The sequence below is a fragment of the Pseudarthrobacter linnaei genome (genome assembly GCF_055412825.1).
In genome coordinates this window covers 1-44,783 of sequence record NZ_JBVAYX010000027.1, presented here as the reverse complement: position 1 = coordinate 44,783, position 44,783 = coordinate 1, and the positions used below count along the sequence as shown (strand labels likewise).

At 65.2% G+C, this 44,783-nt stretch carries 31 protein-coding genes, 3 tRNA genes and 2 pseudogenes; 9 read left to right on the top strand and 27 right to left on the bottom strand.

What is annotated here, in order from left to right:
* The first annotated feature begins 672 nt into the window (after window positions 1–672).
* Complete coding sequence (locus ACZYZ3_RS17150; RefSeq protein WP_463965007.1) at window positions 673–1,269, top strand: TetR/AcrR family transcriptional regulator; 597 nt, start codon at window positions 673–675, stop codon at window positions 1,267–1,269.
* Between the two features lie 692 nt (window positions 1,270–1,961).
* Window positions 1,962–2,549 (top strand): sigma-70 family RNA polymerase sigma factor, encoded by a 588-nt coding sequence (locus ACZYZ3_RS17145; RefSeq protein WP_463965006.1) that lies wholly within the window; start codon window positions 1,962–1,964, stop codon window positions 2,547–2,549.
* Between the two features lie 818 nt (window positions 2,550–3,367).
* Here ACZYZ3_RS17145 and ACZYZ3_RS17140 read toward each other — a convergent pair.
* Entirely contained in the window at window positions 3,368–4,072 is a 705-nt protein-coding gene (locus ACZYZ3_RS17140; RefSeq protein WP_463965005.1) for a hypothetical protein, read from the bottom strand.
* 143 nt (window positions 4,073–4,215) lie between these two features.
* Here ACZYZ3_RS17140 and ACZYZ3_RS17135 point away from each other — a divergent pair, with 143 nt between their 5' ends.
* A complete protein-coding gene (locus ACZYZ3_RS17135; RefSeq protein WP_463965004.1) occupies window positions 4,216–4,446 on the top strand; it encodes a cupredoxin domain-containing protein in 231 nt (76 codons plus the stop codon).
* Between the two features lie 567 nt (window positions 4,447–5,013).
* Here ACZYZ3_RS17135 and ACZYZ3_RS17130 read toward each other — a convergent pair.
* A complete protein-coding gene (locus ACZYZ3_RS17130; RefSeq protein ID WP_463965003.1) occupies window positions 5,014–5,166 on the bottom strand; it encodes a hypothetical protein in 153 nt (50 codons plus the stop codon).
* 213 nt (window positions 5,167–5,379) lie between these two features.
* Here ACZYZ3_RS17130 and ACZYZ3_RS17125 point away from each other — a divergent pair, with 213 nt between their 5' ends.
* On the top strand, window positions 5,380–5,622 hold the full coding sequence (locus ACZYZ3_RS17125) for a hypothetical protein (protein ID WP_463965002.1): 243 nt from the start codon (window positions 5,380–5,382) through the stop codon (window positions 5,620–5,622).
* Here ACZYZ3_RS17125 and ACZYZ3_RS17120 read toward each other — a convergent pair.
* The 24 genes from ACZYZ3_RS17120 to ACZYZ3_RS17005 all read right to left on the bottom strand — a co-directional run bounded on the left by ACZYZ3_RS17120 (window position 5,591) and on the right by ACZYZ3_RS17005 (window position 39,409).
* Window positions 5,591–6,883 carry an ISL3 family transposase gene (locus tag ACZYZ3_RS17120; RefSeq protein ID WP_463965001.1) on the bottom strand — a complete coding sequence of 431 codons (1,293 nt, stop codon included), beginning with the start codon at window positions 6,881–6,883 and terminating at the stop codon, window positions 5,591–5,593. The genes ACZYZ3_RS17125 and ACZYZ3_RS17120 overlap by 32 nt on opposite strands.
* A 215-nt stretch (window positions 6,884–7,098) precedes the next feature.
* On the bottom strand, window positions 7,099–10,602 hold the full coding sequence (locus ACZYZ3_RS17115) for a glycosyltransferase family protein (RefSeq protein ID WP_463965000.1): 3,504 nt from the start codon (window positions 10,600–10,602) through the stop codon (window positions 7,099–7,101).
* Window positions 10,599–11,312: a hypothetical protein gene (locus ACZYZ3_RS17110; protein WP_463964999.1), complete on the bottom strand. Its 714-nt coding sequence runs from the start codon at window positions 11,310–11,312 to the stop codon at window positions 10,599–10,601. The genes ACZYZ3_RS17115 and ACZYZ3_RS17110 overlap by 4 nt, the downstream gene beginning before the upstream one ends.
* 222 nt (window positions 11,313–11,534) lie before the next feature.
* Window positions 11,535–13,148, bottom strand: coding sequence for a GTPase (locus ACZYZ3_RS17105; RefSeq protein WP_463964998.1), 1,614 nt, complete (start codon window positions 13,146–13,148; stop codon window positions 11,535–11,537).
* Complete coding sequence (locus tag ACZYZ3_RS17100) at window positions 13,145–14,890, bottom strand: dynamin family protein (RefSeq protein WP_463964997.1); 1,746 nt, start codon at window positions 14,888–14,890, stop codon at window positions 13,145–13,147. Before ACZYZ3_RS17100 ends, ACZYZ3_RS17105 begins: the two co-directional genes overlap by 4 nt.
* Before the next feature lie 93 nt (window positions 14,891–14,983).
* A tRNA-Glu gene (locus tag ACZYZ3_RS17095) sits at window positions 14,984–15,059 on the bottom strand.
* A 130-nt stretch (window positions 15,060–15,189) separates the two neighbouring features.
* Window positions 15,190–15,261: transfer RNA gene (locus tag ACZYZ3_RS17090), tRNA-Gln, on the bottom strand.
* A 658-nt stretch (window positions 15,262–15,919) separates the two neighbouring features.
* Window positions 15,920–17,935, bottom strand: coding sequence for a heparinase II/III domain-containing protein (locus ACZYZ3_RS17085; RefSeq protein WP_463964996.1), 2,016 nt, complete (start codon window positions 17,933–17,935; stop codon window positions 15,920–15,922).
* Between the two features lie 593 nt (window positions 17,936–18,528).
* Window positions 18,529–19,275: an HAD family hydrolase gene (locus ACZYZ3_RS17080; protein ID WP_463965009.1), complete on the bottom strand. Its 747-nt coding sequence runs from the start codon at window positions 19,273–19,275 to the stop codon at window positions 18,529–18,531.
* 2 nt (window positions 19,276–19,277) lie between these two features.
* On the bottom strand, window positions 19,278–20,810 hold the full coding sequence (gene gltX, locus ACZYZ3_RS17075) for a glutamate--tRNA ligase (protein ID WP_463964995.1): 1,533 nt from the start codon (window positions 20,808–20,810) through the stop codon (window positions 19,278–19,280).
* 130 nt (window positions 20,811–20,940) lie between these two features.
* Window positions 20,941–21,717: a fumarylacetoacetate hydrolase family protein gene (locus tag ACZYZ3_RS17070; protein ID WP_463964994.1), complete on the bottom strand. Its 777-nt coding sequence runs from the start codon at window positions 21,715–21,717 to the stop codon at window positions 20,941–20,943.
* A 27-nt stretch (window positions 21,718–21,744) separates the two neighbouring features.
* Window positions 21,745–22,518: an MBL fold metallo-hydrolase gene (locus ACZYZ3_RS17065; protein WP_463965008.1), complete on the bottom strand. Its 774-nt coding sequence runs from the start codon at window positions 22,516–22,518 to the stop codon at window positions 21,745–21,747.
* A gap of 66 nt (window positions 22,519–22,584) precedes the next feature.
* The gene (locus ACZYZ3_RS17060; RefSeq protein ID WP_463964993.1) at window positions 22,585–22,959 is read right to left on the bottom strand and encodes a DUF1304 family protein; all 375 of its coding nucleotides are present in this window, start codon (window positions 22,957–22,959) and stop codon (window positions 22,585–22,587) included.
* A gap of 172 nt (window positions 22,960–23,131) precedes the next feature.
* The gene (locus tag ACZYZ3_RS17055; RefSeq protein WP_463964992.1) at window positions 23,132–24,244 is read right to left on the bottom strand and encodes a branched-chain amino acid aminotransferase; all 1,113 of its coding nucleotides are present in this window, start codon (window positions 24,242–24,244) and stop codon (window positions 23,132–23,134) included.
* A gap of 125 nt (window positions 24,245–24,369) precedes the next feature.
* Window positions 24,370–25,422 (bottom strand): 3-isopropylmalate dehydrogenase, encoded by a 1,053-nt coding sequence (locus tag ACZYZ3_RS17050; protein WP_463964991.1) that lies wholly within the window; start codon window positions 25,420–25,422, stop codon window positions 24,370–24,372.
* A gap of 153 nt (window positions 25,423–25,575) precedes the next feature.
* Window positions 25,576–27,135, bottom strand: a complete 1,560-nt coding sequence (gene metG / locus ACZYZ3_RS17045; protein WP_463964990.1) for a methionine--tRNA ligase — start codon at window positions 27,133–27,135, stop codon at window positions 25,576–25,578.
* A gap of 9 nt (window positions 27,136–27,144) precedes the next feature.
* Entirely contained in the window at window positions 27,145–27,912 is a 768-nt protein-coding gene (locus tag ACZYZ3_RS17040; protein ID WP_463964989.1) for an ABC transporter ATP-binding protein, read from the bottom strand.
* Window positions 27,909–30,698, bottom strand: coding sequence for an ABC transporter permease (locus ACZYZ3_RS17035; RefSeq protein WP_463964988.1), 2,790 nt, complete (start codon window positions 30,696–30,698; stop codon window positions 27,909–27,911). The genes ACZYZ3_RS17040 and ACZYZ3_RS17035 overlap by 4 nt, the downstream gene beginning before the upstream one ends.
* A gap of 200 nt (window positions 30,699–30,898) precedes the next feature.
* Window positions 30,899–32,494: a phosphoglycerate dehydrogenase gene (gene serA, locus ACZYZ3_RS17030; RefSeq protein ID WP_463964987.1), complete on the bottom strand. Its 1,596-nt coding sequence runs from the start codon at window positions 32,492–32,494 to the stop codon at window positions 30,899–30,901.
* A 123-nt stretch (window positions 32,495–32,617) separates the two neighbouring features.
* Entirely contained in the window at window positions 32,618–33,643 is a 1,026-nt protein-coding gene (gene ilvC, locus ACZYZ3_RS17025; protein ID WP_354350005.1) for a ketol-acid reductoisomerase, read from the bottom strand.
* Window positions 33,644–33,751: 108 nt separating this feature from the next.
* Window positions 33,752–34,264 (bottom strand): acetolactate synthase small subunit, encoded by a 513-nt coding sequence (ilvN, locus tag ACZYZ3_RS17020; protein WP_463964986.1) that lies wholly within the window; start codon window positions 34,262–34,264, stop codon window positions 33,752–33,754.
* 2 nt (window positions 34,265–34,266) lie between these two features.
* On the bottom strand, window positions 34,267–36,165 hold the full coding sequence (locus tag ACZYZ3_RS17015; RefSeq protein ID WP_463964985.1) for an acetolactate synthase large subunit: 1,899 nt from the start codon (window positions 36,163–36,165) through the stop codon (window positions 34,267–34,269).
* 454 nt (window positions 36,166–36,619) lie between these two features.
* Window positions 36,620–38,341, bottom strand: a complete 1,722-nt coding sequence (ilvD, locus tag ACZYZ3_RS17010; protein WP_463964984.1) for a dihydroxy-acid dehydratase — start codon at window positions 38,339–38,341, stop codon at window positions 36,620–36,622.
* A gap of 129 nt (window positions 38,342–38,470) precedes the next feature.
* Window positions 38,471–39,409, bottom strand: a complete 939-nt coding sequence (locus ACZYZ3_RS17005) for a LysR family transcriptional regulator (protein ID WP_463964983.1) — start codon at window positions 39,407–39,409, stop codon at window positions 38,471–38,473.
* A gap of 104 nt (window positions 39,410–39,513) precedes the next feature.
* Between ACZYZ3_RS17005 and ACZYZ3_RS17000 the strand changes: the two genes are divergently transcribed.
* The 5 genes and pseudogenes from ACZYZ3_RS17000 to ACZYZ3_RS16980 all read left to right on the top strand — a co-directional run.
* The gene (locus ACZYZ3_RS17000; RefSeq protein WP_463964982.1) at window positions 39,514–40,641 is read left to right on the top strand and encodes a sunset domain-containing protein; all 1,128 of its coding nucleotides are present in this window, start codon (window positions 39,514–39,516) and stop codon (window positions 40,639–40,641) included.
* Between the two features lie 48 nt (window positions 40,642–40,689).
* Complete coding sequence (locus ACZYZ3_RS16995) at window positions 40,690–41,862, top strand: PQQ-dependent sugar dehydrogenase (protein WP_463964981.1); 1,173 nt, start codon at window positions 40,690–40,692, stop codon at window positions 41,860–41,862.
* 116 nt (window positions 41,863–41,978) lie between these two features.
* Window positions 41,979–42,054: transfer RNA gene (locus tag ACZYZ3_RS16990), tRNA-Lys, on the top strand.
* 430 nt (window positions 42,055–42,484) lie between these two features.
* The gene (locus ACZYZ3_RS16985) at window positions 42,485–44,164 is read left to right on the top strand and encodes a family 16 glycosylhydrolase (RefSeq protein ID WP_463964980.1); all 1,680 of its coding nucleotides are present in this window, start codon (window positions 42,485–42,487) and stop codon (window positions 44,162–44,164) included.
* A 7-nt stretch (window positions 44,165–44,171) separates the two neighbouring features.
* Window positions 44,172–44,382, top strand: a pseudogene (locus ACZYZ3_RS16980) (IS1380 family transposase); the annotation flags it as partial.
* A gap of 175 nt (window positions 44,383–44,557) precedes the next feature.
* Here ACZYZ3_RS16980 and ACZYZ3_RS16975 read toward each other — a convergent pair.
* Window positions 44,558–44,783 (bottom strand): annotated as a pseudogene (locus ACZYZ3_RS16975) (hypothetical protein); the annotation flags it as partial.

Sequence of the window (44,783 nt, the reverse complement as noted above, 5' to 3'; positions counted from 1 at the left end):
GGTTCTCACTGACCATCGCACGATGGCTCACTACGTCACCGGAGCAACGCGCAACTGCGGAGATCTACACCACTCCACGGGACGTAACCGCTGAGTCCATGTCGGACACCCGGTAATCGACGCTTACGGACAAACCGGCGTCCTCCCGGTTCCGGGCGTAGTTGGGAGCGCGCTTCCAAGAAGCACCGGTTCAAACCAAATCGCTGTGAGGGGTCATCGCTGGAGTCCGCCCAAACCGCCGCCGCGATGACGCCTGCGGTGGCAGCGAACACTCCGCCGATCAGCCGGGTACGGCCAGCGACCCGGTCAGCGTTTCGATGTCGCGATCGACAGAATTACCGGTTTCTAGGGGTCGACGCAACAGATGCGTGTTTTTCGGGTTGCTTTCCCGGTGCTTTGAGGCTATCGCAAGGCGGCGGAACTCGGCAGTGGTTCTGTGTAGCAGGTACTTGTGAATGTGTCAGCTCAGACGCGGAGCGCAGCCCAGTGACGGCAGTTTAGGTCGGATGCAGCATGGTTTTCCCAGCCGGATATTTTGAACCGTACTGACCGGTCTGTCTGGTTTGCATGTAGTGTCTGCTGGTGATGGAACACTCTCAAAGCTCCTTAGCTGACCCAATTGGCACCCCTGCCCCTTCACGTCCGTCCCGCGTTGGCGCGCGGGAGCGCATATTGGCTGCCTCCTACGAGTTATTCGCACAGCGTGGCATTCGCGATGTCGGCGTAGCTGAGCTGATTTCGCGCGCTGGGGTTGCCAAGGCCACGTTCTACGGACACTTCACCTCCAAGGATGAGTTGGTCCTGGCCTTCCTGGAACACTGCCATCAGGACCTTACTGTCGAGCAGATCATCGCTGAATGCAGGAAAAGATCCGACGACCCAACAGCCCAGTTGCTGGCGATTTTCGATGTTCTGGACGGGTGGTTTCGCCGGGATGACTTCCAGGCCTGCGCCTTCGTGAGCACCATGCTGGAAATGGGCCCCACCCATCCCTTAGGAGAGGCATCCGTCAGCTATCTGGCCCAGGTAAGGGCCTTCATGCGAACTCTCGCCCAGGAGGCGGGTCTCGATCAGCCGGACGTTTTTGCGCGGTCCTGCCACATCCTGACGAAGGGCTCCATTATCTCAGCGGTCGAAGGAGACAGACAGGCAGCCGTTTGGGCCAAGCGGATGGCCGTTTCCCTCATCTCCAGCCACGGGGGCGTCGCCGCTCAGGCCGGTAGCGGGCTGGCGAAGGCCAGCAACCGAATCCACAACAACCCCACCTGACACACGCTCGGCCGGCGCCCGCGCCGGAAAGTAGTTGATTCGCCTCCGCCTTGTTTCTCCGCCGGACGATGATCCGGCAGTTCCGCTTGGCGTCCTTATCCAGGGCGCCGAGTTTTGAAGCCGCTGTAGCCGAACGGCGGACCACCGCCTCTTGTTGAGAAGAGCCATCATGGCCTATGCAGAGTTCGACCAGTTCCTTCAGGAAGCCACATATTGTGAACAGGAGTCAGACTCGACTCTTGACGGGGACTCCTTGTTTGGCCTCTACACCAGCTGGTGCAGCGTGTCCCACAACTCCACTCGGACGGAGCACACCTTCTGGGCCGCGATGAGGCATCGCGTCGGTCCCGGACAGTGCCTGCGCATGAAGGGACCGGCGGCTGCAGACTACATCCTGACCAGCTACCGGGCCGTGGTGTGAACCCCGCCATGACCACAGCGTCAAGCAGTTACATACCCCGGAACGCGCATCAGCCACGGGGAAATCGCCCCTGGTGCCCAGTGTGTGACACCGACCTGCACCTCGAGGTTGATTCGCCGACCGTTCCGGGTCGGCAGGCAGGCACTCTCGCGGTGGCCGTCCGCTGTTCCAATTGCCGCGGATCCCGGGTCCTGGACACCACAGCAGAGCATCTGGCCGCCCTCTCCGCGCAGCCAACCCGAGGTTGTCGGTTCCCAGATCTGAAGGCGCCATGACCCGTTTAGCTGACCAGAATGTTCCACCTCCGATCGACCAGGCCCGGGACTTTCTGGCCGGTCTGCTGCTGCGCACAGCACAGGGCGATCATCAGGCATTCCGTGAGTTCTACCTCCGCACATCCCGCCAGGTCACAGGAGTGGTCCAGCGCGTCATCATTGACCGGGAGCTCAGCGCGGAAGTGGTCCAGGAAATATACATCGTCGTCTGGCAGGACGCAGCAAAATACCAGCCGAACACTGGCACTCCGACGGCCTGGCTGATGACCATCGCCCACCGACGGGCAGTCGACAAAGTCCGGGCAAACCAAAGTAGCCGCACCCGTGACCATCGATGGGCTGCGACCGCGCCAAACGCCTACGACGGCGTCCTCGATGCCGTGGCAGACAAGATGGACGCCCGGACCCTCATCGCCTCGTTGTCATGCCTATCGGCTCTGCAGCGCGAATCCATTGTCCTTGCCTATTTCGGTTCGTTGACCTACCGGGAGATCTCCGTAAAACTCTGCGTACCGCTGCCCACGGTCAAATCCAGAATCAGGGACGGCCTCCAAAGGCTCAGGACCCAACTCAAAGCTGTATAGCCAAGCGCCACCTGGAACGGCTAAGCCCCTGGATAATCTGGCCCGCCAGCAGCGCCCTGACGAACGATATCTTTAGTCCGTCGCAGTCCATGCCCTGATGGCGCCGCGCATGCGGTGTGCCCTGCCGTCCCCGCGACGCCAGCCGGGCCCGTTCGGATCCCTGAGGACTGAAAGCCGATTGTTTAACGAACTTGCTCGGCCACTCGGCGGGGCTCCACCCTACGGCCAAACTGGGCCGTCCGTATCCGACGCCGGGGAGCGCGCAGCGTCGAGTTCTCCCGTAATCGGCCCGTCCATACCCAGCCGCCACTCGGCTGTAAGAGAATGCGTGGAACTAGTTCGTGCTACTCCTGGACGTCGACGTCGAAATCCGGCGGGTCAGGGCTAGAAGATGTTGTGTTGTGCGGTACCGCCCTTGGAACAAGCCGATCAGCATCGCCCCGGCTGGTGCCCCGCGAACTCAAGCTGGTCGTATCGGCTGGTGCGGCCAGGGACGAAGCCAAGGATGCCGGCAGGGAGGTCCTGTGCCGACGGCGAGTGTTGCTATCTCTTAACGAGCCACTGCGTCCTGCCGTTTTCTGCAGCCTGGGCACGAGGGCCGGAACAGCTTGCTCCTGTCGTTCGGATCCGGCCCAGTAGCGGATGGCACTGACTGCGACACGCCTCACCAAATACTGTTTCCGTCGCCGCGGCTGCCGCGCCCGGACATGTCAATGGTCCGCCCCACACGGCAGGGCGGACCATCGGAGTCATGTTGTACGCACCCATTGCACGCATCGGCACGGACACCTGTGCTGGATCAGGGCCCGAGGGGTGTGCTAGTGGCGTTCGAGGACTCCGCATACTGCCGGGTCGGTGGCCTCTGCCGGGAGGTCCGGGTTCAGCTCGCTGGCGCCTTCCGGGTTGCTGAAGTTGTACGTGCCGTTTTCGTCGTAGTCCAATCCGTGAATGACTAGGACGCCCTCACCGTCGCGGATGGCCTCGGCGATCTGCTTGGCGGTGCCCGTACCGCCGGTACCGGGGTAACCCGTACCCCCCACGTCGGTGAACGCGATGTTATTGCGGCTGTAGTTGTAGCGGCCATCCTTCGAAACCGGAAAACGCGTGACGTCAAGGAAGCTCGCTGGCGTGGTGTCGCCGCTCGTGTTCAGGGACACGACGACCGGCCCGTAAGCGGGAACGCCCTCCACGGTGTTCAAGCGCCCGTCGTTATTGGTATCCAGTTCGAGCGTGGGGCACTCGTTCAGAGCCTGCTCGCCGTAGTGGATGTGCTGGGCGTGGGGGGCATCAGGGGTCAGACCCTTGGCGTGCACCTCGATGTGCTTGATCGTTTCACCGCGAACGACGGCGGTCGCCGTGCCTGAGGCTCCGGAGCCATTGAGCTGTTTCAGCTTGGCGGTCAGGGTGACGGTTTTCTCTTCGGATTTGGAATCATGGGCCTGGGCGGGCACCACTGTCAGGGTGGTGGCAGCGATTAAAGCAACGGCTGAGGCCCCAAGGGCCACTACAGATGTTCGATTCACAATGCACTCCTCGATCAGGCCAGTGAGGAAATCCCGCTGGCCTATTGTGATTCGGAACACATGGTGCTTCGGATTGGCCTGAGCAATAACGCGACTCAACTAACAGCCCGGGCACTTCATCCGCTGCGGCTCCGGCAGAAATTTTGATCAAGGGCTTCCAATACCAGGGTGCGGAATCCGTAAGCCCCGGAGCGACAGTCAGTGTCACCAACGAAGACATCGAAGCGCACACCATCACCGCGGACACCGGGAACGCGTTCGACGCCATCATCAGAGTCAGCACCGGCACCTTCACCGCCCCAACAGAACCAGGAACCTACACGTACCACTGCATCTTCCGCGGCAACATGAAAGGCACCCTCACCGTGAAATAACACTGGAGTGTTTTGCCTGTCGCATGGCCCGAGCTGTCTCACCTAGCGAGCAGGGCCCAATCTCTGACGTATGTTGCCGAAAGCGTGCCGACTCCAACCGACCAGAATAGTGCGCTAGCCGAGCCGGCAGTGCGCACAGCTCGTTGCAAGCCTGTTCGCATCGGCGGCGGGCACGGCGGAGACGATGCACTGGCATGCATGCGGTATGTCGTATGCTGTGCCATAAGCCTCTCTCGCATTGCATCCGTAACGATTACAACGAGACGACTTTGACGCACCGCAGGCCCCGGTGGAGCTTGCGGAACCGGGGCTAGACGGGGTGGAGCGGACGCCTAGAATCCGGAAAAATCTCAATGATGTTGTCAACGGATGGTGGCGCGCCGCTGGGGTGTCCCGGCCGTTGGTGGCCGGGGCACCTGAGCGCTTCTAGTCAGTCCATCCGGGGTAGGGTTTCCGGTCCTGGTCGGGCAGTTCGGCGGCTGTGGTGGGGAGGTTGTCAGGTCCGTCGGACTGGCCGGAGGCCCAGTGGAAGAACACCTCGGCGGTAATCGCTTCAAAGCACGCGTCCTAGGACCGGAACCAGTAGGTCGCGGTGTCACCCTCGACGTAGGTGCCGTAGCCGAACAGTTCCCCGGTCCTGTCGCGGGTGCGGGTGACGGCGAAGATGATGTAGGGCCAGGATCCGGCGTCCCAGCCCTCACTGCCCCAGTTCGGCAGCACGGACCATGCGGTGCCCTCGAGGGTGTCTGGGCTGCTGCGGGGATTTCGGGCAGCGGATTGAGTGGTTTCTTCTACGCTGCCAAGGCTGGCTGTTGATAACCGGCTCTTCGTGGTTCGTGGGGAATTGAGTTCGTGTCGTTGAAGACAAGAGGGCCCGTGGCCCTGCTGGGATGAGTGTGTCTAAGCATTCAACCTGGAACAGGACCACGAGCCTTGAACGAGCCTACCGGGGTCGCAGCCGACGCTGCCACCATCCTTTTCAACCTGCCCGACTACCGCGTCGTCTCCACCACCGACGCTGCCGGCCGTCGGCAGGTCATCGTCGAAACCAGCCAGCCGCCGGGCTGCCCGAGCTGCGGTGTGATTTCCTCCCGGCGTAAGGGGCTCTTCAAGGTTCGTGGGGAAATGGATTCCCGGATGAGTGTCATGCCGCCGTCCGGGCGGCACTTCTCATGAGAATAACCGATTTGTAGTTGCCGGCGTTTCGGTAGCCGCGTGCGGTGCGTTTGATGTGCTTGATGCCGGTGTTGTTGGCTTCGACCTTGCCGGTGGTGGCGCCGGTGACGATGAGGACTTCGATCTCGTTCCACCAGCGGCAGATCGTGCGGTAGAGCTTGTTTGTCTCGGGCCGTCCGGCTTCCTCGACCAAAACCTTCAGGTCCTCTTTCGCGGCCGCAGCGCCGGCCAGGGAGTTCGAGCGCAGCAGCACCCTGAGCTGCTCCTTGACCTTCCACACGGCTTGGAGCTTGCCGGTCGGGTCGTCGGCGGCGAAGACCTCAGCCAGCCGGTGAGCTGCCTTCTCGGAGAGCGCGTCGCCAGCCCGCAGGAGCAGCATCCGATGGGCCCAGGCCTTGTCGACGCCGCGGCCGCGGCGGCCCTTGACCTGCTGGGACAGGTTCTGTCTGGCCTCGGTCATGGCCTGGTTGCCGAGGGAGACCAGATGGAAATGGTCGACCGCGACAGCGGTGCGCGGAAGCCACATCCTCAACGCTTTGCGGAACGCAGCCGACGGGTCGATCGCGACGACCTGCACCCCCAGACGCCACTGAAGCGGCCGGGCGAAGAGCCAGTCGCCGACGCCCTTGTGGTCCCGGCCGTCGACCACGCCCAGTACCTGCCCGGTGTCCAGGTCCACGATGGTCGTCATCCACGGTTCGTGCCGGATCCAAGATGCCGAGTCAGGGTCCCGGAAGTACCGCACGGACCGGAACCGGTGTTCATCGATGCCCAGCATCCGCGGGCTGAGCTCATCCACGTCCGGCAGGGTGAGGAGGCAGGCTTCGGTCAACGCGGCACGGACCATCCACCAAGACACCGCGAACGCGGCGGCAGTCTCGGACACGGCCCGGCCGGAGCTGATGACCGCGTCAACGACGTGGTCCCGGAGCCGCCCGGTGGAGCGGGCACGGCGCGGAACCTGGGCGGTGGATTCGAAAAACGAGAGCCGGGCACACTTGGGCTCCTCGCAGTACCAGCGGTACTTGGACCAGAGGACCTCCACGGCGCCGGCGACCGGGATGTCCCGGATCCGCTGGAAGCGACGTTCCTTCCGCCGCGTCGCGACGACACCGCAGCTGGGGCAGCCCGGCGGCTGGTCCGTTTCAACGATGATCTGGCGCCGGCCGTCCTCCAGCACGGCTGCCGAGATGACGGTGTAGTCGGGCAGGTTGAAGATGCTGGTGGCAGCGGCGGCCGCTACCCCGGTAGGCTCAATCAAGGCTCGTGGTCCTGTTCCTGGTTGAATGCTAGACACACTCATCCCAGCAGGGCCACGGGCCCTTTTTTTAGCTACGACACGAAATCATTTCCCCACGAACCTTGAAGAGCCCGCTAACCAAGCTAATCTGCGAAGGGCTGCTAATGGGCACTACCTCATGGAGGATCTCTCCGGCCGGGGCCCTATACCGGCCAACACGTACGAGCGAATCTGACCTAATCCATCATCTTGAGTTCGGCTCCGATCGTCCGATCGTAACTGCTCTGACGTCGAACACGTCCTGCTGCCGCTGCGGACATACTAACGAAAGCTTCAGGGTTTCGGATAATTTCCGCGATACCGGCCGCCATTCCCACGGTATCTTCACCTACTGCAAGAACTCCGCAGGACGGATCAACGAATTCCGGAATTGCTGTTACTGCGGTTGTCACAGGAACGAGCCCAGAGGACATTGCTTCGTCTCTGGAAACACCTTGGGAATCCATTCGCGTAGGAGTAATAAACAGACCATAATCCTTATGAATTGCAGAAATCTCGGATCGCGATAGGAAGCGCCGCTCGATAATCACATTCTCGAAAAGACGCAGCGGTTCCAGAGTCTGATCAAACAATACGCCATCGCCAATAATTCTGATATCCAGTTTATGGAAGAAATCCTCTTTGCTCAGTAAGAGAATCGACCCCACTGTCATGTCATTTGCATATTTACGAGATGCGAAGGGGCGAATACTTAGGATTTTGAATCGATATTCGGGGGGTTTTTCTATATAGTTAAACAACTCGGTGTCAATGTAATTGTGCACAATCGAGTAGCGACTTGAAGGGAGGATGATTCCGACATCCTCCATGACTTCTTCGGCGAAATATTGTGAAACAAAGACGAAATGCACATTGGGATGGACATCAACAAAAACCTTTCTCCACAGCTCCATTCGAATGTCACTAGAAGCCTTGGCAGCTGAACGCTCAGCCTCATTGGAGTAGTTGAAGTCCCTCCGGAACCACGGTTGGACCTCGGCTCCATGGATCCAGATTGTCACACGCCCTGACCTGGCATAGTCGGAAACAACGGGCCACATCTGTTCGTCCAAGAAGTGCACGAGGACGTGATCAAGGTTGTGCTGTTCCAGAAAACGCTTCAAATCAGCGGCGCCTCCAACGTGCACATCAACGCCTTCGAACTCGTAAGAATGAGGGGTTGCCCTGGGGTTGAGGCAGAAGACCTCGCAATCGACGCCGGCGTCTTCGTACCCCTTGACCCTGCTGTGGATGAAACCGTTGCGGTACAGGGCGGACGACGAAGGATAGACGTTGGTCAGAATCAACTTCTTGGGCCGAATCAGCTGCGGCGCGGTATGCGCCGGCACCTCGACTCCTTCTAGCGCAATCCCTCGAAGAGTACAAATGCCGCTGCCTTGGGCGCGCAAACCGAAGAGAACGCTGGAAGCCTCTTCCGGTACTGCAACTTCGTGATTTTGACCTGGGTTAAGGACAACGTGGTTCAGGCGATTCGCTGCCCGGTCAAAGAAGACAACGACGACAGACAATTTCAGCCCGGCGGACGCGATCGGATGAATCGTCAGCTTGCCACCGTCAATGTGAAGTAGGTCGCGGGGTATCCGTTCCCCGGCATAGACATACGTGTGCTTGGATGCCTGCAAATCAGATCGGATCTGGAGACCATCAATATGAGCATCTATATGCAGACGTTCGCTCCTAGATCTCCGGTTGAACAGGTTTGCCAACTGGTCCCCCTGTAGCCCCTTAGTCAACAACGCACTTTCGAGCGCCGGAACTATCGCCTCCGCAGCGAGTTGGATCGATTTCATCGACCTACCCGCGTCGACATGGGATCCGCCGTCAAAGACTGCTTCATCCGTGGGACATTCTCGCCCGTAATTGAACCTGTCGATGACTAGAACCTTGTCCCCCGCAAACACTGCACTGTCGCAGTCCCTCAGCCACACCATCAAGCTGATCTTGCCCAGCGCCTCTGGCCTGCAAACGCCGGACCTGATCGGAGTTGACGTCGTCCAAATGTATTCGAGAGTTCGGTCATGAGCGACTTCGTCAGGCTGTTCCGACTTGCCCACGACTTCGGCATCGCTATAGAGAAGGGCCAACGCCAGATCGGCGATGTAGTCGGGACCGTAAGCATCCTGTGTGCTGAGAAAAGCGACCGCATCTTCGGTCAACTCATGCCCGAACATGGAGTCGGCGTCCGATTCCCTAAGGATCTCCACGCCCTGGTTGGCGCCTATCCCCCGCGTGTCAACGTCAGATCCCACAACTAGCGTCAGGCGCGTGTTGGTCCACGACTGGTTCTGAAACACCTTTAGGAGTTGTTCCATCGTCTCGTTGTCGTCCGCGTGGCCGACAATTCGTACCCATGGGAGCTGTCGTTTCACCGAGCCGCCCCAAATCTTCTCAGCCACATATTCCAAGCGGTTAGCCGTTGTGTGTTCCAACAACACTTTCCTGAGCGCCAACAGGCGCTTGTATGCGGCCTGGACCGAGGTCTTTGCTGCATCAGCTGGGTCCAGCAGTGACCTGACTTGCCGCTGAATCTCGTTGGCATCATCGCTAGAAACAACCAGATCTCCGAACATAAGCCTGAGCCCGCGCGAGTAGTTGCTAACCACATGAGTGTTTGAAACCATAAGATCGAGGGCTCGCCTCGCGTACATGGTTTGCGATTGCTTTACAGAGTTCAGGTTGATCCCAAATTCAAAGCCTTTGTAGGACTTTTCTACCTCAGAAAAAGGCAAATTTCCTTGAATAAGGGGGCTATATTTTTCAGGAAAAATGAAGGCTGCGTCGGTTCCCCCGAACCGCCTGTCGAATATTACGGTGTCACCGATTGCACTGGTCGCGTCAATAATTGATTCGAAGTTTTGCTGACGCTCGGGATAGCGGGCGTAATACGTTCCCGCAAAGCTGAACCCTGGAAGCCTTGGAAGCGTCTGTACAGGATTGTGTAGTTTTGGTTCACCAAAAAATGGAAGTATGAAAACACTGTCACGGCCAAACTTGCTCTTATAATTTTCGACGCTGTCGAAGTCCGTCGTAAATACGAAATCAAAAATCGATGCGCTACTAACGAAGGAATTGAAGTGGACGGGATCTTCCTTGTTCCAGAACACTGTGGGTATGGAACGGGCCTTACACCAGGAAACGAGTTCAATGAGTTCGGGAGACAGATGGTTGATTTTCCCCCGCCACGCCCCTCCGTTACCTTCCCATGCGGATTCAACCAAAAGCAGATTCGGCGATGCCGCTACGATATCTGATTCCCAGTTCTCCACCGATAGCGGAAAGAGGCTGCATGCTTTGGTGAAGGCGTGCGTTGTGAACTCGTCCATGATTGCGGCGACGCGGAGGCCGGAAACGTCCTGGGTTTCGGGCCTCCTCCATGAGGTGGCTTCAGACTTCACATCACCCTTGGAACCGTCGTTCTGCGACTTGTGGGCCAGATCGAGCCGATCGCGCATGACAGTCAGTGACCCCAGAAGCGCGTCTCTGTCAGCGCGGAGGGAAGAGAGAGATTGTTTCTGGCCTAGCGCAGTCTGCTCCAAGAGATCTTCAAGTTCTTCGAGTCGTACCTCAAGGTTGTCTTTATCCTGCTGAAGATTTCGTATATCCATTAGCAGTATGGAATTTCGTTCGGACGCTGCGATCTCCGAGTATGCGTAGTCGAGGCCATGTTCTGCTTGGCTCATTTTTCCGTTTCCCCAGTATTCTTCTTTGTTTCTGAAAAGATCATTCTAGGCAGGCGCCAGGTCAGAGCAAACGCAGACCACGGACTCTTAAGCGAAGATGTGATAAGCCTGCCAATTCGCATAGAGCTTGACTCCTGCAGGCTCTGGATTCTCGAACGCTCCTGGGCCAGGACCGTCAATGCGGTATCCAGGCGTCTGGCTTTGTCGCGTCCAAACGCTTCCTTCTTAACCATGGTCTTGCTGTAAGAAACAATTTCCTTTTTCATCCGGCCAGATTCCAAACTAAGTTCTTGCTCAATCCCCTCCAGTTCGGCGACCTTCAGCAACAGCCCGGTATTGAGCGCGGAATATTCCTCCTGCTGTTGCTCAAAAGTCACTTTTTCCGTCAGTAAGCTGGCCTCAAGATCCGTAATGATCCGCCGGAAATGGTCTTGCTCGGCAGAGTTGACTACGAGTTGAATGCCTAAGCGTTTTTCTACGTCGTCACGGAAAGCGTCGAAGGAGTCTTTGAGTCTTGAGTTGTCAGTCCGAACCTGCGCCAGTTCCTTGCGGGCCTTCGTTTCTCTGTACCTGGAGAGCTCGAGCTGCGCTAGGAGCGCCTGTTCTGCCCCCGATGGTCGTGGCGCGGAATCCTCTGCGGAGATTTGGCCGCCACCCATAAGGAGGGTTCGTCCTTGGTCAACCGAATCGAAGTTGATGTCGTTCTTCATATATTCCTTTTCAGCTTGTTCGCCGGTTGCCACTAGAGCCGAAGACAGCGTCGCGCCAGAGACCCAGCCAGTTGACAGGAGCGTCCATATTACAAGGGGTTGATGACTCTATACAGGTTATCGGAAACCACATGCAGCGCAGACACCGCCGTGTCGGTCCCGAGAGCGTCTCTTGCAGGGCAGATGGATGCTGGTGCCACTACAACCGGGCTCGGCTTTGAGTCATCGAGCCGCCTCGACAGCCCTGTTGAAGGACGCCAGCCGGCTGACCTCAAGCTCCACCGGTTCGACCACAAAATCCTCCGCCACAGCCGCGACCGCCGCCTTGAGCTGCTTCCGGGCCGCCGCGCCCCGTGCCCGGCCAGCGGCTCCCGCGATGACCTTCGCCAGTATGGCCAGGACGATCCCAAGCAGTGCGCCGCCGGCGATCATCACGGTGGGCACCGGCCACCCCTGCACGGCCGGCACGTCCGGCACGGGGAGCTGGAGATAACCCAGCGCGGCCAGCACCCCGAGCCAGGCGAAACCGCCCAGGGCCGTGAGCAGCGCCAGCCACTGCACGGTGTTGAACGGCGTCCACCACCAGGCCTTATCCGCGGCCTTCAAATCCGTGGATGCGATGGCCTGGTCCAGCGCATCGGGCAGCTGCTCGCGGCCCTCCCGGGCGGCGCCGCGGATGACGGCCTGCCAGGGGCCGGGAGCGCCGTCGGATGCTGCATCGGCAAATCCCCGGACGGCAGCATCCGTGCGGGCCCGCTCCGGGGCCCCGGCAGGCGGGAGCGAGGTGCGGTTCAGTTCGGGCCGGGTTCCGTCCCGGCGCAGGTTGAGCCGGCGCAGCGGGTCGGGCCGGAAGCGGACCAGCCAGCGGGTGACGGGCCACCCGGTGCGGCGGGTCGACTCCAGCTGGTACGACCGGACGACGGCCTCCGCCACGAGCGGGACGTTGGCCGCGACCGCCAGTTCCTCGGCCAGGCGGGCCTTCGACCCCGCCGTGACCCCGGCCGCCTCCCCTGCTCCGGACGCCTCGGCGAGCCGGGCGCAGGCCTGCGTGACATCGGCGCCGAGGCGCTGGGACTGGGCCTGCCGCTGCGTGGCCACCTGGCGGATGGCGGCCCGGACCTTGTCCAGGCCGGTTCCCACGACGGCGGAGGCGCCAAGGACCTGCACCTCGCCCAGCCCGTCCCGCGCCAGGATGCCTTTCAGTGACTCCAGAACCGGGGGAACGTCCCGCTCCGGGAGCCGGTCGATCTGGTTCAGCACCACCAGGGTGACGGCGCCGTGGGAGGCCAGCGGGGCCAGGAACTCGTTGTGCACTGCGGCGTCGGCGTACTTTTGCGGATCGAGCACCCAGACGAGGACGTCGACGAGTCCCACCATCCGCTCCACGATCTCGCGGTTGGCGGCACGGGTGGAGTCAAAGTCGGGAAGATCCAGCAGGATCAGGCCCGTGCTGTCGTCGGCGAAACCGGGTACCGGGTTGGCGTGGTGCCGGTTGCGCACGTCCAACCAGTCCATCAGCTCGTCGCTGCCCGCGGCGCCCCAGATGCCGGCGAGCGGCTCGGAGGTCGTTGGCCGGCGGGCGGCCGCTGTCGCGATGTCCTCGCCGCTGACGGCGTTGAACAGGGACGACTTTCCGCTGCCGGTGGCCCCGAAGAATCCGACCACCGTGTGGTCCCCGGACAGGGAGCGCCGGGAACTGGCGCGGTCCAGCACCTGCAGCACGCCGTCCAGGACGTCGTCCGGAAGCGCCCCGTTGGCCAGTTCGCGGGCCTCGTTCAGGGCCTCAAGCCGGCGGTCCAGCCGGGAGGCCTCCGCAGCGGCCCCATGGCGGCTCATGCGGCGGCCGCCAGGCGGCGCAGCGCCGCGGCATGGCCGGAGAGCACCGCCGGGGCGACCTCGCCGGTGACTTCGAGCCGGGCCAGGAATCGCTGCTGTTCGTCCTGGAGCAGGCTCTGGCAGCGGGTGTGGAGGTCCTCGCGGGCCGTCTTGGCGAGCCGGCGCACGGCGTCCTCGCCGAATACCGCTTCCAGCAGCCGCTGCCCGGCTACAGCGGTTCCGCCGGCCACGCCGACCTCCAGCCCGGTGAGTCCGGCCGTCATGGAGAACACCACGATCATCAGGGCGGCACCGAGGCCGTTGATGCCAAAGGACAGCCAGCGGGCCTGGGTCCGCTTGCCCTGGCCCTCGGTGCGGATCAGCTCCATGAGGCTCCCCTGCCAGGCCCGGATTTCGGCGGCGGCCTTCTCTGCGAAGCCGTCGGAGGTTCCGGAGAGGTCGTCGCTGCCCAGCAGTTGGCGGCCGGCCGGGTCGGAGCGCCAGCGGCCGTCCGTATCCTCGGCGGCGTTGGCGGCCTCGTCGAGGATGACGGCCTGCAGGCCGGTTTCGATCGCCGTCTCCACCCGTACCGCCGGTGCCGGTTCGCCGCGGAAGAAGGCGCCGACCCGGTCGCGGAAGCGGCCAACGTTCTGCTCCACGGCCCGGAAGAACTCGCCGGTTCCGACAAAGTCCTGCCAGCGGGCCAGGACCTCTCCCCGCAGCAGGGCGCCGTCCCGGGTGGCCTCCAGGATTCTGGCCACGGCGTCCCGGTAGGCGTCCCGGGCGTCCCCGGCGAGGACGTCGGCGGCGTGTTCCTGGTCACCGGCGGCCTTCGCCACCGTCTCGACGCGGCTCCCCAGGGCCTTGACGGTCCCGTTGAGCGTCCGGCGGGCGATGTCGGCGCGCCCCGCGGCGTCCGCGGCGAGCTCCTGCAGCCACAGCCGCAGCGGGTCCACAGCGGCGGGCGGGAGCATCCCCATCCCGTCCAGGGCGGTCTCGGGAACGACGAACAGGCGGGACCCGCCCAGGCCCTCCCTGTTGAGCATCGACTGCAGGTCGGCAGTGACCTCGGCTTCGGCGGCGGCCGGCACGCGGTCCAGCACCACCGCGACCGTGATGTCCCGGGAGGCCGCGTCCAGCAGCAGGCGCCAAGGAACGGCGTCGGCATAGCGGTTGGCGGTGGTGACGAACACCCACAGGTCGGCGGCAGCCAGCAGCTGCCCGGCGAGCTTGCGGTTGTCCGCGGAAATCGAGTCGACGTCGGGAGCGTCCAGCAGCGCGATTCCCTGCGGCACCGCCGGATCGGCGACCAGCACCAGAGACGTGACCGCGGCAGGGTCGGGGGTGGGGCCGGCCTGGCTGGCGGGCATCGGCTCGCGGTTCACCGTGCCGCGGATACGGCTCAGGCTGGGCAGGACCCGCTGGTCCTCGAACCAGCGCCCGTCGGCGGGGTGGTGCAGCAGGATGGGCTGGCGCGTGGTGGGCCGGATGGCGCCGGCGCGGGTGACGGCGTGTCCGACGAGTCCGTTGACGAGGGTCGACTTCCCGGCGCCGGTGGAACCGCCCACGACGGCCAGCAGGGGTGCGTCCAGGCTCCGGTAGCGAGGCAGGATGTAGTCCTCGAGCTGGGCACGGGCGTTGCGGATGTCCCGCCGGGCCTCGTCCGAGCCGGGCAGTCCCAGGGGAAGGGAGGTGGCGGCGAGGTCGCGGTGGACGGCTTCCAGCAGTTCAACGGCCTGGCCGGTGGTTTCGTCGGGGCTCACCGCAACATCATGCCAGTTCCGCGTCCTGCCGGTGGGGCGCCGCGGTGCGGACAACGAAAAACGGCCCCGGGTTTAGGCCCGGGACCGTTTCAATGGTGACCCCAGCGGGATTCGAACCCGCGTTACCGCCGTGAGAGGGCAGCGTACTAGGCCGCTATACGATGGGGCCGCGTACTCTCCAGAACGGCATTCCTGCCATTCGCGCTAAGCGATTATTTCATACACTCAGCAAGTGTTTCAAATCGGCGAACCGGCCTGAAACCCCTGATCAGCCGCGGAGATCCGCGGATTTTTCAGAGCTGGGATACCAGGACTCGAACCTAGAATGACGGTACCAGAAACCGTAGTGTTGCCAATTACACCATATCCCAATGGAACTTTTGGGCCGGAGTGGCGGGTCTAAACCCGCGCTCCCGGCGCCTCAGCACGAGTAATTACTTTACCCGAGAGTCTTCATCTGCACAAATCGGCGACTCGAACGCCGGAGCAACTGCCCGCGGTGCCTTGCTCCGTCGTCGAGGACGATCGCCAAGATCACCGCTGGCGCCGGGACTCCTTGAAGCTCAACAGCCGGGACGGGACCGAACTGCTGGCGGACGGAATATCGAAACCCGGAGGAGGAGGAGTCTGGACGGGGTTCCGGGCGAAACCGCATGCCGGGACGCATCAAAGCAGCCGCGAAGAACGAAGGCCGATCCGGGCTGCAAAGGGAACCCTGACCCTGACAGCTGGAGATCTCGCGGATCCGGCCCACTCCGGGCAGCTCAACGGATCCCTGGTCCTAGCCTCCGGTCCCTCCAAGCTCGTCGACCGAAACGCCCGAATTGCCAAGAGCACGGGCGCGCTGTCCTCGAGTGCCGTGGCCATCTCGCCGTCGAACATGGCTGGTCTGTCCGACGCGGCCCTGGCTCTCTGGACCGTCGGCGTCCTGTGCCTAGGTTCGGTAGGCGTGTGCTCACTTTGTGGTGCGGAACCGGCGGCGCTGCCCGATGCAACCGAGGCAGCCCGCCGCCGGGGCCTAAATGGCGGCTAATACGCCGTCGCTGTAAGGTCCAGGCTCGTAACTTGCGGCATAGTGAGTTTCAGGACGGTCAGCGCCTGCCCGTCCGGACCGGTCCCCGGTGCCGGCACTACGGTTAGGGTGGCTCCGGCCGGAACCCCCGTGAGGTTAATGGTGATGGCCTGCCCTTCGCGACGGAGCACGGCACGGTTGGTGCCGAGGCTGACCGAGGCGTCGGTGACCCACTGCCACGTCATAGTCCGGGGCGTGGCGGACCGGACGACATCTTTGACCATCATGCTCGTGCTGCCGTGTGTAACGGTCCGGGTCGCGGTTGAAGCGCCCGGCAGCGCCTGGCGCAAGTCCACAGACGCCGTCGTCGACGAGAGCAAACGGACCGGGGCCACTGCAGTGGTGGGCTGGTTTACATCCGTGTAGGCTAGTGTGGAGTGCCCCGAGGTACCGGGGTTCCAGTAGGTGAAGCGCTGCGCCGCCGAATAGTACCCCGCGGTGTTTGGGGGCATGGGACCCGGATCAATTGACCACTGGACACCGCGGCGAAAGAATGACACAGCGCCCAGGTCCAGGTGGGCATGCGGCAATACATTGGAGCCGCCCTTTAGCGTTGCGGTTCCCGCCGGCAACTGCAGCGCGGCTAGACCTGTTTGCGGGTACAACGATGTCTTCTTGGCAGGGAGCGTCCCGGGGGCGATCCGCCACCACATGAGGTACGCGTCCGGCTTCTGGGCGAAGCGCCCGGCAACCCATGCCGCGACAGACGCGTCGCCGCGCACCCGCGCGTCCCAGGCTGGCATCAGGGCACTTAGCTCATTGGGCAGCGCGTCCGCGAACGGCACCGGCCTGCCGTCCGGCCCGGTGCTGTTCAATGCATAGTTGGAGACCTTCGCCAGCGAGGGCATCGTCACCGGCAGGCTCGAGTATGCGTTGGACAGCGTCGCATACAGGACCGCAATCGCCCGGCTCTGGTACGTCCAATAGCCCGGCCCTTCCTGCGTCCCCCCGTCTGCCGTGATCATCTTGAGCGCGGGCTGGATTGACTTCAGCGACTCCTGTGCCAAGGCCGCAGCCATCTCCGGCCATCCTTTCAGGAACACAGACGTCGCGGTGAAGTTGGCGGCGTTGTGAATCGCTCCCAGGTTCGTCGGGCCCTCCACCCAGGCGTCTCGGTCCTCATGTTGGCACGTTTGCGGTCCCAGCCAACGCACTAGCACTGTCTCGTCCAGGCCCGCCAGCTTTACCCAGTCCGCCGCACTCGCCGCCGCCAGCAGTAGGTGGGATGACGCCAGAGTCGTCATGCCCTCTGGGCCGGCCAACAAGATACGCTGTGTGTCCGCTGCCAGCACGTCGCGCGCCGTCGCATCATTACCGGACAACCAGCCGTATCCCAGACGGGGAGTTCGAAGCACATACTCGGTCCGCAGCTGCTCCAGATTCAACGCCACGCCCGACTCGTTCACCGCCGCACGGAGGAGCTGCCGATGGACGGCCCCGGTGGCAGTGTCCGCCGCAGCGCCGGCAGCGGAGTCAAGCAGGATCTGCCGATTGGTGGCGACTCCGGGCCCCTCTGCTGGGAGTACCGGCCTGAACGACGGTGACGCTGCCGGCAAAGCACATCCGCCCGGGAACCCGACCCAGCCCGCGGCCGCCGGGATGTTTCCCGAGCCCTCCTCCAAAAAGGTCCGGTATTTCGGCGCGACCAGCGCCGGCGCCGCTACGGCCTTTCCGAGGACACCCAGCTGACGGGCCATGTCTGCGGAAAGCTGTGTGCTGTAGGCCGCGGCCCTTGACTTCGTCGCTTGATAGGTGGCCGACGTGATGCGGCCCGCCAGCGAATCCGCAAGTGCCGTGGTGGCGACCTTTTGATGGGCCGCCCGCAGATCCTTCAGCGCCACCAACTGCTGCCCGCTCTTCTTCACCGTCGCCGCGCGCAACACTTCAGCCTTCATGCGGGCCGCCACCGCATCCATGGCCGTCTGGGTGTTGGCGACCGTCAGCGCGTCCCCGACGGTCTTAACCGCGGCCATTCCTGAGGCGATAGCATCTTTGACGGTCACCCCGTTGGCCCGGGCGAGGAGTGGGACGTAGGCCCGTGACGCGACGTAGTCCTGCGCTGCCGCGTAGGATGCCTGCCGCCAGGTGGCACGTTGTTCGCTGAGGGTGGCCGCGTACGCGGGGGGTGTCTGGAGCCCCGCACCAGCCAGTACGAGCATCACGGCAAGGATCACGGTCCACGGCAGATCACGCCCACGGTGGGGCAACCGCACCCGGTTTCTTCCTGGCAGGTCCCTTTTGCCAGATGCTTTGTCTGGATGCTCGCCCATCTGTACCCCCCGCTGACTGGTGCGGATTGGGGCCTGGCCGTCGGTCGGCCCCAGCAGACTGCGGAGGACTAGATCCCTGTCAGGGTGATGCAAGTGACGCCGCGTTGGTTCTGCTCTAGGACTAGAGCGTAGGAACCCGACAGTCATTCGGCACGAGTGGCCGATACTTGCTCTCGCACCAAGAAGGGCGGCAGGAACTCGCTGGCGTACTCGGCTGAGTACTCAGAGAACGGCCAGATTACGCATCATCGGGAGCACGCTGGCTATTGCCGTGCCGACACAATCCTTGCGGGCCGTCAGGCCAGCAGCTCCAGCAGGGAACCGATTTCGCGGCCGTCAAAGCCCGGGGCCGGTTCCCTGCCGCGGTTCAGCCAGACGCCCAGGAGGCCTGCCGCCGTCGAGCCGTCGGCGTCAAGGAGGCGGTTGTCCCCCACATAGAGGGTCTCGCCGGCGCCGGTGCCGAGGCGGCGGACGCCTTCCAGGTAGATGGCCGGATCCGGCTTCGCCGCACCCACGGTGTCCGTGCCCACCAGCACGCTGATGCGTTCCAGTCCGGCGGCGTCCAGCTTGACCCGCTGGTAGTCGTGGACGTTGTTGCTCACTGCGCCGTAGGGGATGCCGGCGGAATCCAGCGCGTCCAGCATCGGGGTGACGTCGTCGAAGGCCCGGATGTAGCCGTGCTGCCGGCTGGCGTAGGAGCTGACCCAGTGGTGGGCCTGCTCGCCCTCCTCCAGCTCCACCCCGAAGTGTCCCAGGGCGGCCCGGCCGCGGAGCAGCCGCTGTTCATTGAAGCTCAGTTCACCGGCCAGGTACCGGTCATAGAAATGGGTCGTCTCCCGGGTGAAGATCCGCCCGAACTTCTCCCACCCGGCCGGATCCAGGCCGGGCAGGAGGTGTTCGCTGACGTCGCGCAGTGCCGCCGTCATGGCGAACTCGAGGTCCACCAGGGTGTCGTCGATGTCGAAGAGCACGCCACGGATGCTGCCCAGGCCGGCGGCCAGGGCGCTGGTCCCGGCGTTGTGCTGCGCTGAGGGCGAGCTCATCATCAGCCGCGGAAGGCGCGCAGCCGGGCCAGGGACGAGTCCTTGCCCAGGATCACCATGGATTCGAACAGCGGCGGGGAAATCCGGCGGCCGGAGACGGCCGTGCGGACCGGGCCGAACGCCAGCCGCGGCTTGACGCCGAGGCCCTCCACGAGAGCCTCCTTGAGCGCGGCCTGGATGGTCTCGGCAGTCCAGTCGGCCAGGGGCTCCAGGGCGGCCAGGGCGGCGTCGAGCACCTCTGTGAGGTTCTCCGGAAGACCCTTGCGGGCGTCATCGGCGACGTCGATCGCGTCGTCGGCCTTGAACAGGAAGGCGAGCAGCTCGGGGGCCTCGCCCAGCAGCGAGATGCGCTCCTGGATCAGCGGGGCCGCCTCGGTGAGGATCTCCTCCTGGCGCGCCGTCAGGGTGTCGCCAACAAACCCGGCGGTGCGCAGGTACGGGACCAGACGGCCGCGGAAGTCCTCGGCGCCGAGCATCCGGATGTGGGTGCCGTTGATGGCTTCGGCCTTCTTGATGTCGAAGCGGGCCGGATTGGCGAGGACGTCGTTGACGTCGAAGTTCTCGATCAGCTGGTCCACCGTGAAGATGTCCTCATCGGCGGAGAGGCTCCAGCCGAGCAGCGAAAGGTAGTTGAGCAGGCCCTCCGGGATGAAGCCGCGGTCCCGGAGCAGGAACAGGTTGGACTGCGGGTCCCGCTTGGAGAGCTTCTTGTTGCCCTCGCCCATAACATACGGCAGGTGGCCGAAGACCGGCAGGTAGCTGGCGACACCGATGTCCATCAGTGCCCGGATCAGCACCACCTGGCGGGGCGTGGACGAGAGCAGGTCCTCGCCGCGGAGCACGTGGGTGATGCCCATCAGCGCGTCGTCGACCGGGTTGACCAGGGTGTACAGCGGGGATCCGTCGGCGCGGACGATCACGTAGTCCGGGATGCTGCCAGCCTTGAAGGTGATGTCGCCGCGGATCATGTCGGTGAAGGTGACGTCCTCATCGGGCATCCGCACCCGGAGCACGGGCTGGCGGCCCTCGGCCTTGAACGCGGCCAGCTGCTCCTCGGAAAGCTCGCGGTCGAAGTTGTCGTAGCCGAGCTTGGGGTCGCGTCCGGCAGCGCGGTGCCGTGCCTCGACCTCCTCCGGGGAGGAGTAGCACTCGTAGGCGTAGCCGGCGTCGATCAGCTTGGCGACGACGTCCTTGTACAGGTCCAGGCGCTGGGACTGGCGGTACGGCTCGTGCGGTCCGCCGACCTCCACGCCTTCCTCCCAGGTGATGCCGAGCCATTTGAGGGCCTCCAGCAGCTGCTGGTAGCTCTCCTCCGAGTCCCGCGCCGCGTCCGTGTCCTCGATGCGGAACACGAAGGTGCCCTTCGCGTGGCGGGCGTGGGCCCAGTTGAACAGGGCGGTGCGGATCAGGCCGACGTGCGGGGTGCCGGTGGGCGACGGGCAGAACCGGACACGGACCGGGGTGTCGGCAGTGACCTCGCTGGTCACGCTGGGGGCGGAACTGGAGACGGAGTCGGGAGCAGAGGGAGTAGTCATAGTGACTCCAACATTACCAACCCCGACCGTCGCCGGATGCCCGGGGTTTCTGCCACGAAAAAGGACAGCCGCACCCTGGATCCTACGGTGCGGCTGTCCGAAACCGGCGCGGTGTCTTCCTGCGATACTGCTAGCGGCGGACCACCGGGTTGGAGAGGCGGCCGATGCCCTCGATCTCGACCTCGAAGCGGTCACCGGCCTGGACCAGTCCGACGCCGGCCGGGGTGCCGGTCATGATGACGTCGCCGGGGAGCAGGGTGAAGGCCTGCGAGACGATGGAGACGAGCTCACGGACGCCGCGGATCATCTGGCTGGTGCTGCCGTCCTGGCGCAGCTCGCCGTTGAGGCGGCCCTGGATCTGCAGGTCCTCCGTGTTCAGTTCGGTTTCGATCCACGGCCCCAGCGGCGCGGAGGTGTCGAAGCCCTTGGCCCGGGCCCACTGGAGGTCCGTCTTCTGGACGTCGCGGGCGGTAAGGTCGTTGCCGCAGGTGTAGCCGAAGACAACGTCGTCGACGCGTTCCTCGGGGACGTCCTTGCAGATCCGGCCGATCACGACGCACAGCTCGGCTTCGAAGGACACTTCCTCGGAGAACTCCGGCAGGACGATCGGATCGTTGGGCCCGATCACGGAGGTGTTGGGCTTAAGGAAGAGCAGCGGCTGCGTGGGAACCTCGTTGCCGAGTTCCCGGGCGTGTTCGACGAAGTTGCGGCCGACGCCAATGACCTTGCTGCGCGGGATGATCGGGGCGAGCAGGCGCACATCCTCCAGCTTGTGCCGGACGGCGGTGCGTTCCACGCCGTGGAAGAAAGGGTCGCCGTGGATGACAGTGACTTCCTCACTGCCGGGCTCACCTTCAACTATGCCGTAGAGGGGATCAGAATCGACTACAAACCGGGCGATACGCATGGCCCCAAGCGTACCGTCTCCGGCGGGCTAGGACGTGCTGCTGTCCGGGCGCAGGTAGTGCAGCTGGGCGGCCACGGAGAGTTCCGCCGCGGGCCGCACGGCGGGATCGACGGCGGCGTACACGGCGTCGGCCACCTCGGCTACCCCGGCGCCGGAGCCCAGGTTTTCGAGGGCGGCACGGATTTGTCCGAGGCGGTCCTCGCGGTGGTCCCGGTAGGCGCGGACGATCATATCCAGGGCGGGCAGCACCGGTCCGTGGGCCGGGAGGACGGTTGCGGGGCCCAGGGTTTCCAGCCGGTCCAGCGAGGCCAGGTAGTCGCCCAGGGTGCCGTCGGGATAGTCCAGAACCGTGGTTCCCATGCCCAGGATGGTGTCGCCCGTGAGAACTGAGCCGCCGGGGCCGTCCTGCGGCAGGTGGAAGCAGACCGAGTCGGAGGTGTGGCCCGGAGTCGCCAGGACCCGGATTTCAGCCCCGGCGGCGTGGATGACTTCGCCATCCGCCAGGGGGCTGCCCCCGTGGCAGTGCGCGGGATCCTTGGCGCGCACGGGCGCTCCGGTCAGTTCGGCGAACCTGGCGGCGGCGGCAGTGTGGTCCGCGTGCCAGTGCGTTATCAGGATGAGCTCGACGGGGCCTGCCTGGGCCAGTTCCTGCAGGTGCGGCTCATCCAGCGGGCCGGGGTCCACCACGACGGTGCCGGCTGCACCGGGGGCCGCAATCACATAGGAGTTGGTCCCGTGCAGGCTCATCGGCCCCGGGTTGGGGGCCAGCCTGAAGCGGGTTAGGTCTGTGCTGCGCACCATCGCGCGGGAGTCGTCCGGGATCACAGTTCCATCTTCGCACCGAAGCGGCGCCCGCACGAGCGGCCGTCACAGGAGCAGCAGCGCCGTGATGACTGCCGGCAGGAGGGCTTCGGCGATGGCGCTCGCCCACAGCCGCCGCTCCGAGAGCACCAGGATGATGCCCAGCAGCACGTGGCCCAGGCTCGTGAAGAGCAGCAGCACCCGCCCTGCAGCCGGCTCCGCCCCCGTCAGCATGAGGGCGCCAACGATCGCGCCCACTCCCCAGATCATGTTGTAGAACCCCAGGTTGAACGTCCACATCCGGACGGCGTCCGTGTCCTCGGGCTTGATCAGGAACAGCCGGTGGAGGCGCTGGTCCCGGAAGAAGAATGACTCGAGGATTCCCACGAGGATCAGCACAGCCCCGAAAATGACACCCAGAACCTGAATCCGTCCAGTCATGCGCCATATTGTGCCCCTGTGTCCGGGCCGGGGCCAGGGGCTTCCGGCCGGTCGCACCGGATCTTTTGCTCGGCCATTTGCAGTTCCTTTGCCCGGCCGTTAACGACGACGGCGGCCCCGCACCGGAAGGTGGGAGCCGCCGTCGAACGCCGCCTGCTAGAGGCGCTGCCGCTTAGGCGAGGCGGGTCAGCCAGCCGTGGGTGTCCTCGACGGCACCGGTCTGGATGCCGAGGAGCTGCTCGCGGATGGCCATGGTGGTCTCCCCCGCCGTCGCGTCCTCGGAACCGATGAATTCGGTGTCGTCCTTGAGTACCCCGATCGGGGTGATCACGGCGGCGGTGCCGCAGGCGAAGACCTCGGCGATCTCGCCGGAGGCCACGCCGTCGCGCCATTCAGCGAGGGTGATCTTGCGTTCGGTGACCTCCCGGCCCATGTCCCTGGCGACCTGGATGACGGACATCCGGGTGATGCCCTCCAGGATGGTTCCGCTCAGTGCCGGGGTGACCAGGGAGCCGTCCTTCATCACGAAGAAGACGTTCATGCCGCCGAGCTCTTCGACGGCGTTGTCGTTGAACTGGTCCAGGAAGAGCACCTGCTTGCAGCCGTGGGCCTCGGCTTCCTGCTGCGCGATCAGCGATGCGGCGTAGTTGCCGCCGCACTTCGCGGCGCCGGTGCCGCCGCGGCCGGCGCGGGCGTATTCGCGGGAGATCCAGATGGAGACCGGTTTGAGCTCGCCGCCGAAGTAGTTCCCGGCCGGGGACGCGATGACGCGGAAGGATACTTCGCGGGCGGCGCGGACACCGAGGAACGCCTCGGTGGCGATCATGAACGGCCGCAGGTACAGGGCTTCGCCGTCGCCGGCGGGGACCCATTCCTTGTCCGCCGCGACGAGTTCGCGGATGGCGCCCAGGAAGTACTCCTCCGGGAGCTCGGGGAGCGCCAGGCGGCGGGCGGACTTGTTCAGGCGGGCGGCGTTGGCCTCGGGCCGGAACGTCCAGATGGACCCGTCGGCGTGGCGGTAGGCCTTGAGTCCTTCGAAGATCTCCTGGCCGTAGTGGAGCACCGCCGCTGAGGGGTCCAGGGAGATGGGACCGTAGGCCTCAACCCGGGCATCGTGCCAGCCGCCCTTGCCCTCGGCGTCGACGCTGTAGTCGACGATCGCCGTGTGGTCGGTGAAGTAGTTGCCGAAACCCGGGTTCGCCAGGATGGCAGCACGTTCTTCAGCAGATTTCGGGGTGGCCGAAAGATGCTGGGTGAATTCGACGCCATGGGCAGTCTGAGTCATGGTTCCTCCACGGTCGGCTGCCCGGCTTGTGAACGTGTTTCAGCGTCGGACCACGGCAGCATATTGGTGATTCGAAACAAGCTTACGCCCGTTGGCGGGGCCGCTGGCCCGCGCTACTGAGGGGCCTAGAGGGCGGCGGCGATGGCATCGCCGATCGCACTGGTGCTGCGAACCGCGGTGCCCCGGCCGGCGACGTCGGCGATGACGGCCGCTTCGATCTTCCGGGCCGCGGCGCCGTAGCCGAGGTGGTCCAGAAGCAGGGCGGCGGAGAGGATGGCCGCCGTCGGGTCCGCCTTCTGCTGGCCGGCGATATCCGGCGCCGAGCCGTGGACCGGTTCGAACATGGACGGAGCGGTGCGTTCCATGTTGATGTTTCCGGACGCGGCGAGGCCGATGCCGCCGGTGACCGCGGCGGCAAGGTCGGTGATGATGTCGCCGAAGAGGTTGTCCGTGACGATCACGTCGAACCGGGCCGGATCGGTGACCATAAAGATCGTGGCGGCATCGATGTGCAGGTAGTCGTGGGTGACCTCGGGGAACTCCTGGGCCACAGCCTCCACGGTGCGCTTCCAGAGGTGGCCGGCGAAGACCAGGACGTTGTGCTTGTGCACCAGGGTGAGCTTCTTGCGCGGGCGGTCGTTGGCGCGGCGGAAGGCATCCCGGACCACGCGTTCGACGCCGTGGGCCGTGTTGAGCGAGACCTCGGTGGCGACCTCGTGCGGGGTGCCGGCGCGCAGCGTGCCGCCGTTGCCCACGTAGGGCCCCTCGGTGCCTTCGCGGACCACGATGAAGTCGATGTCGCCGGGGTTGGCGAGCGGGCTGGCCACTCCCGGGTAGAGGCGGGACGGGCGCAGGTTGACGAAGTGGTCCAGGCTGAAGCGCAGCTTGAGCAGCAGTTCGCGCTCGATGACGCCGGAGGGGATCCGGGTGTCCCCTGGAGCTGCCCCGACCGCACCGAAGAGGATGGCGTCGCGGGTGCGGAGATCGGCGAGGATTTCATCCGGCAGGGTCTCCCCCGTTTCGAGCCAGTGCTGCGCGCCGAGCTTGTAGTGCGTCTGCCGCAGCACAATGCCCTCGGCGGCGGCGGCCTTCTCAAGGACCTTCAAGGCTTCGGCGGTGACCTCGGGGCCGATGCCGTCGCCGGGAATAACGGCCAGATCAATCGTGGGTGCGCTCATGTTTTCAGCGTAGCCAAGAGATCCACATGCTGGTCAACTTGTCTCACTATTCGAACCCTTCGCGTCCTGGCGGCACCGCCGGGGTGAGACTTCGCGCCCGACGCATGGCTGAACATGGGCGTGGAGTCTGACCTCGGCGGGCGGGCCGGGCGGTCAGGCCTCCGCAGGCTCCTCGTACTTCGGGAACACCGGAGCCGGGGCGGGCAGGACCGTTCCGGCCTTGATCGGCGAGCCCAGGGCGGTGAAGTCCCGGGCGTCCCCTTCCGGCTGGCCCAGGGTGTCCAGGATGGACGCCGCGGCTGCCGGCATGACCGGCTGCGCGAGGATCGCGACGATCCGCAGCACCTCCAGCGTGACGTACAGGACGGTGTTCATGCGGTCGACGTCGGTCTTCCGCAGCACCCAGGGCGCCTGCTCGGCGAAGTACGCGTTCGTGTCGCCCAGGACAGTCCAGGTCGCTTCCAGGGCGCGGCTGAACTCCTGCTTTTCGAACGCGGCACGGGAGATGCCCAGCAGCCCGTTCGCCTGGCCCAGCAGCGCGGCATCCTCGGCGGTGAAATCCCCGGGAACGGGGACGGCGCCGCCGCAGTTCTTCGCCACCATGGACAGCGAACGCTGGGCCAGGTTGCCGAAGTTGTTGGCAAGGTCCGCGTTCATCCGGCCCACGATCGCGTCGTGGCTGTAGGAGCCGTCTGCGCCGAAGGGCACCTCGCGCAGCAGGAAAAAACGCACCTGGTCCAGGCCGTACTGGGCGACCCAGTCCGCCGGCGCCACCACATTGCCGAGCGACTTGGACATCTTCACGCCCTGGTTGTGCAGGAACCCGTGGATCATGACGCGCCTGGGCAGCTCCAGCCCGGCCGACATCAGGAACGCCGGCCAGTAGACGGCATGGAACCGGGAGATGTCCTTGCCGATCACATGGACGTCCGCCGGCCAGTACTTCCGGAACAGTTCGGACCCGGTGTCGGGGAAGCCGACGCCGGTCAGGTAGTTGGTCAGCGCGTCCACCCAGACGTACATCACGTGGTCCGGGTTCCCCGGAACGGGCACGCCCCAGTCGAAGGAGGTGCGGCTGATGGACAGGTCCTCGAGTCCGCCCTTGACGAAGCTGACGACCTCGTTGAAGCGGTTGTGCGGGGCTCCGAACGACGGGTGGTCCGCGTAGAGGGCCAGCAGCCTGTCCTGGTAGGAGGAGAGTTTGAAGAAGTAGCTCTCCTCCTCGGTCCAGGTCACCTCGGTGCCGGTTTCGGACGCGTAGCGCAGCCCGTCGGCGTGCACCTCGGTCTCGTCCTCCACGAAGTAGCGCTCGTCGCGGACCGAGTACCAGCCGGCGTACTTGGAGAGGTAGATGTCCCCGTTGGCTTCCATCCGCTGCCAGAGCGCACTAGCGGCCGCGTAGTGGTCCGGGTCCGTGGTGCGGATGAAGCGGCTCAGGGAGATGCCGAGGTCATCGCTCATCTGGCGGAAGGCCGCGGAATTGCGGTCGGCAAGCTCCTTGACCGGGATGCCTTCCTTTTCCGCCGTCTGCTGCATCTTCAGGCCGTGCTCATCCGTGCCCGTCATAAAGAAGACGTCGTAGCCGTCCAGGCGCTTGAAGCGCGCCATCGCATCGGTGGCGATGACCTCGTAGGCGTGGCCGATGTGCGGCACGCCGTTGGGGTAGCTGATGGCCGTGGTGATGTAGAACGGGGTCTTTTCGGAAAATGTCACAGCTTTAACCTAGATCAGTTCGGTGAGGGTATCGCTCTGGCGGACAAGTTCGTGGTCATGTGAGGCCACCAGGACCGCGATTCCGTCCGAGGTGGTGTCCTTGAGGATGCTGATGATGCGGTTGGCCGAGGCCCGGTCCAGGCTGGCGGTCGGCTCGTCCACGATCAGCACCCGGGTGCCGAGGATCAGGGCCCGGGCGATCGCCACGCGCTGGCGTTCGCCGCCGGAGAGCTGGGCCGGGCGGTGGCGCATGCGCCGGCCCAGGCCGACGAGGTCCAGGAGGTCCTTGGCCATGTCGCGGCGCTTGTCCACCTCGCCGTCGGGCACGGCGGGCAGCAGCACGTTCTCGAGCGCGCTCATGCCGTCGATCAGGGCGCCGCCCTGGTCGACGTAGCCGATCAGGGCACGGCGGCGGTCGGCGATTTCGTCGTCGCCCATGGTCTCGAGCGAATCGCCCTCCCAGAACACCCGGCCCGACGTCGGCAGGGTCAGTCCGGCGCCGACCGTCAGGATGCTGGTCTTGCCTGAGCCGCTGCGGCCGGCGACGCAGTGCATCTCCCCGGCGTGCAGGGTCAGGTTGAAGTCGTCCACCACGTTGACGGCTTCGGCGCCGCCCTTGCCGCCGCCGTAATGGATGGTGATGTTGCTGAGCTCCAGGGGCGTGGCGTGGTCCGCGGCCTTCACGATCGTGTTGGCGCGCGTCTGGTGGCCACCGCGGCGGGTGCTCGCCGTCATCCGCTCGTGCGCCTCACGGTCAAGGTTCAGGTCGTTGTTCATCGGACCACTTTCGTTGCAATTGGAATCCAGCAAAGTACAGCCACGAGCCCGGCGACGGCGGCCCAGAGCGCGGCATAGGGGGCGAGGAGGAGACCGACGCCCAGGGCGCCGAGGACGCCCAGCGGCAGCGCGACCGTCCCCACCATGGCATTTTCGAAGAAACGGACCTGGCCGAGCATGTCCGGGTTCCAGCCCATGGCCTGCAGCGTGCCGAGGTACTGGCGCTTGGCCTGCAGCTCGAAACGGCCGGTGACCATCGTCAGGAGCAGGCCGACGGCCACCCCGGACAGACCGAGAATGATGCTCGGCAGCGTGATGCTGGCGGCAGCCAGCCCGCTGAGCGCGCTCGCTCCGGCGGCCCGGGGGATGTCGATCAGCAGGGCGACCATTCCGCCGACCGCTGCAGCGAAGACGCCGACGGCGACGGCCAGGGAAACGGTGTTGAACTTATTGGTACTCAGCTGCCGGTTGGCGAAGGTCAGCGGGGAGTCCACGGCGATCAGCCGTTCGTCGTGCTGCGGTTCCTGGTCCACCACGTCGCGGTGGCGCAGCTGCTGGGCGGCGAAGAAGGCCGCCCCCGCGTAGAGCACCAGCACGGCGGCCGAGACGATCGCCGTGGCCGGGTTCCAGCTGAGCAGGCTCAGGACGATCCCGGCAACGGCCAGCAGGGCCGCTCCGACACCAAACTCGGCCAGCACCCAGGACCGGATCCGTCCCTGGGTCCAGCCCATGGCGCGCAGGGTCCCGGCCTCGCTGCGGCGCTTGCGGACGTAGCTGACGGTGGAGGCGCCGGTGAGCAGGGCGGCACCGATAAGGGTCAGGAACAGCAGGGTCAGGTTGGTGCCGGTGAGCGAACCGGAGACGGCGTCCGCAGCGTCCTGGCGGACCCACGACTGCTGCACGGTGCCGAGCGGGGATTCCTTGCCGGCGTCGTCCTTGGAGTAGCCGGGGACGAAAATGCTGGCGTCCTCGCGGGCCGAGCCGGCCACCACGGTTGCCTGCAGGCCCATGTCCCGGATCTCGTTGGCGAGCTTCTCAACCTCGGGCTGCGCCTCTTTCCAGCTGCCGGGCACCTTGGCCCGGACCCGGACGGCGTCGATCACGGAGGCGTTGTCCGCGTAGCCGCGGGCAGCGGCGAGGCCGTAATAGTCGGTGATCGCGCCGGCAGACTGGCTGGCCAGGCCCGTGGCGCTCAGCGAGGGCTTGAGCTCGGTATTCTCGACGTCCTTGCCGGAGGCGTCCTTGGTCAGTGTGAACGGCGTGGGGTCATAGCCGCCCAGGGGCAGGCGGTTGACGTCGCCGGCCACGTCCTTGACCTGCCCGGCGTCGAACGTGCCGTAGACCATGGCGAGCGGCGTGGCGAGCTTCTGGCCGGTCTCGAGGTCTTCGCGGTAGGCGCGCTCATCCACGGGCTTGCGCTGTGTCTGGTCCACGGGGGCGCCGTTGGCGGTTTTCTCCGGGAGGCGGTTCACGGTGACCCAGTCGCCGGGGATGGCGCTCTTGTCCACGGCGCCGTTGCCGGCGGTCTCGCCGTCCTGGTATTTCGGGGCGGAGGCGAAGTCGGTGCTCCAGGTCGCGGGGTTGTAGAGGCCCTGGCTGAAGCCTCCGGTGTCCCCGAGCAGCTGCGCCAGGTCCTTGGACCCGGGCCAGGCCAGGGCGAACGGTGACTTGGAGACGAACGGCAGGTAGTCCTTGTCCAGCGAGCGGGTTACGGTCCCGACGTCCTTGACAACTTTGCCGGAACCGTCGATCTCCTCGATCTTGACCGAGTACTCGAGGTCCAGGGTGGTGCCGGAGCGGACAATCAGCGGGATCGCCTGGGAGTTTTCGGTCAGCTGGCCGTCGCGCTTGGCCTGCTGGTACTGGCTCATCAGCGGGGCCCAGTACTTCAGCTTGACGCCGAGGAAATCGGGGCCTTCCTTGAGTTCGTCCATGCTGATGCCGGTGGTGAAGAGGCTTTCGAAGTGGCGGCCGATCGCGTTGGCGTTGCGGGCGTCGGCGGGCGGTGCCTTCTCCAGCGGGGCGAGGAAGTCGCCGGCGGGCCCGAGCAGGGCACGCTCCGCGACGGGGTCGACGGCGACGACGGATTCCGTCACCTGCGGTGCGAGCGGCAGGGATACGGAAAGGTTGAAGAGGCTGTGCTCGGAGCCGCCGGCCGGGGCCGGGAACTTGACGCCGGTCTCCCCCACCGGGCCCGCGATGCGGACGTTCTTGCCGCCCGCGACCTGCTCTTCAATGACCTTGGCCTTGCCGAGGGACCCTTCGGCCATGGTCTTGAACAGGGTGTGCTCGGACTGGCCGTCGGAGCTGACGGCGCTGGCGGTGAGGCGGTAGTTCTTCGGAGCGTCCGAGAGGACCGATTCCGCGGCCGGCCATTTGACCGGATCAGTGGCGCTGGGGTCCCCGGCGGTGCCGACCAGCCCGGCGTTGAAACCGAGGTAGTCGGTGGCATCCAGGCGCGGGGACTCGAGGTTCTGGGTGACGCGGGAGACGAGGCTGATGGGGGCCGCCACGGACGTGCCCGGGAGCTTGCGGAGGGACTCCAGCTGGTCGAAGCCAATTCCGCCCTGGCCGGTGGCGATGTCCGGCTGCATGAGCCCGCCGTTGTCGCCGGCCTTGGCCTGGACAAGAATGTCGTAGAGCCCGCGCGAGTTCTGGTCGACGGTCCGGTTCAGTGCGGCCTGCGACTGACCCTGCACGAGGACCGAAAGGCACATTGCCACGATCAAAATGGACGCGGTCAGCAGAAGCACTCGGCTTCTGATGAACCTCTGGACGGCGTTCATTGGGCTCCTGAAAGCTGGATTGCGTGCGCACACCGAAGTTCCATGCGGAAGTGAAGGCGTCCCCTGCCGGGTGTGCAAAAGTAAAGGCCGGGCTGCCGGCCGGATCCGAAATTCGGACCTAGCCATTGTACGCAGACCAGCCATGTGCCCGCGGACACCGGCGGCGGCCGGAGCCGCCGCCGGTGTCCACGATGAAGACCTCAGTCCTCGAGATCGACCTCGCGCACCATGTCAGCGCCGATTCCTGCCTTGATGGCGTCCAGGACCTGCTGCGGGACGGAGCTGTCGATGGTCAGCAAGGCGAGCACCTGGCCGCCCTCATCCTGCCGCGCGACCTGCATGCCGGCGATGTTGATGTTGTTCATGCCCAGGATGTGGCCGATGGTGCCGATCACGCCGGGGCGGTCCGAGTAGGCGACCACCACGAGGTGTTCGCTGATCGGGATCTCCACCTCGAAGCCGTTGATCCCGACGAGCTTCTGGACCTGCTTGGGCCCCGTGAGGGTGCCGGCGACGGAGATCTGCGTGCCGTCGCTGAGGGCGCCGCGCAGCGTCAGGACGTTGCGGTAGGACTCGGTGTCCGGCGTCGTGATCAGGCGGACGTTGATGCCGCGCTGCTCGGCGATCACGGGGGCGTTGACGTAGGAGACCTGCTCGGTCACGATGTCGGCGAAGATGCCCTTGAGCGCGGCGAGTTCGAGCACCTTGACGTCGAGGGAGGAGATTTCCCCGGCGACCTCGACGTCGAACTGGGTCAGCGAGGCGTGCGTCATGGCGGTGAAGATCCGGCCCAGCTTCTCCATCAGCGGGATGCCCGGTCGGACGTCCGGGGCGATGACGCCGCCGGCGACGTTGACCGCGTCGGGAACCAGTTCCCCAGCCAGGGCCAGGCGGACGGACTTGGCGACCGAGACACCGGCCTTTTCCTGCGCTTCATCGGTGGACGCGCCCAGGTGCGGGGTGACCACGACATTGTCGAGTTTGAAGAACGGCAGGTCGGTGCTGGGTTCCTTGACGAAGACGTCGACGCCGGCCCCGGCGATTTCGCCGGATTCCAGCGCGGCGTAGAGCGCCTCCTCGTCGACGAGGCCGCCGCGGGCGACGTTGACGACGTACGCGGTGCTCTTCATCTTCTTGAAGGACTCGGCGCCGAGCATGCCGACAGTCTCCGGCGTCTTGGGCATGTGGATGCTGATGAAGTCCGACTGCGCGAGCAATTCGTCCAGGGTCACCAGCTGCACGCCAAGCTGGGCGGCGCGGGCCGAGGTGATGTACGGATCGTAGGCGAGGATCTTCGTGTCGAAGCCCTTCAGGCGGGCGGCGACCAGGGCGCCGATCCGGCCCAGGCCGATGATGCCGATCTTCTTCTCGAAGAGTTCGATGCCGGTGTACTTGGAGCGCTTCCACTCGCCGTCCTTGAGGGCGGCGCTGGCCTGCGGGATGTGGCGGGCGAGGCTCAGGATGTGGCCGACGGTGAGTTCAGCGGCGGAGACAATGTTCGAGGTGGGGGCGTTCACCACCATGACACCGGCTCGGGTGGCGGCCTTGATGTCGACGTTGTCGAGTCCGACGCCTGCGCGGGCGATCACCTTGAGGTTCTTTGCGGCGGCGATGGCTTCGGCGTCCAGCTGGGTGGCGGAGCGGACCAGGATCGCGTCGACGTCGGCGATCGCAGAGAGCAGCTGGGAACGGTCGGCGCCGTCGGTGTGCCGGATTTCAAAGTCCGGGCCAAGGGCCTCGATCGTGGCGGGCGAAAGTTCCTCAGCGAGGAGTACTACAGGTTTGGCGCTTGTCACCGGTGACCTCTTTAGCTCTCTTGTATATCAGGTGGGGATTTTGGTGCTGGATAGAAACAGGTGCTGCATAAAAGCAGGGAAGCCGGACCCCAGTTGGCGTCCGGCTCCCCTGCCGGTCAGTGCCTAGCGGGCCACTGAGCCTTCGGTGTAGTCGTCTTCGTTCTTGATCCAGGAGAACAGCTTACGCAGTTCGCGGCCGGTGGCCTCGATCGGGTGGTCCTCGCCCTTCTTGCGCAGCGCCTTGAACTCGGGGGCTCCGGCGTCCTGGTCGTCGATGAAGCGCTTGGCGAAGGTTCCGTCCTGGATGTCCGCCAGGACAGCCTTCATGTTTTCTTTCACGTCCGGGGTGATCACGCGCGGGCCGGAGACGTAGTCGCCGTACTCTGCGGTGTCGGAGACACTCCAGCGCTGCTTGGCGATGCCGCCCTCGACCATGAGGTCAACGATGAGCTTGAGCTCGTGCAGCACCTCGAAGTAGGCCACCTCGGGCTTGTAGCCGGCTTCGGTGAGGACCTCGAAGCCGTACTGGATCAGCTGGGAGGCGCCGCCGCAGAGGACAGCCTGCTCGCCGAAGAGGTCCGTTTCGGTCTCTTCGGTGAAGGTGGTCTCGATGACGCCCGCGCGGGTGCCGCCGATGGCCTTGGCGTAGGACAGGGCCAGTTCCTTGGCCTTGCCGGACGGGTTCTGCTCGACGGCGATCAGGTCCGGCACGCCGCGGCCGGCTTCGAACTCGCGGCGGACGATGTGGCCCGGGCCCTTGGGGGCAACGAGGGCGACGTCGACGTCTGCCGGGGGCTTGATGTAGCCGTACCGGATGTTGAAGCCGTGGCCGAAGAACAGGGCATCGCCCGGCTGCAGGTTCGGGGCGATGTCCTCGGCGTACACGTGGCGCTGGACCTGGTCCGGGGTGAGGACCATGATCAGGTCCGCTTCGGCGACGGCGTCCGCGACGTTCAGGACGCGCAGGCCCTCGGCCTCGGCCTTGGCGCGGGACTTGGAGCCTTCCTTGAGGCCGACGCGGACGTCAACGCCGGAATCGCGCAGGCTGAGGGCGTGGGCGTGGCCCTGGGAGCCGTAACCGATGACGGCGACGGTGCGGCCCTGGATGATCGACAGGTCGGCGTCGTCGTCGTAGAACATTTCAGTCACTGGGGTGTCTCCTTTTGAGTGGATTCTTGGGTGGTGCTTGTCGGTGGAAAAATTTGTTTGAAGCTGCCGTGATGCTGCTGCGGGATCCGAGGCGTCCGGCGCTGCGTCCTACGCCGTGCGCAGGGCCCTGTCGCTCATGGAACGGGATCCCCGCCCAACGGCCAGGGTGCCGGACTGCACGATTTCGCGGATGCCGAACGGCTCCAGCACTGAGAGCAGGGCAGTGAGCTTATCGGGGTGGCCCGTCGCCTCAATGACCACGGACTCGGTGGAGACGTCAACCACTGATGCGCGGAACAGGTCAGCAGCCTGGGTGACCTGCAGCCGTGTTGCGGCATCTGCACGTACCTTGACCAGGATGTGGTCGCGCTGTACGGAAGATTCGGGGGTGAGCTCAACGATTTTGATCACGTTCACCAGCTTGTTCAGCTGCTTGGTGATCTGCTCGATCAGCTCACCGTCGGCGTCGACGACGACCGTCATCCGGGACATGCCCGGAAATTCCGTCGGCCCGACGGCCAGGGAGTTGATGTTGAAGGCCCGACGGGCGAAAAGGCTGGCGACGCGGGTCAGCACGCCGGGCTTGTCTTCGACCAGAACGGACAGTGTGTGGCGGGTCATGTTCAGTCCTCCTCTTCCCATTCCGGGGTCATGTTGCGGGCAACCTGGATCTGGTCGTTGCTGACCCCGGAGGGGACCATCGGCCACACCATGGAGTTGGGGCTCACGACAAAGTCGATGACAACGGGGCGGTCATTGATCTCCAGGGCCTTCTGGATGGTGGCATCGATGTCCTCGTCGCGGTCGCAGCGGAACGAGGCGCAGCCGTAGGCGTCCGCCAGCTTGACGAAGTCCGGGATCCGGACGGTGTCGTGGCCGGTGTTGAGGTCGGTGTTGGAATAGCGGCCCTCGTAGAACAGGGTCTGCCACTGCCGCACCATCCCCAGCGAGGAGTTGTTGATGATGGCGACCTTGATCGGGATCTTATTGATCGCGCACGTCGCCAGTTCCTGGTTGGTCATCTGGAAGCAGCCGTCGCCGTCGATGGCCCACACCACGCGGTCCGGATTGCCCACCTTGGCGCCCATGGCGGCCGGCACGGCGTAGCCCATGGTGCCGGCCCCGCCGGAGTTCAGCCAGGCGTGAGGGCGTTCGTACTTGATGAACTGTGAGGCCCACATCTGGTGTTGGCCCACGCCGGCGACGTAGACGCCTTCGGGGCCGGTGAGGGCACCGATGCGCTCGATCACGCGCTGCGGAGCGCTGAGGCCGTCGTCGGGTTCGGTCCAGCCCAGCGGGTAGGTCTCCTTGAGGTTGTTCAGGAACGTCCACCAGTTGGTGTAGTCCGGGGTGCCGGAGACGGCGAACACGGCGCGCAGGGCCTCGCTGAGTTCGGGAATGATTTCCTTGACCGAGCCAACGATCGGGACGTCGGCGGTGCGGTTCTTGGAGATCTCGGCCGGGTCGATGTCCGCGTGGATGACCTTGGCGTTCGGGGCGAAGGTCTTCAGGACGCCGGTCACCCGGTCATCGAAGCGGGCCCCGAGAGTGATCAGCAGGTCGGACTGCTGCAGCGCGGTCACGGCGGAGACCGTGCCGTGCATGCCCGGCATCCCGACATGCTGCGGGTGCGAGTCCGGGAAAACGCCGCGGGCCATCAGGGTAGTGACCACGGGGGCGCCGGAGAGTTCAGCGAGCTCCAGCAGTTCCGCCGAGGCGTGCGCCTTGACGACGCCGCCGCCGACATAGAGCACGGGCTTGCTGGCTGCCGCGATGAGCCGGGCGGCCTCGCGGACCTGCTTGTTGTGGCCGCGGAGCACGGGGTGGTAGCCGGGCAGGTCGATCTTGGGCGGCCAGGAGAAGGTCATCTGACCCTGCTGGGCGTCCTTGGCGACGTCGACCAGGACGGGACCCGGGCGCCCGGTCGAGGCCAGGTGGAAGGCCTCGGCCATGACGTGCGGGATGTCGTTGGGGTCGGTCACCAGGAAGGAGTGCTTCGTGATCGGCATCGTGATGCCGACAATATCCGCTTCCTGGAAAGCATCGGTGCCGATGACTCCACTGGAGACCTGGCCGGTGATGGCCACCATCGGCACGGAGTCCATGTGGGCATCCATGATGGCGGTGACGAGGTTGGTGGCACCCGGACCCGAGGTGGCGATGCAGACGCCCACCCGGCCGGTGACCATGGCGTAGCCTTGCGCGGCGTGGCCGGCTCCCTGTTCGTGACGGACCAGAATGTGGTTCATTCGGGAAGCCATCAAGGGGTCGTAGGTGGGCAGGATCGCGCCACCGGGCAAACCAAAAATATCATCCACGCCGAGTTCTTCGAGCGAGCGGACAATTGCTTGTGAACCGGTCATCACCGTCGGGGGTACGACGTTGTTCGGTCCAAGGACAGGAGAGACGGCAGCAGTGTCGACGCCGGCGTCAGCCGTGCGCTCAACGCGTTCCGAAGCCTTGTGGGCTCCAGCGGACTTAGTGGCCATCAGCGAGGGGCTGATCGGCGATCCTTTGCTCATCGGACTCTTCCTTTGTGGATCTTCGGTTGGATCTTCGGTGATCTGGGAACTGCTGGTACTGCGTGCTGCCGGTGAACCGGCGATGCGGAAATAAAAAAACCCCTCAGCCTGGCGGCTCTTCGAGGGGTTGCGCGTGACGGTTCGTTACCAGTCGGGCTATGGAGCCACGCGCTTGGTAAGGACGACGGAGACACCTGCAGTGGCGCCGGCGGTTACGAATGCGGTCATGCGTTCAGTTTTCCCTCTTAGTGAGACGCGTGTCAACGAGCCTGCGCCCTGTCTCACTATCTGGACTTCATTGTCCACAGTCTGGGACCCCGGTCTTGCCCGTGGCGACCCAGCAACCTTCGGCGGCAGGCGGGAGTCCCCTACCCCAAATGCACGGCGCGGGCGCCATCCATGTGGGGCCCCTCGGGGCCTCCCTGATTAAGCCCGGTCCCCCAGGCTTGGAGAATCACCCGCAATATGCGCCGGTGGAGGCGCTGTGGACGAGCTTGGCGTACTTGGCAAGCACACCCTTGGTGAACTTGGCCGGGAGCGGCTCCCAGCCGACCTTGCGGGCATCGAGCTCCGCCTCGTCCACCAGAAGGTCGAAGCTGCGCGCGGCAATGTCCACGCGGATCCGGTCGCCGTCCCGGACGAAGGCGATGGGGCCGCCGTCGGCTGCTTCCGGGGCGACGTGGCCGATGCACAGGCCCGTGGTGCCGCCGGAGAAGCGGCCGTCGGTCAGCAGCAGCACGTCCTTGCCCAGGCCCGCACCCTTGATGGCGCCGGTGATGGCGAGCATTTCACGCATGCCCGGTCCGCCCTTGGGGCCCTCGTAGCGGATGACGACGACGTCGCCGGCCTTGATCTGGCCCTTGTCGAGCGCATCCAGGGCACCCTGCTCGCGTTCAAAAACGCGGGCGGTGCCCTCGAAGACGTCGGCGTCGAAGCCGGCACTCTTCACCACGGCACCCTCGGGAGCCATCGTGCCGTGCAAAATAGTGATGCCGCCGGTTTTATGGATCGGATTGTCCATGGCACGCAGGATTTTGCCATCCAGGTCCGGCGGGTTGATCGCCGCGAGGTTCTCCGCGACGGTCTTGCCCGTGACGGTGAGGCAGTCCCCGTGCAGCAGGCCGGCGTCGAGCAGCGCCCGCATGATGACCGGGACGCCGCCGATCTTGTCGACGTCGGTCATGACGTAGCGGCCGAACGGCTTCAGGTCGCCCAGGTGCGGGATCCTGTCGCCGATGCGGTTGAAGTCATCCAGGGTCAGCTCGACCTCGGCCTCGCGGGCGATGGCGAGCAGGTGCAGCACGGCGTTGGTGGAGCCGCCGAAGGCCATGGTCACGGCGATCGCGTTTTCGAACGCCTTCTTGGTCATGATGTCGCGGGCGGTGATGCCCTTGCGCAGGAGGTTGACCACCGCTTCACCGGACTTGCGGGCAAACTCGTCGCGGCGGCGATCGGCCGAGGGCGGCGCGGCCGAGCCGGGGAGGGACATGCCCATCGCTTCGCCGATGCAGGCCATGGTGTTGGCGGTGTACATGCCGCCGCAGGCGCCTTCGCCCGGGCAGATCGCCTTTTCGATGCGCGTCAGGTCTTCGAGGCTCATCTTGCCGGCGGCACAGGCGCCCACGGCTTCGAAGGCGTCAATGAGGGTGACCTCCTTTTCGGAGCCGTCCTCCAGCTTGACCCAGCCGGGCATGATGGAGCCGGCATAGAGAAAGACGGCTGCGAGGTCCAGGCGGGCGGCGGCCATGAGCATGCCGGGCAGGGACTTGTCGCAGCCGGCCAGCAGGACGGAGCCGTCGATGCGTTCGGCCTGCATGACGGTTTCCACGGAGTCGGCGATGACCTCGCGGGACACCAGCGAGAAGTGCATGCCCTCGTGCCCCATGGAGATGCCGTCCGAGACGGAGATGGTGCCGAACTGCATCGGGAACCCGCCGCCGGCGTGCACGCCTTCCTTGGCGCCCTGGGCAAGCCGGTTCAGGGAGAGGTTGCAGGGAGTGATTTCATTCCAGGAGCTGGCCACACCAATCTGCGGTTTGGCGAAGTCATCGTCGCCCATGCCGACCGCACGGAACATCCCGCGCGCGGGCGCGGCGTGGATTCCGTCGGTAACGACCCGGCTGCGGGGCTTGATGTCCGGTTTTGTCTCTATCGTTGGTTGGGTGTCCTCACTCATGGCTCAAAGTCTAGGGCTCCGTTGCGGGGCCCAACGACCCGGAAGTGAGCATTAAGCGTAAAACCGGGAATGTTTCGCCCAAATAGTGGACTTCCGTCTCACCTGATGGACGCATGGCCGCGACGCGGCTCAATTGAGGTGAGCGGCGTCACGCAGTTCCGGTGCTTCAGCGACCGACTGCGCTTCGGCTTTGAGCAGGGTGAGCACCTGCTGGATGGTGGTCCGGGCCGCCACGTCGGGACGAGCGAGCGCGACGATGCTGCGGCTGGCCCTGACCCCGGACAGCGGGCGCAGCACGAAGCCGCGGCCCTGGTTTTTCAGGGCCGTGTAGCGCGGCAGCAGACTAAGCCCGTGCCCCGCGCTGACCAGGGCCTCGAGGACCCGCAGGTCGGGGAATGTCTGGGCCCGGACCGCCGGGGAGTCGGCCTGCACCTCGATCTGGCGGAGCACCGTGTCGAAAGGGAACCCCTCAGGAACTCCCATCCACGGGAAGCCGATGACATCTTCGGCCCGCAGCGTCGACTTTCCCGCGAGCGCATGGCCCTCGGGGATGGCGACGTCGAGCGGCTCGTCGAGGAGCGGCACGACCGTCAGTCCCAGCCGGGCAAAAACGTCGGGCCCGTCGACGCTGTGTGCCAGCACGATGTCATAGTCGGACGTCAGGCCTGCGAATCCAGCCACGTTGGGGTCCTCGAAATGCGCCTGGAAGCGGAGGCCATCGATGGATTTGACGCGGTGCAGAAGGCCGGGGAGGAACATCTCGGCGGCGCTCGGGAAGAACGCGGCCTTGACATGGGTCTGCCAGCCGCGCCGGTAGGTATCAATGGTGGCCTCGGCGCGGGCCATGGCGGTGGAAACCTCCGCAGCCGCCCCCGCCATCGCGAGTCCGGCCTCGGTGAGTCGCACCCCCCGGCCCGACTTCTCCACGAGGACGACCCCCAGCTCCTCCTGCAGGGTCTTAAGCTGCTGCGAGACGGCGGAGGGCGTCACGTTCATGGCCTCCGCCGTGGCGCCGACTGTGCCGCGGTCAGCGAGCTCGCGGAGAATACGCAGCCTCTTGAAATCCATGAAATGAGGCTACAGGGCGGCGACAGGGAGGCTGGACAGCCCCCTTCGGGCGGACGTACGGTCAAGCGACGGCAACCTTGCCTCATGGACAGAAAGGCTCTGCTATGGATTGGATCATCTGGCTCGTCGTCATCGTGGCGATTGTCGCCATCGTCTGGTGGCTGCTTAACCGCAACAGCTCCCGCAGCAGCTCCGGCTCTGCGAAAAGCGGGGCCGCCGCCACCCGCGATTCCGCACCTCCCCACCTGCACGACGTCGACCATGACGCCTCCCACCGCGGCGCCCTTTCCGGTGGCGGTTCCGCCGCTTCCGCGTCGGCAGCCGGCCTTGCCTGGATGCCCACGGCGGCCGGCTTCAGCCAGGCCGACCCCGAAGCCGGACCGGAACCCGAGCCCGATGCCAGCGCGACCGCCGAGGATGCAGCGGCCGCCGAGGCGCACGCGAAGCGACGGGCGGCGGCGATGGAAGCGGGCGCTGCCAAGGCGGGCGCTGAGCAGCCGGGCGCTGAGCAGGCGGGCGCCGAGGTGGAGCCGGGCGCCGAGGTGGAGCCGGGCGCCGGTGCTGCGCCGACACCCGCCGGTAAAGCGGCCCGGGCCGAAAGTTCGCCGACAGAAGGCACTGAATGGGAAACCCAGTGGTCCGAGACCCCGCCGGCAGAACAGCATGCCGCCGTTCACCCGGCAGCCGGCCACCACGAGCCCGTCCAGGGCACCGGCCCCGGTGCCCACGTCACGGAAGCCTCCGCGGCAGCAGCAGGCGTCCCAGTGCACCACCCTGAGTACACCGAGCCCCACGCGCCCACCCTCCCCGGCGCCGAATCCGCCGCCGCGGAGACTGAGGCGGAGGCTGGCTTGGCCACGAAACCCGAGCGCGGGGCTTCCGTGTCCGTCCCGCCGCCGCTGCACGAGCAAGCCCCGGCTGCCCCCGGCCCTGCCCAGGCTGAGACCCGGCAGGCAGCCATGTCCTCGGCGGCGTCCGAGACGGCTGTGGGCCACACCGCCGAACCCGCCGGACATCTCGCCGTCGACCAGCCGTATGGCGAGGGATCGGCAGCACCGGCGCCGGACGGGAGCGGGCCCGAGGGCTTCGCGGTCAAGGGCATCGCCTCCTCGATGGTCTACCACGACGAGACCAGCCCGGCCTTCGAGGAAACCCGTGCCGAGGTCTGGTTCCTGTCCGCGGCGCATGCCGAGGCGGCGGGTTTCCGGCCGCCGCGGCGGACGCGGCAGTAGCCCGGTGAAGAGGCTGCCGGGGACCGGGGAACGGGTCCCGGGACGCCGATGATAGGGACGAGGGCAGGGCTGTGGGCGGGCCTACCGGTCGCCGCCGCACTTCTGCTAAGCGGCTGCACCCCGGGCGACGGGGGCAGCAGCGCTGTGACTGCCACCGCTCCCCCGGCCGGCGGCGGCACCGGGTCTCCTGGCCAGACCGTGTCTCCAGGCCAGGAGGGGTCCGCCGCCGCCGGGAACCGGCCGGGTGTCGACCAGCCGACGGTCGCCGAAAAGATCGATGCCGAACTGCAGCTGCCGTGGTCCACGGTCTTCCTGCCCGACGGCACCGCCGTCATTTCCGAACGCGACAGCGCCCGGCTCCGGAGCATCGCGCCCGGTTCAGGCAGCGGACCCGCCGGCACAATTGGAAGGGTGCCCGACGTTGTGCCCGGCGGCGAAGGCGGCTTGTTGGGGCTGGCCCTGTCCCCCGACTTCGCGAGCGACCGGCATCTCTTCGCCTTCTACACCTCCGCCAGTGACAACCGGATCGCCCGTCTGCGCCTGGAGGAGCGTGCCGGAAAGTTGGAGCTGGGACCGTCAGAGGTCATCTTCTCCGGAATCCCCAAGGCCTCCACGCACAACGGCGGCCGGATCCGGTTCGGACCGGACGGCCTGCTGTACGTCGGCACCGGCGATGCGCAGCGGCGCGGGCAGCCCCAGGACGTGAACGCCCTCGGCGGCAAGATCCTGCGCGTCACACCGGAGGGCCGCCCCGCGCCGGGCAATCCGTTCGGCGACAACCCGGTGTACAGCCTGGGCCACCGCAACGTGCAGGGGCTCGCCTGGGACGGCGCCGGCCGGCTGTGGTCCAGCGAATTCGGGCCCGACGTCGACGACGAGCTGAACCTGATCGTCCCCGGCGGCAACTACGGCTGGCCGGAGGTCACGGGCGCCCCGCGCCGCGCCGGTTTCCTCGACGCGAAAGTGGTGTGGCCATCGACGGCGGAGTCCTCTCCGAGCGGGCTTGAGATCGTGGGCAACACGGCCTACCTGGGCGCGCTCCGCGGCCGGCGGCTTTGGGCCGTCCCCCTGAACGGCGAATTCGCCGGAGATCCCGTGAGCTATTTCACAACGATCTACGGGAGGATTAGGGACGTCGCGCTGGCCCCGGACGGCCGCCTCTGGGTTCTCAGCAACAACAAGAACCCTGACTTTGTGCTGGTTTTGCAGCTGCCGGAGTAGCTCCCAGGTCACCTCCCGGCCCGATTTCACAGTCCGTCCAAACTCGTGTAGAGTTTCATGTCGTTGCGGAGAACAACGCGGGAACAAAAAGACCGCGGAGAACGAAAACAACAGATGCACCTCTAGCTCAACTGGCAGAGCAATTGACTCTTAATCAATGGGTTCCGGGTTCGAGTCCCGGGGGGTGCACCACAAAAACCCCGTCTTCACTGGCCGCTGGCCATGAGGGCGGGGTTTTGTTTTGCCTGCAGATCCCGCGAAGGGATATTTCGGGCCATTGATCCCGGCCGGACCGTGAAGTGCTACGGCTAAGAATTGCAGGCTGGACCCAGGCCAACCTCGGCATCCTCTCTTGTTTCGTGGCTATTCCCCTGGTTTTGGGATCCCGGCCCGGGGGCCCGAATACTGGCGTGCGACTCCGGCTGAAGCGCCCGGGAGCGGTCAGACAGCCACCGTCGCCGCGGGCAAAGTCAACGGGCGGAAATCGACATTCCACTACAGACCAGGTCAACGAACTCGGTGCAGGTATTTAGAGGAAATGACGTGACCATGAAACGCTCCATCAATCAGAGCGTTGCTACGACCATATGACTTTGCCGAGGGAGCCATTATCATCTGACGTATGCGTAAACAGATGTTCGTCCTCGGGGTGGCGGCAATCTTCCTGGCCGGCTGCTGGGCACCTTCACCTCAGCCGGAACAAACGACGGCGGCGCCGGCTACCACCTCAGCATCAGCCACGCCGACGCCTACTACGCCAGCGACAGGCGTAGCCGCGACAGATCTGAACTGGGGCACGCCGACCGCCGGCGACGAGTTCAACTATACCGGCGCACCGGACCCCGCAAAGTGGTCCGTGTACAACAGTGTCGGGCACGCGGGCAATGGCATTCGGAGTCCCCAGCAGGTCACAGTAGACGGTTCGAAAATGGTCATGACTGGAACACCGGACGGTACGACCGCTGGAATGAGCGCGAAGTTTGCGAACCAGAAGTACGGCCGGTGGGAGATCCGCGCGGCGGGTTCGGGTGACAATGAGTACCATATGGTGGCGCTCCTGTGGCCGGATAGTAGAAATTGGCCGTGTGACGGCGAGGTTGACTACGCGGAAACGGCTGGTGACTGGAACGCCATCAAGTTCTTCCACCACTATTCATGTTCGAATTCGCAGACGGCGGCGACCAAGGTTCTGGACGTTACTCAGTTCCACAACTACGCGGTTGACTGGTCTCCGAATGGGATCGTCGGCTACGTCGATGGGGTGAAGTGGTTTGAGGACAACGACCCCGCGCACCAGCCTCCCGGTCCGATGCACCAGACGCTACAACTGGACTGGTTCCCAGACAGCACTCCTGACGGCGCCGGCGAGATGCGAGTGGATTGGGTTCGCGTCTATGCGGCAGCCGCTCCCCCGCCGCTGGCATCGAGTGAGTCGTTTGAGTTCGCCGCCACCGGAGATATGAACCCTGCGGATAACACGTCGGCCACGTCGCACAGTGGTAAGAACGCGGCTAGCATCATCGCCGGTCTCAACGACGGTTCGCTGGATAACTTCCTTGCCCTGGGCGATTTCCAGTATGACAAGGGCACCTGTTCCGCGCTCGGGGCTTACGACGAGTTGTGGGGTCCGGCTAAGGCCAAGACGTACTGGACCGCTGGCCCGAATCATGATGTTGAACCCGGCGGGAATGACGTTGACCGGTACATGGATGGGCAGTGCGTGTCCACGGAGAAGAGCGCGACGAGCTCCGATCTGGGACGGTTCCAGGACGCACTTGAATGGTATTCTTTCGACAAGGGCAACTGGCACATTCTTGTGGCGCCTACGGCCACCTGGCGTTATGACGCTACGCGGGCGCGAGCGATGACCGCGGAGATGGATGCCGACCTGAAAGCGGCAAAGGCCGCTGGAAAGCACCTGGCGGTTATCTACCATGACCCGTATTTCACGAGCGACACGTCGAGCCATAAGCGCTTCTCTAAGGCGAAGCCGTGGATTGACGTGTTCTGGACGAACCGCGTTCGTGTGTTGCTGTCCGGCTCACAGCACAATTATGAGCGGACCTGCCCGATTAACAACCAGGACGAGTGCGTTGCAGACGGGATGCAACAATTTCAGGTGTCCACTGGTGGAGTCGGCCTCCGGGCGTTCACCAACAGCCCCTCTTATGTGGAGCGGAAGTTTAGCGACACATGGGGTCACCTACGGATGAGCCTCAAGGCTGACGGCTCTTATACGTGGGAATTCCATCCCGTTTCTGGCGCAATGCAGACCGACAGCGGGTCTCGAAGCCCTGCCTAAGTACGGAAGCACTGCCGGAACCTGCCGGGGCGGCTACGGTTTCCCCGTTCGTCGCCTCCTGTGAGTACGGTGCAGGCAACGGTTCCGGGGAAATCCTCGCCGTGGTGCTGCGACCCGGCAACGCCGGAGCGAGGAGCTCCGAGGACCACATCCGCGTCTTCCACACCGCTGTGGCCCAGCTGCCCGAGAGCTTCTTCACCGACACCGGAATTCTGGCCGTGGGGAATAAGGAAGCGTCGGATCCAGCTCCCGCGGGATTCAAGCCGCTAGAGTTCGCGGTCCAGCAAGGTGCGCCGGGCCGGGGTGGAGCACGTCAGGAACACCCCGATCTGGCAGTTCTCCACCCGGCCCGCGTGCCCGAATTCTGGCGCGCGACTCCGGCTGAGGCGCCGCCTACTTGAGGAATGCGGCCTTGTCCAGGATCGGGGCCCAGCCGGGACCGCCCGAACGGCGGTTGACATAGGGGAACAGGTCATCCCGCACAGCGTCCGGGTCCCCATCGGTAATCGAGAGCAGGCGTGGCCATGCCACCTCGCGGTGCAGGAACTCGGGCAGCACTGTGCCGGGGCGCCGGGGGTCCTCGTCGGACACGCCCAGGTGGAGGTCGCTGAGGAGCCAC

Excerpts from the sequence above, each read along its gene's own strand:
- ACZYZ3_RS16985 (WP_463964980.1), top strand. The coding sequence starts at position 42,485 with ATGCGTAAACAGATGTTCGTCCTCGGGGTGGCGGCAATCTTCCTGGCC.
- ACZYZ3_RS17145 (WP_463965006.1), top strand. The coding sequence starts at position 1,962 with ATGACCCGTTTAGCTGACCAGAATGTTCCACCTCCGATCGACCAGGCC.
- ACZYZ3_RS17080 (WP_463965009.1), bottom strand. The coding sequence starts at position 19,275 with ATGAGCTCGCCCTCAGCGCAGCACAACGCCGGGACCAGCGCCCTGGCC.
- ACZYZ3_RS17015 (WP_463964985.1), bottom strand. The coding sequence starts at position 36,165 with ATGAGCAAAGGATCGCCGATCAGCCCCTCGCTGATGGCCACTAAGTCC.
- ACZYZ3_RS17005 (WP_463964983.1), bottom strand. The coding sequence starts at position 39,409 with ATGGATTTCAAGAGGCTGCGTATTCTCCGCGAGCTCGCTGACCGCGGC.
- ACZYZ3_RS17000 (WP_463964982.1), top strand. The coding sequence starts at position 39,514 with ATGGATTGGATCATCTGGCTCGTCGTCATCGTGGCGATTGTCGCCATC.
- gltX (WP_463964995.1), bottom strand. The coding sequence starts at position 20,810 with ATGACTACTCCCTCTGCTCCCGACTCCGTCTCCAGTTCCGCCCCCAGC.
- ACZYZ3_RS17110 (WP_463964999.1), bottom strand. The coding sequence starts at position 11,312 with ATGAAGAACGACATCAACTTCGATTCGGTTGACCAAGGACGAACCCTC.
- ilvN (WP_463964986.1), bottom strand. The coding sequence starts at position 34,264 with ATGACCCGCCACACACTGTCCGTTCTGGTCGAAGACAAGCCCGGCGTG.
- ACZYZ3_RS17050 (WP_463964991.1), bottom strand. The coding sequence starts at position 25,422 with ATGAGCGCACCCACGATTGATCTGGCCGTTATTCCCGGCGACGGCATC.
- ACZYZ3_RS17085 (WP_463964996.1), bottom strand. The coding sequence starts at position 17,935 with ATGGCCGCGGTTAAGACCGTCGGGGACGCGCTGACGGTCGCCAACACC.
- ACZYZ3_RS17065 (WP_463965008.1), bottom strand. The coding sequence starts at position 22,518 with ATGGTGCGCAGCACAGACCTAACCCGCTTCAGGCTGGCCCCCAACCCG.
- ACZYZ3_RS17115 (WP_463965000.1), bottom strand. The coding sequence starts at position 10,602 with ATGAGCCAAGCAGAACATGGCCTCGACTACGCATACTCGGAGATCGCA.
- ACZYZ3_RS17035 (WP_463964988.1), bottom strand. The coding sequence starts at position 30,698 with ATGAACGCCGTCCAGAGGTTCATCAGAAGCCGAGTGCTTCTGCTGACC.
- ACZYZ3_RS17055 (WP_463964992.1), bottom strand. The coding sequence starts at position 24,244 with ATGACTCAGACTGCCCATGGCGTCGAATTCACCCAGCATCTTTCGGCC.
- ACZYZ3_RS17105 (WP_463964998.1), bottom strand. The coding sequence starts at position 13,148 with ATGAGCCGCCATGGGGCCGCTGCGGAGGCCTCCCGGCTGGACCGCCGG.
- ACZYZ3_RS17060 (WP_463964993.1), bottom strand. The coding sequence starts at position 22,959 with ATGACTGGACGGATTCAGGTTCTGGGTGTCATTTTCGGGGCTGTGCTG.
- ACZYZ3_RS16995 (WP_463964981.1), top strand. The coding sequence starts at position 40,690 with ATGATAGGGACGAGGGCAGGGCTGTGGGCGGGCCTACCGGTCGCCGCC.
- ilvD (WP_463964984.1), bottom strand. The coding sequence starts at position 38,341 with ATGAGTGAGGACACCCAACCAACGATAGAGACAAAACCGGACATCAAG.
- ACZYZ3_RS17070 (WP_463964994.1), bottom strand. The coding sequence starts at position 21,717 with ATGCGTATCGCCCGGTTTGTAGTCGATTCTGATCCCCTCTACGGCATA.
- ACZYZ3_RS17040 (WP_463964989.1), bottom strand. The coding sequence starts at position 27,912 with ATGAACAACGACCTGAACCTTGACCGTGAGGCGCACGAGCGGATGACG.